Origin of the sequence: Clostridium beijerinckii, from assembly GCF_036699995.1 — a bacterium.
Taxonomy (GTDB): domain Bacteria; phylum Bacillota; class Clostridia; order Clostridiales; family Clostridiaceae; genus Clostridium; species Clostridium helianthi.
This window is the reverse complement of the sequence record NZ_CP144906.1, coordinates 1795069-1852739: the sequence shown is the minus strand read 5'-3', so window position 1 is coordinate 1852739 and position 57671 is coordinate 1795069. Positions and strand designations below refer to the sequence as shown.

Here is a 57671-nt window from a genome sequence, read left to right as displayed (position 1 = left end):
TACAAAAAAAGAAAAAGATGATACTGAGAGATGGATGTTATCTTACCTTGATTTTATAACATTAATGATGATTTTCTTTTTAATGATGTATGCTATTTCTAATGTAGATACTAAAAAATCTCAAACCCTAGCAAATTCATTGAAAATTGGATTTAATAGTGGTAATGGAGAAAATATAATAGCAGTATCTGATAGTTCAAATTCTCCTCCTACTGTAATTGATCAACAAAATACTCAGAATAATTCAGACTCTATAGCAGAAGAAGAAAAACTATCTCATGTAAAAAAGAAAGTAGATGATCTTGTAAATAATTCCGAGCTAAAAGGAAGTGTTACTACATCCATTCAAGAAAGAGGACTCATAATAAGTTTCAATGATAGCGTATTCTTCAATAGTGGCCAATCTACTATAAAACCTGATTGGCAAGGTAAATTAATATCCATCTCAAAGATTTTAAACGATATTGATAACTATATACATGTTGAAGGACATACTGATAACGTTGCTATTAATAATGATTATTTTCATTCTAACTGGCAGCTTTCAGCTGTAAGAGCCGCAAATGTAGTAGAGTTTTTAATTTCTAAAGGAAACGTTAAACCTGAAAGATTATCTTCAGTAGGCTATGGAGAGTATAGACCTGTTAAAGATAACAATACCGAAGATGGCAGAGCTGCAAACAGAAGAGTTGATATAGTAATACTAAATACTAAATTTAATAATTCTGAAATCCCAAAAGAATAATATTAATTAAGCAAATATAGAAAAGCTATCCTTAAACGCTTCAGGATAGCTTTTCTATTATTCAAAAAATACATAATCTTCATTTTATTACGTTATATAAATAAAATATGTATAATTTTTATTCATTATTTTTGTACGATAGTAAATTTATTCACCTTGAACAAAAAAACTTTTAATCTCATTTAATTCATCATTCAATGAAGGATCATTTTCCTGAGTCTCTATATTTTCACTTACTCCACTTGTAATGCTTGCAACCTCTTTTTCAACTATTTTTTCTATATTAGTTACTTCATCATCTTCTATTGGATCAGATACATTATAATTTTTTATAAAATCCTTCTCTAAATCATCAAATGTTTCTAATTGTGCATTCATGAAGTTTCTATATTTTGCTCTAAATTTAATAAATTCTTGCTTAACTCTTTCATATTCATCATTTACTTGAATAACATCATTATGTGCCTTATCCATAATCTTCTGAGCAGTTTCGTTAGCATTTTTTATCATAAATTCAGCTTCTTTTTTAGCCGAATTTTTTGCTTGCTCTGCAGCATTTTGAGCCAATAACAATGTATTTTGTATAGTGCTTTCGATTTTAGAATAGTGCTCTATCTTTTCATTCAAATTAGCAAGTTTCTCTTTTAGATTTGCATTTTCTTTATAGAGCTCTTCATAATTATCTACTACTTCATCTAAAAATTCATCAACTTCATCAGAATTGTATCCTCTTAATCCCTTTTTAAATTCCTTGTTATTTATATCCATTGGTGTCAATTTCATACTTTCACCTCTATTATGTATATTTTTTGATAATAATTTTTATCCTTCCACTTTTGCTATTTCCAACAGAATTACCCACTATAAATTTTCCAAAACCTCTTATAGTAATTCTTTCTTTTCCTTTTAGTTCATAACTTTTATCTTTTATCTTAACGTAATCTATAAGCACTTGACCCTGTTCAATAATTGCTTGAGCTTTAGATCTAGATATATTTATAATCTTAGAAACAATTCCATCAATTCTCAAAGAAGAAACCAAAACTACTACTTCTTCAAAATTAACTTTTGGTAAAAATTCAAAATCATCCACCACTTTTACATTACAAATAACCTTAGAAATTCTGCTTAAATTATATATAATAAAATCTTCTACTTCTTCGTGAACTGGCACATAACAAGTATTATTATTTACTAATAAATCACCTATTTTATTTCTTTCTATTCCTAGAGATAAAATTCCGCCCAAAAAATCTCTATGAGTAAGATTAGAAAATTTCGAAGTACTTTCAATTTTAATCAATTTCATAGGAAATGGACTTTTATATATGTTATTAAAAGAAACCATCCTTCTTTCAGAATCATCTAAAAGTCCATTACTTTCAATTTTTAAATCATTGCTAGAGAGGTTTTTCTCAAACCACATCCATATATTTGGTGTATAAAAATTTTTTCCAAATACAGTTATGTTTTTATCTCTAGCTAGTAAATATTTCTCATATAAATTCAATGCATCATTTCTATCATCATCTGTAAAATACTTTGCTATTTTTTCTTTCATAATTTATGGTATAATCCTTTGTAAAAAATTTATAATAATCAATGCAAATATAGGTGAAAAATCCAATGGTAATCCAGGACTTAATCTATACTGTAACTTTCTAATTGGTTCTAAAACGGGATTAACAAAACTGTGTAGTAAATCAATAAATTTATTCCCTTGAATTTGTGGTATCCACGAAACTATACATTCTATGAATATAGCTAGCTCTAATATGCTTAGAAACATATCAATAACTATGTAAACACTATATATCATAATTTATACCTCCTATTTTGACCAATTAAATAGAGCTTTTGAACTTAGTTCATTTTTTAATTCATTTGTTACTTCTACGTTTGATGGTGAAAGAATATATACTCCCTTTTCAATTTGTTGTAATTCTCCGCCTAAAGCATAACATGAACCACTGATAAAATCTAATAATCTTTGTGCAATCTTTAGTTCTAAAACTGTTGTATTTACTAAAACTATTCTTCTATTCTTAAGTGCTTCACAAATTTCAGTTGCCTCTTCATAATCCACTGGCTTAGTTATTGTTACTTTTGTAGTTGAAGATGTATGGATATTTACAACCTTACTATTCTTCTTATTGGTAATAACAGGTTCTATCTCATCTTCATCCTTCACCTGCTCTTCGTATTGTTCTTCTTCGTATTCATCATACTCCTCGTAATCCTCAAACCCTAATAAAGATTTAACTTTTGATATAACATTACCCATTATTTTCGCCTCCTAAATTATAATTTCTTTCTCCAAATATTCCTGTTCCTATTCTTACTAAGTTAGAACCTTCTTCTATAGCTGTCATAAAATCATGAGTCATCCCCATTGATAATATTTTCATACTAATATTATTATAATTTTTTTCCTTAAGCTCATCAAATATTTTTTTTGTTTTCTTAAAATATTTTCTATTGCTTTCTTCATCCCCTATTGGAATAATAACCATTATACCTTTTACAGAAACAAATTTGCATTTTTCAATTGCTTCTATGAATTCATATAAATCTTCTTCCAAAATTCCACTTTTGCTTTCCTCTCTTCCAATATTAATTTGGATTAAAGTATTAGCAACCTTGTTAACTTTACTAAACTGCTTTTCAATTTCATTTAGCAAACTAATACTAGATAAAGAATGTATCAAATGTACCTTATCTACTAAATACTTAACTTTATTACTTTGAAGCTGTCCAATAAAATGCCATCGTACATCCTCATGAAAATTTTCGGATTTTTTTACTAATTCTTGAACTTTATTTTCCCCAAAATCTCTCATTCCTGCCATATATGCATCTTCTAGATCCTCTAATGGCTTTGTTTTTGAAACAGCTAAGAGCGTTACTTGTTCTGGAATTTTGGATCTTAGTTCTTCAATATTTTGCTTAATTCCCATACTATAACACCTTACTAAATTATTCCTTTCTTTATCACTTTGTATAATATTCTATATAAACTTAAAATTTCCTTCCTAAATATCAATTAATTTCATTTTTTACTTTCATCTCTACTCATATATTTTACATTTGAATTTGCTGTTGTTGGTGGCATGATTATTTTATCTACAACTTTAATATCAACATAAAGTTTTCTAAGCATTAATTGTTTAACATGGCTTCCATCTTCAAGTAAAGCCGCCTTCAATTTCTCCGGATCTCCTATGGCATATATATTAAAAGGAGCATACTCCATTCCACCATCATCAAACCCCAAGAATGCCCAGTTGCAAATTACTCCAGACCACGGAAGTATTCTATGATTATTAACACTAATCGCCTCAGCTCCAGCCACTCTAAGTTCATTCAAAACAAGAGCCATATCATTATCATGTAAAAGCTTATTATTTATTTCATCTGTATTTTCTTCAAGAGCATTTGTAGTTCCATCATTTATCTTAAGTATAATTCCTGGTCCCTCTACGTTATTTGATCCAATAAATGATTTATAATCACTAATTTGATTTTTCATATCATCAAGGATCTTATCATTCTTTTTATCATTCTGAGCATAATTCCTAATCTTATCTTTTTTCTCATTATTATCTTCTTGAAGATTTCCAATGTCTCTATATAATGCTGCCCTTTCTTCAACGGCATTTTGATACTCTGTTGCATTTAATTGACTATAGGACTGAATACCTTTAAAATTAAAATTCATTGATATTAAAACCCCTAATATTATGGTTGCAATGAAAACAAAGAAAAAACCTTTATTATTTTTCATCACATCACCTCTCTATTTATCATCATGATTTTCTTTATCTATAGAATTATTTCTAGACCTATTTCTTCTTCTTATTTTAAATTCTTCTAATAATAGCCTTCGTATTATTGCGAAGTTATCAAATATTCTTCCTCCAAAAACTATTACCGCCGCCATATATATAGGTATTCCAAGCTTATCACCTAAATAAGCAAGTCCTGCTGCAAGCAATGCATTTCCAAAAAAGCCAGATATAAATATATCTGCTTGAAAGTTTTTAGAGAGATTTCCTCTGACTGCTCCAAAAACTGAATCTAAACATGCTAGTATTGCGACAGACATATATGGTGACAATTTATCAGATATATTAACATCTAATACAAATCCAAGTATTATTCCGATTAGTAGTCCTATAATTGCTATCAACTTAACTCTCTCCTATTCTTTAACTGATTTAATAAAGTCACTCTTTAATGACTGTTTTGATTTTCCTATAAATATATCATCTTCTGATTTAACTTCATTATTATAGTTAGGAAGAGCAAGATATTCTAATGAACCCGGGAAAGAAATTCCAACGTTAAGTCTGCCCTTGTCTCCAATTGCCTTAATTGTAATTTTATCTCTAGGATAAACTTTCCCAGTCGAACCTATGGCCACTCCATTTCCAGCAGTTTTTATTCCTGTTTGCGGTGTTATTCTAATATCATTTATAGATATTGCCTCAGCTCCTGAATACCAAAGTAAGTTAACTATATGAACCAATTCATCTTCTCCTAGATCTCTGCTACTATCATTTGTCGTAGAGCCAAAAATAGATGTTTTAGGTGTTATTGTAAGAACAATGCCCTGCCCTTTAACATCAACTATCCCTAAATGCATTCTAGCCTCATCAAGTTGATTTTTTATATCTTGCCCCATGTCACCATTTTTGGCTGCTGTTTCTTCCATTTGTTTTAACTGATCAGATAATTTTGAATTTGTTGACGCTAATTCTTCTTTTTCTTTTTTTAGAGATTCAACTTCTGAAATAATATCGTTTTTATCATAATTACTGATTTTTGACTCTATATTCTTATTTGATAATACCTTAAATTGATATGCCAATAAAAAACCTAAAAGTCCACAAACAATTGCTATAAATAATTGTGATCTAGATATCTTCATTAATTACCTACCTTTCTTCCTTATAATATACAGGCGCACCATTAAATCCTACATCTACATATCCCTTAACAATCCCTATATCAGGATTTTGAATTATATGTAATAATTTATTCATCTTATCTGGTATATTTTCATCATTACCAAGTCTTCCTTCTACTTTGCCAACATATACTTTTATGTTAGTAAAATCACTTATATCAACATAATCTATTTTATAATTTGTCGGATTTATCTTTATAATCTGATAAAAAATATCTAAAAAATCTAATACTCTATTGTCATCTATCATCTTTTGTCCTAGCGCTACATCTTTTAAATCAATTCCTTTAACATTAACTAAACTTCTATTTTCAACGCTATCTGCTTTTTCAAGCAAATTCCCATCATTATCTAAAACATATTTATATCCATCTTTTTCAACATAATATACCCCTTCTTTTTCTGAAATCTTTATATTAACTTGTTTAGGATACGACTTGCTTATTTCAACATTTTCTACGTATGGATTCTTTTTAGCATTGCTTATTATATTTTGTTTATTTATGAATAGAATATTCTGTCCTATTAGATTCTCTGTACTATTCTTAACATCTTCTCCACTCATTACTGGATTACCTAAAATAGAAACCTTCTTAATAATGAAAAAATTCGATTTTATTGCAAAAATTGTTCCCACTATAAATAGGACTATAATAGTCATAATTATTTTCCTTATTAGTCTTCTTCTTTGTGACCTCAAAATCAATTTATTATTATTCGTTTTTACCATACTCATCCCTATTCTTATCTATGCCTTATATATTTAAACACTTATTATTTTATAATATTTAGTATAAATTTCATATATAATAATACCACTTTAACGATATATTTTCATCTAAAATTTAAAACTACTTTAAATAATTACCTAAAAAATACAGGACAAAGATTTGTATTCTAATTCTTTGCCCTGTATTTTCTTATATTTCCTTAAATTCATCTTTTCCTTCAGTTTGCCTTGATATGTTTAAAAGTATTCCTATTGCCGTCATATTTATTACTAATGAAGTTCCTCCATAGCTAATAAACGGTAGCGGAACCCCTGTAACCGGCATCGATCCTGTGACAACTGCAATATTTATTAAAGATTGAACTGCTACAACTCCAGTTATGCCTATTGCAAGAAGAGTACCATATGTGTCTCTAGCTTTCATCGCTACACTTATTCCCCTCCAAACAAATATTACAAAAAGTAATATTATACATATACACCCAATAAGCCCTAACTCCTCGCCGATAATGGAGAAAATAAAATCATTATGTGGCTCTGGCATATACAAAGTTTTTTGCCTTGATTGGCCAAGGCCAAGCCCTGTAACTCCTCCAGCACCTAATGCATAAAATGATTGTATAAGCTGATATCCATCTCCTATTGGATCTTTCCATGGATTTGTAAAACTCATTAATCTTTTCATTCTATATGGTTCTAATACTGTAAATGCAACTGCTGCTGCAACTAATGCTGGCGCAACAATTCCAAATAAGTGCTTTATTCTTCCACCAGCTGCAAATAAAACGAGAAATGTAACTATCATTATAACCGAAGCTATACTTAAATTTTTTTCAGCCAATACAATAGCTGCATAAAATCCTGATGTAGCTAAATAAGGAACTATTCCAGTTTTAAAATCTTTTACGCCTTCCCCTTTTACTTCAAGACTTCTTGCTAAAAAGAGTACTACAACATATTTCGCAAGCTCAGATGGCTGAAAGCTTAATGGCCCTAAATTAATCCATCTTTGCGCTCCATTAGTTCCTGGAAAAAGAAATACTGCTAATAGTATAGGTATAGTCGCTATCATTATTATAGCCGTATATTTCTTTATCTTATGATAATCAACACTCATCGCTACTGCCATTGCTATAACTCCGACAACACCTGCCATTAATTCTTTTTTCAGAAAAAACATACTATCTTTATACATAAACATAGCATAATAAGAACTTGCAGAATACACCATAACCACACCAATTGTTAAAAGTAATGCTACTGTATAAAATATTCCATAATCTATTTCACCCATTTTTGATTTTCTTTTGGACCCAATGACCTTCATACATAAATCCTCCAAATCTACTACTTAACTAAAGTGCTACAAAGCCAATTATACATAAAATCGCTGTAATACTTGAAAAAATCGTTACTATTTTTACTTCACTCCACCCAACTTGCTCAAAGTGATGATGGATTGGAGACATCCTAAATACTCTTTTACCTGTTAATTTAAATGATGTAACTTGAATTATAACAGATAATGTTTCAATTAAATATATTCCACCAACTATAATCACAAACAGCTCCATTTTTAACATTAATGCTATTGTTCCGATAACTCCCCCTAGAGCTAGCGAACCTGTATCACCCATAAATATCTTTGCAGGGAAAGCATTAAATTTTAAAAATCCAAGTAATGCTCCAGCTAATGCTATTGCAAAAGCTGCTACTTCAACATTCTGTGTTCTAAAACCAATGATAGCAAAGAAAGTTAATACTATAACCGTAACTGAAGTTGCAAGTCCATCTATTCCGTCAGTTAAGTTTACAGCATTAGTTACTGCTGCATAATATACTACTATAAATGGTATGTATAGCATTCCTAAATTCAATCTAAAATTTTGATTTATAAATGGAATCAAAATATCTGTACCCACATTTGTATATCCATACCATGCTAAAGCTACTGAAAATAAGACTAGCAAAATCATCTTTTGCGCTGCTCTTAATCCTAGATTATCTTTATGAATTATTTTTAAAATATCATCTAAAAATCCAATAAATCCAAAAGCTAAAAATGAATAAAGTAATATCATTTCTCTACTCATAGGTTTTTGACCCATGATTAATATAGCTGTAGCTGTAGCTATAAAAAATATAAGCCCTCCCATTGTTGGTGTTCCAGATTTTTTCTGATGACTTTTAGGCCCTTCTTTTCTTATATTTTGACCAAATTTCAACTTGTGTAATATCGGTATAAATATTGGTCCAAGTACTATTGAAAATACGAACCCCATAATTAGTGGTGCTAAAATTTTTGAGTTAATTAATAAGTTTATTGCTTCCCCCATCCAGTGTTGCCTAAAATATCCGAAAGAAAATAATCATGCTAGGTAATTATTTTCTTGAAGATCCTAATTAAGGCAAGTCACCTCCTTCGTGTTATTTTAAATTCTATAGATATTTGGTTATTTCCTCAAATTTTGCACTTCTAGATGCTTTAATTAAAATAGTATCATTTACTTTAATCATATCAGTTAACCTCTGCATTAATTCTTGTTTACTCTCAAACACCATTGTACGCTCTCCAAAGCCTTTCTTATAATACTCTTTAAATTCACCAGTAGTCAATAAAATATCTGCTTTATCTTTCGCAAATTCACCAACTTGGATATGTGCTTCTTCTGCATAATCTCCAAGTTCACCCATAGTTCCAAGTACCGCGATTTTTCTCGATCCAGAATAATTTTTTAGCACTTCAAGTGCAGCTTTCATTGAATCTGGATTAGCATTATAAGAATCATTTATAATAGTAAACTTATCTTTATTTATAACTTCAAGTCTCATAGAAGTAGCATTAAAATTCCCTAACCCCTTTTCCATCTCTTCAAAAGTCAACCCAAAATTTCTTGCTATTTGTATTCCTATAAGTGCGTTCAAAACATTATGTTCTCCGACCATATTTAGAGTAAATCTATAATTTTTATTATCATCAGTAACTACATCAAATGAAGTATTTTCAGATGTTAATTTTATATTCTTAGCGTAAAGATTATAGCTAGAATCATAACCTACTCTCTCTAAATTAAACTTATCACACTCAACTATTGTTTTTAGCATATCATTTTCACAGTTCACTATTAATGAGTTTTTGTTTTCAAAGAAATCTGTTATAGACATCTTCTCTTTAAGTATATTTTCTCTAGTCTTCAAATATTCTATATGAGCCACTCCAATATTAGTTATTGCACCAACATCCGGAAGTGCAATACTCGCTAACTTATTTATCTCTCCAAAATTACTCATTCCCATTTCAAGGACAGCTATATCATAATCTTTAGAAAGTTCAAATATCATAAGTGGTAATCCAATTTCGTTATTGAAATTTCCTTGAGTTTTAAAAACTTTGTATTTTCCACTTAGAAATGCAGCTACTAAATCTTTTGTTGAAGTTTTACCAGTAGATCCTGTTATTCCAACTACTTTTACTCCAATTTTCTTTCTGTAAAATCTAGCCAAATCTCCTAAAGCTTCTTTAGTGTCGTTTACTTTAATAATAGTTCCCCTATTATTTAAATCTTCAACTTTAAACTTCACATCATCAATTATTATTATAGATGCCCCTTTTTCGATAGCTTGTATTGTATAATCATTACCATTAAAATTCTCTCCTTTTAATGCAATGAATAAATTATCCTTCTGAATTTTTCTAGTATCAGTTGAAATCTTATTAAAAATACCTTCGTTATTTTTAACTATTATTTCCCCATCCACTGCCTTAATTATTTCCGCTAAATTTAAATCCAAGTTCATCCACCCCTTATTTTCCTGTTAACTTCATCAACAAAATAACAATCCTAAATATCGCTTAAATCCGTCATTGTTACATTATGAATAAGATCCCTAATTGTTCATGCTATCTAATATTTCTTTTACAATTTCTCTTTCATCAAAATGTATAGTTTCATCTCTCAATACTTGATAAGTTTCATGCCCCTTACCTGCAATAACTATTACGTCATTATCTTGAGCTATATCTATAGATTTTTTTATTGCTTCTTTTCTATTTTCTATTACAAAATAATTATCTTTGTCAATTCCAGCTTCAATGTCTTTTATAATACTTAGAGGTTCTTCACTTCTAGGGTTATCGGATGTTACAATTGTAACATCTGCAATATCTGTAGATATTTTACCCATTTCAGGTCTTTTTACCTTATCCCTGTCTCCCCCGCAACCAAATACAGATATCAATCTTCCTTTTGTAAATGCCTTAGCTGTCTTTAATATATTTTCTAAACCATCTGGAGTATGTGCATAATCTATGATGATTTCATAACCTAAATTATATTCTTTTGCTACTCTTTCACATCTTCCTAAAACTACTACATTTTCAATGCCGCTTTTAATATCCTTTATAGGCATACCTAATTTAAAACATGCTGCTATTGCACCTAACGCATTATATATATTATATTCACCTGGTATATTTAAAATAAATTGCTCATCTTCTTTCAAGTTGAGCTTAAATTTGATTTCTCTACTTCCCATTTCTTCATCAAAAGCTTTAAAATCTGAAATGCTTTTTACTGAGAATGAATATATATCATTGCATTTCAAATTGTTTAAATCACTAATTACTTGTCTCCCGTAATTATCGTCAACATTAACAATTTTTATTCTAGATCTTTCAAACAATTTAAACTTTGCCTTGTAATAATTTTCAAAAGTCTTGTGAAAATCCAAATGATCTCTAGTCAAATTAGTAAATATTCCAACCTGAAATTCAATACCATAAACTCTATCTAATGCTAATGAATGAGAAGACACTTCCATAACACAATACTCTACACCTTTATCAACCATTTCAGAAAATAATTCTTGAAGCTCTAAGGATTCTGGAGTTGTTCTTTCAGTATGAATTTTTTCATCACCTATAAAATTTGCAATAGTTCCAATAAGACCAACTTTTTTATTGCTTTCTTCTAAAATATGCTTAATCATAAAAGCAGTAGTAGTTTTTCCATTAGTTCCAGTAACTCCAATTATCTTCATTTTAGAACTAGGATTATCATAATAATTTGCCCCCATTAATGCCAATGCTTTTCTTGTATCATTGCATTTAATAATGGCAATATTCTCATCCTTTATTTCTATATCATCTTGGATTACTATAACTTTTGCTCCGTTTTCAATAGCTTTTTCTATATATTTATGGCCATCAGTTGCATATCCTTTTATACAGACAAAAACATCATCAATGCCAGCTTTTCTGCTATCATAGTTTATTTTGTTAACTTCAATATCAATATCACCCTGAATTGATTCAAAATCTATTCCTTTTAAAATACTTTTCAAATTCATATTGAATTCCTCCTAATTAACTTATCGTATATGAATATTTTAATTTATATTTTATATTAATAATTATTACGTTTAAGAAAATTAAATGCACAATTATTATCTAATCTCAGCGAATATGATTTATTTTGTATGTAATGATTTTATGAACTATGAAAGCTATTAATTAGAACTTATATGATAAAAAAATATAGCATGCGAGCATCCCCACATGCTAGTATTTCATCATTCGCCAATTCACTTTAAATTTTCCGCAAAAAGCGATTTTAATTTAAATTCCCTATATATCTACCATTATTCTTAATCTTCATAATACGAACTTAAAATCAACTCGGCAGTTGTTCCTTTAGGTATAACTTCACCTTCTGAAATATTCTGTACTGAAACAACTCCATTTCCTTCAAAAGTTGCTGTTATTCCAAGATTTTTTAATAAAGTAGTCGCATCCTCTTTTGAATATCCCCTAACATTTGGCATTACAACATTATTATTATAAGTCGCATCCCCACTTGTGTAAAGAGTTATTTTAGAACCTTCCTTTACTGATGAACCTGGATATGGCTTCATGCTTACTATTGTTTCTTCACTTCCATCTATATTACAATCTAAGCCTTTATCCTTTAATACTTTCTCAGCATCTGAAACTTTCATGTTTCTAACTTCTGGAATAATAATATCCTTAACAATTTTCTCATTAGAAGATGCACTATTTAAATAGTCAAATATACCTGTAAACAATAGTTTTGCATATGGTACTGCTACTTGTGAAGCGTAGTATTCACCATTACTAGGCTCATCAACAGTTATCATAACTGTAACTTTAGGATCATTAGCTGGAGCCATTCCCACAAATGAAGATATATATTTGCCTTCTCCATACTTACCACCAACAACCTTTTCTGCAGTTCCTGTTTTACCCCCAATGTGATATCCCTCTATAAAAGTTCCAGTTGCTGTTCCACCAGTTACAACACCTTCAAGATAACTTCTAAGTTCTGCTGTCTTTTCTGCACTTGCAACTGTAGCAGTCGTAGGTTTAAAAGTTTCATCAACAATCTTAACATTATTTTCATCATTATGAGTAATTTCTTTCATTACATGAGGTTGAATTAGAGTTCCGCCATTAGCAATAGCATTAAATGCAGCCATATATTGAACCGAATTTACTGTATTAGTCTGTCCAAATGATATCGTTGCAAGATCCGCTTCCGAAACTTTATCAATTGGTTTCACAATTCCAGATGCCTCTCCTGGCAAATCGATTCCACTTACTTTTCCGAATCCGAACTTATTAATAGATTCATATAATTTGTCTTTACCAATCATTTGTCCTAATTTTACAAAACACACATTTGATGAATTCTGAATAATTTGAAGTAAATTTTGAAGTTTATTTTCTCGTTCTGCATCCTTCACTACAATTCCGCCTACAGATATTGATCCATTATCCACAAATTGCGTATCTTTATTTGCAACATTGTTTTCTAAACCAGATATAGTAGTGATTACTTTAAATATTGATCCTGGTTCAAAAGTATCACTTACCAACCTATTTCTCCACATTTTCTGTATCTTATCATTTAGATCTGCTCCATCAAATTTACTTGCTCCATCATATGGATTATTAGGATCAAAATCTGGTTTATTTACCATTCCTAAAACTTCTCCAGTCTTAGGATTCATTACTAATATCGAAACTTCTTTAGCTTTATCATCTTTATAGGCCTTTTGTGCTATATTTTCAACAATGTTTTGGATATTTTCATCGATAGTTAAAGTAACATCTTTGCCATTTACAGGTTCTGTATATTGAGAAACTGTATAAGGCAAATCTTCATTATTTTTATCAAGCTCTGCAACCTTCATTCCAGGAATTCCTGATAAATATGAATTATATTGAAGTTCTACACCACTTAATCCTTTGCCATCAGGATCAGTAGTTCCTAAAACATGCGATAGAAAATTATTATTAGGATAATATCTTTTCGTATCTTGTGAAACTATAATTCCATTTATATTAAGTTCTTTTACTTTATCCGCTATATCTTTTTCTATTTTTCGTGCTACAGTCACAGAAAATGCATCTGCACCACTTGGAAGCTTCTTTTCTAAATCCGCTTTTATTTCTGACACATCCATATTTAATACTTTCGCAATTACAGGTGCAATATCATCGTTTGTTAGGCCACTTCCTTCTGTAGGGATTGGAATTCCTACACTTTTCATATGGCTAAGCTCTTTATTTGGAATAGATTTTGCTGGTCTTTTCAAGTAATTCCTTATTGAATTTAAATCAAAGTCCACTCTATAGACATTAGCAGATACAGCCAGTTCATTTCCGTTCCTATCCAAGACTTCTCCTCTTTTAGCATCTATTTTCACTTCACTTGTCCACTGTTCTTCCGCTCTTGCTGAATAGTCTTTTCCATCAACCATCACTATATAAGAGAGTCTAATTATTAATATAGCAAAAATAGCTGTTAAAGAAAAAGCAACACTTCTTGTTCTCTTCCGTATCTTTACTTTACTTACATGTTTTTTCTTTTTCAATGCCTGTTCCTCCATTTATTTTCCTCTGAATAAAACACTAATTTAAATATTCACCTATTAGCTAAGTATTGGTTTTAACAGTTCTAATAGGATACCTAAATATATAACGGATATTATTACTAAAAAATATTAGTATGCGAGAATTCTCACATACTAATATTTTTTCATTTGTATAATTCATACTAAACTTCTTACAAAACATACCTAGTTCGTTTTAAAGTTTTCGTATTAATTTATTCTCACTTTTTTAATCCTTATAGTCCGAACTTAAGGTCAACTTAACAGTTGTTCCCTTTGTTATAACTTCACCTTGAGAAATATCCTGTTCTGAGACTGCTCCACTTCCTTCAAAGACAGGCACTATTCCCAGCTTCTTCAATAGTGTATTAGCATCTTCCTTTGAATATCCCCTGACATCAGGCATTACAACATTATTACTATTTGTTCCATCGCTACTTGTATAAAGATTTATTTTTGACCCTTCCTTTACCGAATATCCTGGATATGGTGTTAAGTTTACTACTGACTCCCCGTCACCATCTATATTAAAATCTAACTTGGCATCCTTCAACGCTTTTTTAGCATCATCAACTTTCATCCCTCTAACTTCTGGAATAATAACATCTCTAGTAATTTGTCCCATATTTTCATCTGAAAATTTGTTATTAAGGTAATTAAAAATATCAGTAAATAATGGTTTTGCTGGCGGTACAGCAACTTGTGCAGCATAATAAGCACCATTACTTGGTTCATCAATAGTTACCATCATAGTAATTTTAGGATCATCCACAGGAGCCATTCCAACAAATGAAGATATATACTTACCTTCTTGATATCTTCCATCAATAACTTTCTGAGCAGTACCTGTCTTACCTCCTATATGGTAACCTTCTATAAATGTTCCTGTTCCAGATCCCCCTGTAATAACTCTTTCAAGATAACTTCTAAGTTCTGCTGTCTTTTCAGTACTTGCAACTGTTGTTGTCTTAGGCTTAAAAGTTTCATCAACAATATTAACATTATTTTCATCTTCATGAGTGATTTCTTTCATTACATGCGGTTGTATCAAAGTTCCGCCATTAGCAATAGCATTAAAGGCAGTCATATATTGAACTGAGTTAACTGTATTAGTTTGTCCAAATGAAATTGTAGCAAGATCTGCCTCAGAAACCTTATCAACTGGTTTAACAATTCCTTTTGCTTCTCCAGGTAAATCAATTCCACTCGCTTTTCCAAAACCAAATTTATTAATATATTCACATAATTTTTCTTTTCCAATCATTGCCCCAAGCTCCATAAAGCCTACATTACATGAATTCTGAATTATGTCTGGGAATACTTCTGCTCCATGTCCCTGAGTTCTCCAGCACTTAGGAGTAATTCCTCCAACTTTTAATGAACCTCCACAATAAAACTTACTATCCTTATTTACAATGTTTTCTTCAAGGCCAGTAATAGCTGTTACTACCTTAAATATTGAACCAGGTTCAAAAGTATCATTTACCAACCTATTTCTCCACATCTTTTGTACTTTGTCATCTGAACTTGCTCCATCAAATTTATCTGCACCATCACGCGGATTATTAGGATCAAAATCCGGTTTATTTACCATTGCTAAAACTTCACCTGTTTTAGGATCCATAACAAGAATTGATACTGCTTTAGCTTTTGTATCATTATAAGCTTGTATAGCAGCTTTTTCTGCAAAATTTTGTATATTTTCATCAATCGTAAGTGTAACATCTTTACCGTTTACCGGTGCTGTAAACTGAGATATTGTATAAGGTAAATCTCTATTATTTTTATCAAGTTCTGCAATCTTCATTCCAGGAATTCCTGATAAGTATGAATTGTATTGAAGCTCTACTCCTGTAAGCCCTTTACCATCAACATTAGTACTTCCGAGTACATGTGCTAAGAAATTATTATTCGGATAATATCTTTTAGTATCTGGAGATACTAAAACACCGCTTATATTAAGTTCTTTTACCTTATCTGCTTGTTCTTTTTCTATTCTTCTAACTAAAGTAGCAGATCCAGCCTTTGCTCCACTTGGAAGCCTTGTTTCAAGCTTATCTTTTACTTTATCTACATCTAAATCTAATGCCTTTGCAATAACAGGCGCAATATCATCAGTTTTTAATCCATCATCTCCAGAAGGTATTGGAATTCCTACACTTTTCATATTATCTATATCTGTTTTTGATAGATCCTTTAACCCTCTTGATAAATATGCTCTTATAGAATTTAAATCGAAATCTACTCTATAAACATTAGCAGATACTGCTAATTCTTTACCGTTCCTATCTAGTATCCTTCCTCTTATGGCATCTATCTTTACCTCACTCGTCCATTGTTCTTCTGCTCTTGCTGCATAATCTGCTCTTTTAACTATCATTATATAAGAAAGTCTAAGAGTTAATATTACAAAAACAATTGTCAACGCAAAAGCTGCTATACTCATCCTTTGACGCATTTTTGCCCTATCTTTATAATTCTTTTTTTTCAACTTTTATTTCCCCCATGCACACTTTCTTTTACATAAAACCCGAAAGAACCAAGATAAAGCCATTAATTTCCTAACTATAATTACTTATTTTTTATTATTTTAAGTAGCTTATTATTTTAGAGAATATGTTCTTACTTTTAGCAGTATTTTCGGAACTTTTAGGTTTTAAATCTTCAAAATAATTCTGTGAAAAGTCAACTTTTATAGTTTGTTCTTTTTTTGGAATAGCCATTGCCAATTTACTTTCAGCATTTTTTTGAATATTATTTAATGAAGAAAATTTCAATATTTTTACTTTTAATGCCTCATTATCTTCTTGTGTTTGTTTTATTTGAGTATCCAAGTTTCTCACATTGCTTTCCATAGTATAAACCCTGTTATCCCCGTGAATAGTAATAAACCCTAAACTAAATATGACAACTGCCACAGTTAGTAAGTATTTCCTATCATTTTTTCTCCTGTTTTTTAATAGGATATTTTTGCTTATAATTTGTTTTCTTCTTTGTATTTGTTTATATTTTTTATCCGGTTTACGTACTCTTGTTTTTCTTTCTGGAGCTAATACTGTATTCCCTTTTATATAATCATATTCTCTTCTTCCCAATTTATTCACATCCCAACTCATTTATAACATAATAATAATTATAATTTCTCAATTACTCTAAGCTTAGCGCTTCTACTCCTTGGATTTTCTTCAATCTCTTCTTTAGTTGGTGCAATACCTTTTTTAGCTATATTTCTAACTAATGGTAATTTCCCACAGATACACATTGGAAATTCTTTTGGACAAGTACATGGATTCTCTAATTCTCTAAACTTTAATTTCACTATTCTATCTTCCAAAGAATGGAATGTTATAATAGCCATTCTTCCACCTTTATTTAATCTATTCACTCCATCCTCTATAGTTTTATTAAGTATCTTTAATTCTGAGTTAACCTCTATTCTAATGGCCTGAAAAGTTCTTTTAGCCGGATGTGGCCCTTCTCTTCTCATCTTTGCTGGAATTGCAGCTTTAATAATATCTACAAGCTCAAAAGTTGTTTCTATTGGTTTCTCAATTCTTCTGTTTACAATAAAATTCGCAATTCTTTTAGCAAATCTCTCTTCACCATAGTCCTTTATTATTTTATATAAGCTATCCTCATCGTAATTATTTACAATATTGTACGCTGAGAAATCATTTTCTCTATTCATTCTCATATCTAACGGAGCATCTTGCATATAGCTAAAGCCTCTTGATGCTTCATCGAGTTGATATGATGAAACTCCAAGATCCATCAAAATTCCATCAACCTTTTCGATATCTAGATCGTTTAAAATACTATCAATATTATAAAAATTGCTATGAACATACTTTACATTTTCAAAATCCTTAAGTTTTTCCTTTGCTGCCTTTAGAGCATCTTGGTCTTGATCTATCCCAATAAGCATCCCATCTTTGGAAAGATTGCTTAAGATATGAGATGAGTGTCCTGCTCCTCCTAAAGTACCATCAACATAAATCCCATTCTCCTTTATGTTTAATGCCTCTATACATTCATTCAATAAGACCGATACATGTTTAAATTCCATAATAAAAACTCCTTATATTCCTAAATCATTCATTTTTTCTGCAATTGAATCAAAGTCTATATTTGATTCGTTATATTCGCTCCACTTTTCTTTGCTCCATATTTCTACTCTAGATAATACTCCAATACTTACTATGTCCTTTTCTATACCTGCATATTCCTTTAAATTTTGTGGAATCAATCCTCTTCCTTGCTTGTCTAACTCGACTTCACAAGCTCCAGAAAAAAAGAACCTCACAAAGGATCTAGCATCCTTATTTGTTAAAGGTAAAGTTTTTAATTTATTCTCCAATATCTTCCATTCATCAAGTGGATAAGCGTACAAACACCCATCAAGCCCCTTTGTAATAACAAATTTATTACCAAGTCCATCTCTTAGTTTTGCTGGAACAATTATTCTATTTTTAGGATCTAACGCATGTTGATATTCCCCAATGAACAATATTCTCAGCTCCTACTTTTATTGATTAGGTAATTTCCCTCTATTTTAAACCACTTAACACCACTTTTAACCACTTTATCTATACTTATTCTATAGAAACATGATATTTCCTTCTTTAAACTTATATTTTTTTGCATAAATAAAAATAGCTGCTTCAAAAATAATAAAACTTATTTCTGAAGCAGCTTTCATTTAGCAAAACTTGAGTTATTATACCTTAATCTCTTAATGTAGCTCCAAGCTTATATTCTAAAGATTTTAGGATTTTTTCATGAACTTTATTAACATCTTTATCTGTTAATGTCTTATTTTCATCTCTGTACCAGATTGCATAAGCTATACTCTTTTTACCATCTGGAATTTGCTTTCCTTTATATATATCAAATAATTCTACTTTTTCAACTAAATTTCCACCAGCTCTTTTTATTGTATCATCAATTTCTTGAACTAAAAGACTATCATCAACAAGTAATGCAATATCTCTTGTTACTGCTGGGAATTTTGGAAGTGCTTTATATTTTTTATCCATATCAGCATTTTCATATAAAACATCTAAATCTAATTCTGCTACATAGCAAGGTACATCTAGACCGTAATTTTCACATACATCTAAATGAACTTCTCCTAAAGTTCCAGCGTTAGTTCTACCAACAACTATCTTAGCTGTTTTTCCAGGGTGGTAACTTACATTTTCGCTCTCTCTCTCATATTTAACACTCTTTATACCTAACCCATCAGTTATATTTTCAACAACACCTTTAAGATCTAAGTAGTCACATTCTCCATAAATACCTATAGTCAGAATATTCTTTTCTGTTGGAAGTTTTGTTTCATCCTCATTTGGAATGTAAACTTTCCCCATTTCAAACAATCTTACATATGAGTTATTTCTAGAATAGTTTCTTCCAAGTGATTCCATCATTGAAGGAAGTGTTGAAGTTCTCATTACACTATAATCTTCCCCTAATGGATTTCTTATCTTAACTACATTTCTAAGCTCACTATCTTCTGGTAAATTAATTTTATCAAAAACCTTTGGAGATACAAATGAATAACTAATAGATTGATTTAAGCCACTTCCTGTAGCAAGCATTACTACTCTATTATCTAATAATCCTTTTCTATATCTTGGCTCTCTTTCTGTAGAAACTTTAAAAATTGTTGTAGGGATTTTTTCATATCCATAAATCCTTGCAATTTCCTCAGCTATATCTTCTCTAATTGCAATATCAACTCTGAAAGTTGGAGCAGTCACAACTAAGTTATCACCATTTATTTCTGTAAATAAGTCAACACTATCTAAACATCTCTTCATCTCTTCTTTAGAAAGATCTGTTCCAAGGAAGCTGTTTACCCAATTTGAATCAACAGTTACAGTTGATACTTCTTTCTTGTTGTTGTAAACATCTATAGTACCTTCCATAACTTCTCCGGCATCTAATTCACAGATTAAGCTACATGCTCTATTTAATGCAATTTCAGCTAAGTTAGGATCTATATCTTTTTCAAATCTTCCAGAAGCTTCTGTTCTTAGATTTAATTTCTTTGAGTTTACTCTTATGTTAGTTCCATCAAAATTCGCACATTCAAAAACAACTTCTGTAGTATCCTCTTTTATTTCTGAGTTTAAACCACCCATTATTCCAGCAAGACCGATAATATTTTCTCCATCTTTAATGCAAAGCATCGAATCATCTAATTCTCTTTCTACTTCATCTAAAGTTGTAAACTTTTCTCCTTGATTTGCTCTTTCAATTACTATTTTATTCGTAGCAATTTCTCTTTTATCAAAAGCATGCATTGGTTCACCAGTTTCAAGCATAACAAAATTTGTTATATCAACTATATTATTTATTGGTCTTATACCAGCTTCAAGAAGTCTTTCTTGCATCCAACCTGGTGATGGCTGAACTTTAACGTTTTTCACTCCTCTTGCCATATACCTATTACAAAGAGTATCTTTAACTTCAACAGTTAACTCTTCATTTATATTTTTTGAATTTTTAGTTTCATACTCTAAACTTGGCATTCTATAAGTTGTTCTAAGCGCTGCTGCTGTTTCCCTCGCCATACCTACCATGCTTAAACAGTCAGGTCTGTTTGAAGTAATTTCAAAATCTAGAATTGCTTTATTTAATCCTAAAATTTCTTTGATATCAACTCCAAGCTTAGTATCAGCAGGTAAGATCATCAATCCATGAACTGGCTCATCTCCAGCTGTACCTAATTCTTCTTCTGAGCAGAACATACCATTAGATACTACTCCTCTAAGTTTTCCTTTTTTTATTTTAGTTCCGTCGGCAAGTGTTGAACCATGAAGAGCAACCGGCACAACATCTTGCTCTTTCATGTTCGTTGCTGCTGTAACTATTTGTATTTGTTCACTTCCTATATCAACTTGACATATGCTTAACTTATCTGCATCAGGATGTTTTTCAATATTAGTAATTTTTCCTGTAACTACATTTTGAATTACATCTCCTTGGATAACAAGTTCTTCTAGTTGTGAACCAGTTAGAGTTAATTTATCTCCTAATTCCTTAGGACTAACATTTATATCAACATAATCTTTAAGCCAATTATATGGTACTTTCATTTTGTTTCCTCCTTTTATTGCTGGGTATAGCATCTTATTTTAATCCAATTTCTTCACTCCCCCTCATTTTTACATGTGCAAAAGTTCTTAATTGGTAGAATAGCTACACCCTTTTTAATATTCAAAAAATCTTAATTGCAGTATAGCTGCTTTTTTTAAGTTTCAAAAGTTCTTGATTGCAGCATAGCTGCTTTTTTCAAGTTAATAAGTTCTTAATTGCAGCATAGCTGCTTTTTTTAAGGTGTATATCTTTAGAATATATATGGTAATATTCTAAAGAATAAATATTCCTAAGAATGTATATTCTTAAATTCTTAAATTCTTAAATCTTAAATAAAATTAAGCTTTTAGAATTGATTTAAGAATCTCATATCACTTTCATATAATAATCTTATATCATCTATTCCATACTTTAGCATTACCATTCTGTCAACACCAAAACCAAAAGCAAATCCACTATAAACTTCTGGATCAAGGCCACAGTTTCTAAGAACATTTGGATGAACCATTCCACAGCCTAAAAGTTCTATCCAACCGCTGCCTTTACATACTCTACAACCTTCACCGCCACATACAAAGCATGTTGCATCCATTTCAGCAGATGGCTCTGTAAATGGGAAGTGATGTGGTCTGAATTTAGTTTGAACCTTGTCTCCAAACATTTTTTTTGCAAATAATTCTAATGTTCCTTTTAAATCAGCAAATGTAACTCCCTTATCTATAACTAATCCTTCCATTTGATAGAATATAGGTGAATGTGTAGCATCTACTGAATCTGATCTATATACTTTACCAGGGGAAATCATCTTTATTGGTGGCTTTTGATTTTCCATAGTTCTAACTTGAATTGGTGAAGTCTGAGTTCTAAGTACTATATTATCATTTATATATAAAGTATCCTGTTCACTTCTAGCCGGATGATCCTTAGGTATATTTAGAGCTTCAAAATTATAATGATCATATTCAACTTCAGGTCCATCTTCAATTGTGAACCCCATTGAAACGAAAATTTCTTCCATGCTTTGAAGAGTCAAATCTAACGGATGCCTCTTTCCTATAACTTTCTTTCTTCCTGGAAGAGAAATATCTATAGTTTCACCTGCAAGCTTTTCAGCCTTTTCTTTATCTTTAATAGCCTTTAATACGCTTTCTAATTTTTCTTCAACAACAGCTTTAGCTTCATTAACCAATTTTCCTACAATAGGTCTTTCTTCTGGAGAAAGATTCCCCATACCTCTTAATATTGTAGTAAGCTCCCCTTTTTTCCCTAAGAACTTAACTCTAATTTCTTCTAATTCGCTGCTAGTTTTAACAGCTTCAATTTTGCTTAACGCAAGTTCTTGTAATTCTTTAAGTTTTTCTTTCATCATTGTTTCTCCTTTCAATAACGTCAATACACAATTCACAATTCACAATTCACAATTTTCAGTGTTCAATTATAGAAAACTCCAAATAAAGCTTTATTTGATTGCACCTTATATAAGAAATATTTCTTTCAAAATTGTTTATTGTAAATTGGCAATCGAAAAGACTTTTTTGCATAAAAAAAACGCCACCTCATAAAAAGGGACGAATTATCCGCGTTACCACCCTAATTGGAACTAAAAAAAAGTACCCAACTCAATTTAATTAACGACTCTTCTTGCCGCTAGCTACTACTATAAATTTCACAGCTAGAACTCCTGAGCGAACTTCAATATTATATTATTTAAGAAGGCTTACAGTCTATGACCTTCTCTCCCTTAAAACTTTTCTAATATCTACTCTCTCATTCACAGTTTTTCAATGTTCAATTAATACAACTCATTATACAAATAAATATATAAAATATCAATACTATTTTCAAAATTTATATATAAATCCACTGCTTTCTAATATACCATATTCATAAGCATATTTCCAAATTAAATTAAATATTTCATCTTAACATGATTATTTTAAATTTAAAGACTCTGAACACCAGATGTTTCCTATAAATATTTATATATTTTTCTATTCACATAGATAAATATATACATTTTAAAATATTTTCATATTAATATAGATTCCTAGAAATATTCAAATCTACTTTCATTCTTAAATAGTTTCAAATTTTCCTAGGAACCTATTAATATACTTTCCTATTTTAATAAGATTTAATCACAATTGATTTTGTCTTACTTTCTCATACATTATAACAGATGAAGCTACTGCTACATTTAAAGATTCTGCATTGCCTGGCATTGGTATCTTAACTTTAGTATCCGCCATCTCCAATACTTCTGTACTTACTCCATTTCCTTCATTCCCAACAGTTAAGAGAACCCTGCCTCTTAAATCTGCTTGAAAGAAATTTTTATCTGTATCCAAGGATGTTACTACTAAATTAAAACCTTTTCCCTTTAAATCTTTTACTAAAGAGAGATTCTCATCATCATAATGAATAGGAATATAAAATATAGATCCCATTGTGGATCTAATTGTCTTTTCATTATATATATCTACAGTACCCTTTGTTAATATAATTTCTTGTACTCCAGCTGCATGTGCAGTTCTTATTATAGTCCCTAGATTCCCTGGATCTTGTACCTTGTCACAAAGCAAGTAAAAATCTCCATCTAATTTCGATTCCATTGTATTCATTTTTATAACCGCAAGTATTCCTTGAGGATTTTCTGTAGAAATAAGCTCTTTAAATAAATTTCCAGAAATCTCATAAATCTTGATTTCATCATTTATATATTCGCTCAAAAATTCGTCTACCTTATCCCGTGCATCTTCAGTCACAATTAGGTAATCCACATCGACCTTTGCCTTAAATGCCTCTTGAACTAATCTAAATCCTTCAATTATATACCTACTTGTTTTAGTCCTATTTTTTCTTTCTTTAAGCTTTTTTGTATTCTTAAATAAATTATTTTCTTTACTTTCTATATATATCAAAGTTTTACACCTCAAAACTATAGGATTATGGAAAAATAATAATATCATTATTTATATTTGAATATAAAAATAAAATGCGGCATAAGCCGCATTTTATGTACTAAGCATTTAATTGTTTCTTAGCAACTTCTACTAATTCAGTAAATGCTTTTGGATCATTTATAGCTATTTCAGATAACATCTTTCTGTTGATGTCTATTCCAGCTAATTTGATTCCATTCATGAATTTAGAATATGATAAGTTGTTCATTCTTGTAGCTGCGTTAATTCTAGCTATCCATAAACTTCTATAATCTCTCTTCTTATTCTTTCTTCCAACATAAGAATTTCTTAATGCTCTTATTACTGATTCATTAGCAGTTTTATATAACTTACTTTTTCCACCGTAGTATCCTTTTGCAAGTTTTAAAACTTTTTTATGATTTTTACGAGAATTCTTCGCTCTCTTTACTCTTGCCATTACTTAAACCTCCTGCATTACCCTATATTATAGGTATGGTAATAATTTCTTCATTACTTTTACTTGTGAATCTGAAACATATCCAGCTTTTCTAAGATTTCTCTTAGTTTTTGAACTCTTCTTTGTTAAGATATGGCTCTTAAACGCCTTAGCTCTCTTAAGTTTTCCTGTACCTGTCTTTCTGAATCTTTTTGCTGCTCCTCTATGAGTCTTCATTTTTGGCATGATTAAAATCCTCCTCTCAAGTTATGCCTTTTTAGGCCCTAAAACCATTGTCATACTTCTGCCTTCTCTTTTAGGTCTTTTCTCTATTAGGCAGACGTCTTCTAATTTAGATGCAAAATTATCAAGAATCTTTTGTCCTATATGACCAAGTTCCATTTCTCTACCTCTAAATCTAACACTGATTTTAACTTTATCTCCTTCTAATAGGAACTTTCTAGCATTTTTTGCTTTTATGTCAATATCATGTTCCTCAATAGTTAGACTTACTCTTATTTCTTTAATACTTACTATTTTTTGTTTTTTCTTAGCTTCTTTTTCCTTTTTTGATTGCTCATATATATACTTACCAAAGTCCATAATCTTACAAACTGGTGGCTTCGCATTTGGGGAAATCATAACTAAGTCCATTTCTTTTTCTTCAGCAAGTCTTCTTGCTTCACTTGATGAGATAACACCTAATTGTTCCCCATCACTTCCAATTACTCTAAGTTCTTTTTCTCTTATTTCTTCATTAATAGAAAAATCTTTATTAATATTTTTCACCTCCGAAAAATTACATACATAATAAAAAGACGGCATATAGCCGTCTCAAATTATCAATACTCAATGTATAGACATCCATATAAACCCATACTAGTAGATTCAACACTGCAGGGTGAGAAACGGCTGTTTCTTCTTAACATGTATGAGTATATCATTGTTGTTAATCCATGTCAATATTTTTTTGCAATTATTTGACCAATTTTATTATAGTCGCTATTTGCTTCATAAAAATGAACCTTATCTCCAAATACATTTTGAATAGTATCTATAAATTCTTTATTGCTACATTTTTCTTTTCCATAAATATTTATATTTTCAGGTGCACTTGTTATTAGTCCGCTAATTAATATATCTTCCATATTTAATTCAGCTTTATTTTGATCTGTTGCGATTTCACTGAAAAAATCGTAATATAAATCTTTTCCTTCCTTATCCCTTACTATATAATTATTATCTTCTACTATTATATTTATTTCTTCTATTTTGCATTCCTGTATTTCTACAAAGTACTTTAGTAGTTTTATAAATTCTTTATATTCTTTTTCCACCATATATCTTTCTACTACTTTATCTATAACTTTTTCTATATCCTCTCTTAATTTTCTCATCCTAAAAGTTATAAATCCATCTATATTAATCTCTTGTTTTTCACTTATGCAGTCTCTAATCTTTTCTACCATAGAATTAATTTTATTTAAACAAAATATAGTATCCTCATTTGCATCTACTTCTTCATACTTTAACACCTTTAGTATTTGATCTTCAACCTCTAATATTTCAGATTGCTTTAAGAAAAAATAATTATCCGTTATAAATTCAAACATTTCCTTTTTTCTATAATTATCAATAACTATTCTATATAAAATATTACTAACATATAAGTTAATAATCTCTTTTACTTTTTCATTATAACAATTTTCTTCACAAATTATCTTTATTATATGAGTTTTTCCTTCTATACTTTCAACAAATCCTATTAAAATCTCCTTCTTCTTTAGTAGCTCTTTTAGCTCTTGCAGGTCATGGGAAAAAGTCAAGTCTTCACTATAAGCTAATTTTAAAATAAGCATGGATTTCACTCCCTTCTTAATATTAGTATGTATTAAAAATTTGAGGATATGCAAAATTCATATGATATATTTCTAGTTGATAAAATATTAACTTTTATACATTTTAGCAGTTACTTAATTGACATATCAGTCTTTAAAGCGCAAAATATAATTTAAAATAATAATTTCAATATTGATTGTTTTGCCTTTAAATATCAGTCATACATTCTTATAAGGAGAATTTATATGCATTGTTTTGTCGATTATAGAATTACTAAAGAAGAATTACTTAGCCTTTCCAAACTAGACCTAAAACCAATATTAGTCCCTAAATGTAATGATGTTTATGATGCCATAAATGGTCATCCTGATATTCAATTAAATGTACTAAAAAATGATTCATTTAATAAGATAATTATCCAACAAAATATCTCAGAAAAATTCAAAGAGATCCTTAAATTAAACGACATAAATTATATTGTTTCAAAAAACACATTGTCCAATACATATCCAAACGATATTATTTTAAATTCTTTAATTTTAGAAAACTATTTTATACATACTTTAAAATATAGCGATGAAAATCTTTTAAACTCTCAAAATTCAAAAATACACATTGATGTTCCTCAAGGTTACACAAAATGTTCTATTCTCCCTGTTAGAGAAAAAGCCTTAATCACGAGTGATAAAGGGATTTTTAATTCTCTTAAAAATTATGATTTTGACATTCTTCTGCTTCCTCCCGGAGATATACTACTACCTTCACTAAATTATGGTTTTATAGGCGGGGTCGGCGGTATGGTCTCTAATAATAAGATGGCTTTCTTTGGTGATTTAGATAGTTACACATGGGGAGATCAAATAAAGAAATTTCTTTTTAAATATGACGTCTTACCCATTGCACTAAGAAAAGGGAAATTAATAGATCGAGGTAGTCTATTTACCCTATAACCATGTCCACTATATAATATGATTTCTACTTTTTTATGTTACTTTTAAATAAATATAAAGAAGATAGCATTCACACTAATAATGTAATTACTATCTTCTTTATATTCATCTTGTCATTCTATTCTTTATTTCATCAGTCAACTTTTCTGCTTTTGACTTTACTAATTCTCCCACGTTTCTCATTTCATTCCCCATATCTTCTGCCAAGCCTTTCATTTCATAACCCATTTTTTCTGCCATTTCTTTTATTTCTTTAGTTAAATCTAACATCATAGTATCTCCTTTCATATAATAATTTACGCAATTTATAATAATATCAATAAAAATTTTTTTTATACTAAAAGTTTGCCCCAAAATAGGAATATTATTATAGAAATTTGGCTAACTTAAAATTTTTAATTACTTACAGACAAAAATAATTTTTATCTGTATATAAAAATTAAGCCAATAGATATTTTCTTATCCATTAGCTTAATTTCATGCCTTTTCTCTTACTATTAAACAAAATGTTAATTTACTAACTAATTATTCTAAAAGTTCTTTAGACATTTTATTGTAATCAGAATCATGTAAATTCATAATATTTTGGGATATTCTTAGGTTATTTTTATACTCAGTTCTAAAAATACAATAATACAATGTGGTTACCTCTTTATTATTCAGAAGTTTTAATCTCTCTAACTTTTTAAATTTATATTTGAATCCGCACTTTTCAATTACTCTTTTTGAGTTGTTGTTAAAATCAAAATGTGCGCACCAAATCAATTCTAAGTTTAGTTTATTAAATCCATAGTCCACTAATGATTTTACCGCTTCAGGAACTATTTCTTTTCCCCAGTATCTAGGATTAAGAACATACCCCACTTCTTTCTGATTTAGTTTCAACAAATTATTATCAGGCTTTCTATCATGAAGCCCTATGCTACCAATAACTTTATTTTCTGATTTTAAAACTATAGCGTATGTTTCATCGTTTTTAATAAACATTTTTATTATTTTTTTACTTTCATCCTCATCTTTATGTGGCATCCAACCAGCGTTAGGACCTACCAATTCACTTTTGGCATATTCATACAAATCCTCGTAATCCTCTTCTTTCCATGTTCTTAATAGCAATCTATCAGTAACCAAGTCCTCCATCTTGCTTCCCCCTTATATATAATCTGGTCAAATATCCAATTACGCCTCCAGCATATCCTCTTTTCATTTCTAGCACATTGAATTAAAAGTTTTATCAAGTAAATTCTCTAAACAGCTATCAACATTCTTTAATTTATAGACACACGAATTTTATTACTAAAATTATAACATATTATGTAAATATACAACCATAATTTATACACAAGGTGCTTTGGGCAATTGATAAATATTAATTTTAATGAATTTTACTACTTTATGAATATATTGTTATAGTTTCAATGCTCTTCTTATCTATATTTTTAATATACACAAATTTTCTTAAATTTACTTTGACATACTGGCTTTTTATCCTTTAAACTATTAGGGATATGCAACTACAAAAAGTGATTATAAGCTTATTATTTTTCTCTTATTATTAGAAGTTTTTTTACTTTGTTGCAAATTTTATAAGTTTTTTGGAGGTAATTGATGAGCATACTTACTGTTAAAAATATGAATCACGGATTTGGAGATAGAGCTATTTTTGAAGATGTTTCATTTAGATTATTAAAAGGTGAACATGTTGGTCTTATTGGTGCTAATGGAGAAGGTAAATCTACATTTATGAATATAGTAACTGGTAAGCTAATGCCTGATGAAGGGAATGTTATTTGGTCTAATAATGTTAGAGTTGGTTACATGGATCAGCATGCAGCATTAATGAAAGGTCAAAGTATAAGGGATGCCTTAAGAGATGCTTTTAAATATCTTTTTGACCTAGAAGCAGAAATGAATTCTTTATATGAAAAGATGGGGGATTGTACTGAGGATGAGTTAAATAAAATGCTGGAAAGAACTGCTGTAATTCAAGACATGCTTGATCATAACGGATTTTATGTTATTGATCCAAAAGTTGAAGAAGTTGCAAAAGGTCTTGGGCTTTTAGACCTAGGGTTAGATAAAGACGTTGATGATTTATCTGGTGGACAAAGAACCAAAATTCTTCTAGGAAAACTATTATTACAATCTCCTGATATTTTACTTTTAGATGAACCTACAAACTACTTGGATGAAGAACATATCGAATGGCTTAAAAGATATCTTCAATCATATGAAAATGCGTTTATATTAATATCCCATGATGTTCCATTCATAAATTCAGTAGTCAACCTAATTTATCATGTTGAAGAACGAAGACTTACAAGATACGTAGGAAATTATGATGAATTCCAAAGAATATATGAAGAAAATAAAAAGAAGCTTGAAGCTGCTTACGAAAAACAACAAAAAGAAATTGCAAGACTTGAAGATTTCGTAGCAAGAAATAAAGCTAACGTCGCTACTGCAAATATGGCTAAGTCTAGACAAAAGAAGCTAGATAAAATGGATATAATTGAACTTTCAAAAGAAAAACCAAAACCAGAATTCAACTTCAAATCTGCTAGAGCTTCAGGTAAAGCTATTTTTGAAACTAAAGATTTAGTTATAGGTTATGACTCTCCTCTTACAAAACCATTAAATTTATATATGGAAAGAGGACAAAAAATAGCATTGGTTGGAGCTAACGGACTTGGTAAGTCTACTCTTCTAAAAAGTTTACTTGGTATAATAAAACCAATAAGCGGAGAAGTTCATTTAGGTGATTATCAATACATAGGTTATTTTGAACAAGAAGATAGAGGCAATAACAGCAATACTTGTATAGAAGAAGTATGGCAGGAATTCCCTGGATACACTCAATATCAAATAAGAGCTGCTCTTGCCAAATGCGGACTTACAACTAAGCAATTAGAATCACAAATAAGAGTTCTATCTGGTGGTGAGGCTGCAAAAGTTAGACTTTGTAAAATTATAAATAATGAAACTAATATATTAATACTTGACGAGCCTACTAATCACTTAGATGTTGATGCAAAGGATGAGTTGAAAAGAGCGCTTAAAGAATATAAAGGAACAATTTTATTAGTTTCGCATGAACCTGAATTCTATAGAGATATAATAACAGAAACTTGGAATTGTGAAGATTGGACAACTAAGATAATATAGTCAGTTAATAAAAAATGTAGTCAGTTTATTAAAACTGGCTATTTTTTATGTTTCAACATACATTTCTCTATAAAAATCTATCAATGATTCTATTTTTATAGGCTTTATCTAGATTATCTGCTAATTTATAGAAAACATAATATAAGCATAATTAATAGTAACCTCTCTTTTCATTAGTATACTCTTCTACTATAATAATATTTAAGAGATAAAAACACAGTTTCTGTTGGTAGTCAGAACCTATATTATAATATAGCAGTAACCTGCCCTCCTGGGGTTGTCCATTCTCTGTGAATTTATATACTACAGGAGGATTTAATTATGATAACAATAATTAAATTAACAGTTCTTTTTGATGATCCATTTTGGATTGGTGTCTTTGAAAGTATTGAAAACGGCGAATATAAGGTATGCAAAGTTACCTTCGGCTCAGAGCCAAAAGACGAGGAAGTTTACGAGCTCATACTGAAAAAATTCTATCGTCTAAATTTTAGTTTGCCAGTATTGTCTGATGACTTTAAATCACCAGCAAAACCTAATCCTAAAAGGCTTCAACGAAGCATTAGAAAAGAGGTTAATGTTAAAGGCATAGGAACCAAAGCCCAAATAGCAATGCAATTACAGCATGAACAAAGCAAAATTGTACGCAAACAAAAATCAAAAGAACAAAATGAGCAAGAAGAACAAAGAAAGTTCGAGTTAAGAAAAAAGAAAAAGCTTGAAAAGCATAAAGGGCATTAATAATAAAAGTTCTTTATGTAAATCATATGTCTTAACTATATATTATGAATTTTTTCCTATCTAAAATGCTCAGAAATAACAAGTTAAAAATGCTATTAACACTTTAATACTAATAAAAATATCTTTTTGATAAATATATTTATTTCATTATAGTATTGCAGCATCATCTTAACTTGTTATTTTTTTATTATTCCTTATCCCTAGAGTTACCTTTTAATTTAAATTTACAAAACTTATTGTCTTAAAAACTCTTACTTGACATAAAATGCTAACATGTTATCATAAAACTATTAGCTAAAAGCAATATACATATAAAGGGGATATTACAAAAATGATGACACTTGATAAATTTGAAGAAGCATATGAAATCGTGCAAAAGGTAATCTTAAAAACCAAGTTAGTATTTAGCGACTATTATTCAGATATTACAGGAAATAAAGTCTACTTTAAGCCTGAAAATATGCAAAAAACAGGGGCGTATAAAATCAGAGGGGCATACTATAAGATTAGCACGCTTTCAGAAGAAGATAGAAACAAAGGTCTTGTGACAGCTTCTGCTGGCAATCATGCTCAAGGGGTAGCTTATGCTGCCAAAGCCTATAACACAAAAGCAATAATTGTAATGCCAACCACTACTCCTCTAATGAAAGTTAATCGTACAAAAGCCTATGGAGCAGAAGTTATTTTACATGGAGATGTTTATGATGAGGCTTGCAATTACGCTTTAAAACTTGCTGAAGAAGAAGGTTATACTTTTATTCATCCTTTTGATGACTTAGACGTAGCAACTGGTCAGGGCTCAATAGCAATGGAAATCATAAAAGAATTGCCAACTGTTGATATAATCCTAGTCCCAATAGGTGGCGGTGGACTTGCTACAGGTGTTTCTACACTTGCAAAACTTCTAAACCCTAATATAAGAGTTATAGGGGTAGAGCCTGCTGGCGCAAACTGCATGCAAGTTTCTTTAAAGAATGGAGATGTAACTACTCTTCCTTCAGTAGATACAATAGCCGATGGTACTGCCGTTAAAACCCCTGGTTCTAAGATTTTTCCATATATACAACAAAATCTAGATGATATCATAACCATTGAGGATCACGAACTTATAGGAGCATTCCTAGATATGCTCGAAAATCACAAAATGCTTGTTGAAAACTCAGGCTTATTAACAGTAGCAGCTTTAAAACATTTAGATGTAAAAGATAAAAAGATTGTATCAATTATAAGCGGTGGTAACATGGACGTAATTACCTTTGCCTCCCTAGTGCAACATGGTTTAATAGAAAGAGAACGTATTTGTACAGTTTCTGTTTTACTTCCAGATAAACCTGGAGAATTAACCAATGTATCTAAGGTAATTGCAGAAGCTCATGGTAATATAATAAAACTTGATCACAATCAATTTGTAAGCATTAATCGTAACAGTGCAGTTGAACTTGATATCACAATGGAAACCTTCGGACATGATCACAAAGAAGCAATCATTAGAGCTCTCAAAGATAACGGATATGATCCTAAAGTTATTCAACCTAAAATGATTTATCAATAAAATTCACAGAAATTACAGATGACTGTGGTTGAGTCATTGATTTCACACATCCGTTCTTTAAATCTGACATTATAATTTTCTAAAGAATAAAAAACATTTAAAGAATACATTCTTTAAATGTTTTTTATTATATTAAGTATTTCTTTTCAGCCTCAATTACTTTATGAATAACATCTATGCTTCTCAATATATCATTACTTATATTTAGCGAATGATCGGCCCCTTCTATTTCAATCATCTCTACACCATTAATTCTTTTTATTTCTTCAATAGATTCTTTATTTATTAACGAATCGTCCGTTCCAGTTATCACCAGTGATTTTTCCTTTATTCCAACTTTTAAAGTATTATCTATAGGAGTTAAGTAAATATGCTTAACTTCATAACCGCTAATCTCATCACAAAGCAGAGTATGTACAATAGTTCCTATGCTTTTAGATATGAATACTATCTTGGTGTAATTACCTTTTAATGCTGATTTAAAGATACATATAGATTCGTTTATTAAGTGCTTAAGCTCCTTTTCTACAAGCAAGTTTTTTCTTGCAATTTGAAAACCATATTCTAAAGAAAGAACATCATAACCTAACTCTAAAGCTAATTTCTTCGAATAATCTAAAAGAGGCCTATCTAAGGTATAGCCAATTCCTGGCATCAAAACAGCTAGTGTCGTACTAGATTGGCTTATTACTTTACTTTCTAAATTAACTCCCCAATAAGAACCTATTAATCCTTCACTCATAATTTTAGTGTTCCTTTCTCAATCTTAATTAAATTCAATTATCCTTGATTTCTTCTAAAACACTCTTAACATCAACCAATTCCTTACATATTTTAAACGCTAGCTTCTTTGTCTTATCATCTAATATCTTCATATCTGGAACATGAACCCCTGTCATACTCGCTGCATGGGCGGCTGTTATTCCAGCATCCGAATCTTCAACAACTAAGCAGTTATGTGGTTTAACATTTAGCCCTTCCGCTGCTCTTAAAAATATTTCTGGATCAGGTTTAGAATTTTCAACTTGATCTCCACAAACTATATAATTAACTTTTTCCTTTATTTTTGCTCTTTCCAATAATTCAAGCGCCCTTTGTCTTCTTGTTGAAGTAGCCACTGCTATTTTATAATTTTCACTATTTAGATAATCTAATAATTCATGTACTCCAGGCTTAATTTTAACACCATTTTTATCAGTAAATTCCAATGCTAATTTAGATTTTTTCTTATATATCTCATCGAAAGGAAAGTCTTTTCCAAACTCCTCTTGCAACGCCTCTTTTATCCCCTCAACATTTCTCCCTATGAATTTTACGTAAATTTCTTCATCCATTTCATACTTATAATCCTTCAAAACTTCTTGATAGCACTTGAGCGATATTCTTTCTGAATCTATTAATACGCCATCCATATCAAATATTACTGCATCCACCTTTTTCATACGTATCTTCTCCTTTTTATAAATTACTACTCACACTTGTCTATAATAATTAATAAATGCCTTTTTAAATTTACTAAAACTTAAAAAGACACACTTTATTTAATACTACTTAAAAATTATGTACTGCCATTCTTTATATATAAAATTTCTTACTCTTTCCAGTAGCATGCTTAAAGCAACTGCATTACAACCACCCTCTGGAATTATTATGTCTGCCCTTCTCTTACTTGGATCAACGAACTCCTCATGCATAGGTTTCACTGTGCCTAAATATTGATTGATCACAGAGTCTAAATCTCTTCCTCTTTCTTTTACATCTCTTAACAATCTTCTTATTATTCTAACATCACCAGCTGTATCTACAAAAACTTTAATATCCATCAAATCGCAAAGTTCTTCATTTTCAAATATTAATATACCTTCAACTATTACAACTTTAGCTGGTTTTACTTCTACAGTTTCGTTTAATCTTGTATGTTCAACAAAAGAGTATACCGGATGATATATGGTATTTCCCGCTTTTAATTGTCTAAGCTGTTCTATTAGTAGATCTGTATCAAAAGAATTAGGATGATCATAGTTAAGTTTTTTTCTTTCTTCCAAAGAAATTCCCTCATTAGATTTATAATAGTAATCATGACAAAGAATTACTATATCATCACTAAAAGCTTCTCTTATATTTTGAGCCAACGTAGTTTTACCTGATCCGCTTCCTCCAGCTATACCTATTATCATTATATCTTGCATTTTTTCCTCCATAAGTAATCTAATATAATTATACTTATAATTAATTTTAATAAATACATATTACTATACTCATTAGATTTTATTACAAAATAAAAAAAAAGACAACTCCTATTAACTGTGATATCAAATCATATACTACAGTCGGTAGAAGTTTACTTTTTATTAACTCCATCATAAAAGATAGTTCATTATAATACATTTTTTTGTAGTGACGACGACTTTTTATATAAATATACTGTAAGATTTTTGTTTTCTTTATTAACATTTTTTAGGACAACGGCACTTTCGTTAGTATTTTCATTATCTCCATCATCAAAGAACTCAATTGCTTTGTTAACTCTCTTAATCTCTCTATCACCATTTTTATAAAGCACAGAAAATTTTTCATTAAAACTTCTATAATAATTATTTGCTCTCTTATTTTTATACTCATCTCTATTATATATTTCACAATCTATATCATTATCATTTTCAAAGAAAGTAATTTCATTATCATTTATTATAAGTTCCTCTTTATTATCCTTCTTCACTTTATCCCTGAAAGTTATATTTTTTAAAGCAAATTCAATATTCATTACTAGAGCTTCGTACTTCTCCAGCATACTTACCAATTGATTATACTCAACGATATCCTCTCCATATTTAACTTTAAAATCATTTAACATATCATCCACTTTACCTTTATTATATATCCCTTTAAAAGATAAATCCTTCGCAATTTCATTTACTATATTATTTATGCTTTTATACTTTATAAACTGCAACATTCTAATAATAAAAAACATAGATAATATACAACAAGGCACTGATATTATCGGAAAATCGATTAACAAAGCTCCAAGAAATATTAAAAATATAAAGTTTCTGCTTGCATCTTTATATACTCCAATTCCCTCCAACAACTCGGGATTATAAGCCAAAATCTTATCAGCAAGCAAATTCTTATTTTTCCGTTTTATTTTTCTTTCACTTTTTATAACTTTTTTATTATGAATCCCCACGCCAGCAACCCCCTCTTTTCTGTAATCATTTCCTTAATTTTACATCACATATTATTTATTATCAAGTTGTTGTTTCACTCATGCTTCTATATTTTTTTACATTTTTTACATTTATTTTATTTTTTGTATTATTATTACTTGTCATAATTTCTTTAAATATGTATTTTTCAATTTATTATTTACATTTAATTGTCATATAAATTTTTACACAACATAGTTATCCAAGGAATTAGTATTACATTTTAAAAACTGCAAATATTATTGACATAGAATAATAGATATGATATATTTAAGTTTTATTTTTTTTAATAATGTGTTATAATAATAGAACAACCATTTAAGGAGGTGTGTTTTTTGTTTTTGATAGGAGATAAAGTCGTTTATCCAATGCAAGGCATAGGCACTGTTGAAAGAATAGAAAATAAGATTTTTTCAGGAAATACCAAGGAATACATAATCGTAAAGATCATGTCAAATAATTTAGAAATTATGATTCCAAGTGATAAGGCATCTAACTCAAATTTACGAAAAGTTTGTGATAACTCTACCTTAGATCATATATTACTCACTCTTGAAAATAAAAGTAGTGAATTTGAACTTGCATCATCCAAGGAAAGATATCAGGCTAATGCAAAAAAAATAAGATCTGGATTACTTAAAGATAGTGCAGAAGTAGTTTACGATCTGATTCTTATGAATAAGAAAAAATCACTTAGTTCAAGTGAAAAACAATTATTTAATACTGCTTACAAATTTTTAGTTGAAGAAGTTTCAGTTATAAAAAATATTAGCGAAGTTGAAGCTACAAATTTTTTAAATTTGAATCTTAACTAAGTTTTTGTTTACATTAACTATTACAAAATAATTTATATACCGAAAATAGATTTGAATAAACCTGCTAAATAATATAGGTATAATTAATATATTATTTAGCAGGTTTATTTATTTTCTATTTAATTAATAATATAACCAATATTGTTATTATTTTTTCTACAGCTTACGAATAATATTGTACCACTTAGCAAAAAATTAATATGTAAATTTATTGTTTAAGGGAGGTTTTTATTATGCCAAAAGATAGTCAACCTGATAACAAACATGCTAGAATGGAAAAATGCAATCATCAAACTCCTATAACTCAAGAAAATATGAACCACAATCCAAACAGAAAAAGACATTCAGTTAAAAGAGAAGGGGTTCAAAATGACCATATAAATTAGTGTATGGTTTGTTAATTAATAATATCCTATATATACCACAAAAATATTAATTATACTAATATATAATAAAAAAGCTATAAGAATAATATCTTATAGCTTATCTTTGCAAACAGAAACTATCTTCTGTTGTTTTGTTGCTTTCTAGCTCTTCTACAATCTGCACATCTTACAGGATCATTTTCGAATCCTTTTTCTTTGTAGAATTCTTGTTCTCCAACTGTGAATATAAATTCTTTTCCACAATCTTTACATACTAATGTTTTATCTTCCATTTTCAATTCCTCCAAATTTAAAGACTTAGTTAAATAATACTTTCTCATAAGGAGAAATTTTAATATAATTAAATCTTTGATATATTTTTTATTCCCTTTAGGAACTATTTTAGTATATCATAGCTCCCTTTTAATTGCAATACTTAATTTTAATTATTTTCTTCCTATTCCTTTTTCTGTTTCTCACTGTTACCAAAAGAAAGATTACTAAATGAATTAGTTATAATATATCTATTATCTCCAACTTTAATAAACTTCATTTCCACTGAGTCGTTAACCTGAGTTAATGCAACCTCTCTAGATGTCTCCGTTGAAACCGAGAAAATATTCTCATTATTTTTTAACTTAATGTCATAAATACTCGTACCTTCTTTAATAACTAGACCTATCCTCTCTACTTCTCCTCTTATAACTTCTTCCTGGTTTCCACTTTCGAGAGAAATGTTAGTATTGGTTAATCCCTCTAAATATTTATTTAGAGTAGCTTGAAGAGTATCCCCAACTCCTACAGTGTTATAATTTTTTACATTCACCATAGCATATTGCTTAACTAACCCATTGGAATCTTTGAGCGTCATAAAATATGTCGGCTCATTTTGTATGTTGATCAGATATGGAAAAGTAGCTTTGTACCCATACTGTTGTACCTTTCCTTCTGCTGATCTCATGCTTGCTTCTTCTGTAGCACCAGCAGTTTTATACATTTTAGTTTCTCCTGTCCTTGTATTAGTAAGCATAAATCCTACAAGTGATTCATCACTTCCTACTGAAGTTATACCTGTATAATAGTAGCATACGCCCTTATTGTATATAATGTTCATACCATCCGTTGTTGTCTTAAGCTTATCTTTATCCGTAAAATTCAAAACACCATGAACCAATTCTCCCCATTTATTAATATACCTATTAATATATTTCATCGGCTGTATTCTGTCTACCCATTCTGGTAGATTATCAGTATTATAAATAGTTGATTCACCTGTCTGAGCATCCATTACTAATGCACCTATGGCCTTCTCTTCTGTAATGCCCACGCCAGTATCATATCTTGTAATGACCCAATATGGTCTGCCGCTATCATCTAATTCAAAAGTATAATCTGTGTGCCCTGCTTTCATATCTCTAAAGTAAGCCGCTCTATTTAAATCACTAAGAAAATATGCAGAATTTAAATATTTAAGCCTAATATCTTTTCCATCAAGCTGCGTAACCAACTCTACATCATTTTGATTTGTAGCACTTACCTTAATATACCCTATTGTTCCCTCTCTATTACTAATCCATTTAAGAAAAGAAGAATGCTCAAGTGGTCCAACATAACACAGTTGACCATTTACACTTTGTAATGTCAATTGACCAACACTCACTTGACTCCCAAGACTAGTAATTTCACCTAATTTCTTATCAGCTAACTTATATGCAAGTTCTTTATCAATAATAGGCAACTGATTTATATCAATATATTCTATTTGGCTAGAAAAATCCATTTCTTCTATATTTCCTATTAGATTTCTATGAGCATTATAGCTAATTAATGGACTATATATGATAATTGCAACAACATATAACAATGCAACAATAATTGCCGTAGATATATATTTTTTATTTCTAATTAATACTCCATATACCAGTGTACACGCCACAAATATCCCTGTTATTGTTAAAACATTAAGACTTAAATCTAAAACCATAGAACTACTAAAAATTAAAATTAGTCCTATAATTAAGTATGCGCTTAATAATATCTTTAAATATCTAATTAAATCTCTATTACTACCCATCCTTTTCCTCCACACTGTATTTTATTTCTTTTGCTTAAATTATAACATAAAGAATGGAATTAAAAAGCCTCTGTATTTATGAAGCTATATAAATACAGAGGTTCATATATTATTAAAAGGTAATATTTCTAATAACATAGCATATAAAGTGTGGAAACTATATTACTTGAATACTTAGATATGCAATAGCAAATTATTCCTCGCACTCTAGAAACATTCCTTTTGGGGGCAAATAGTTTAAATTCTTATTTCTCACTGCCTATAACAATCAAAAAGAGATAAATAAAGTCCCATTAATTGTTTGAAACCCCATTATCTCCAACCTATTAAACACATTAATATAGTAACAAATATCAAATTTATATTCAACATTTGTTTAAAATTCTTAAAAAAAGTAAGTAAAAATATCTTTTTACTATATTATCTTAACTTTTTTTCACATATACTTACATTATAAAAGAAATATTTCATAAGCATATATATGTTGCATTTTACAATGTACAATGTATAATTCACAATTACTGTTAAATTTCTTGTAATATTTTTAGGATTATGATAAAGGATTATTTTTGCAATATATATTAAAATCTATACTTTTAATTATATATATCCGAAAATTCTATATTAATTTTTTCAATGCAATCTCCGCCTATAGAGCTACAAAAAGAATATTCTTCTTCATTTTTCACTAGTTTGCATGGGATATATATAACAAATTCAGTGCCACAATTCATTTTACTTTTTACAGATATTATTCCACCGTGTAGCTCAACTAAGGACTTTACAAGAGAGAGCCCTATCCCACTCCCTTCATGATCTCTAGCTAGAGATTTATCTACCTGTATAAATCTTTCAAATATCGAATTCAATTTATCTTGTGGAATGCCTCTCCCTGTATCTTTGATTTTTATACAAATTTTCTCATAACAATCTTCAATACTAACAGATATTTTTCCACCATTTGAAGTAAATTTTACTGCATTTGATAATATATTTAAAATAATTCTTTCAATCTTTTCCGGATCACAGGCCATAATTTTTTCTTCTACGTTTGTGTCAAATATAAGTGATAGGCCTTTATTCTCAATATAGTCAGCTACCGATAAAGTTATATTCTCTATAAGAGCAATAATATCAATATTATGTTCATTGATATTAAAATATCCAGAATCAATTTTCGTTATATCTATAATATTATTTATAAGTCTTAAAATACGATAGCAGTTCTGTTTCATTATTTTAGTATATTTATATTTATCGATATCTTTATCTTCAAATAAACAATCTTTTAATATAAGTTCATGCATTTGCAATGCTGAAAAAATTACGTTAATTGGTGTTCTTAATTCATGAGATATATTTGAAAAAAATTCTGTTCGTATTCTATCGTATTCCTTAATTTCATACAATTTTTTTCTTTCTTCTTCAACACTCTTTTGCAATTCTTCCATATGCTTTTTTTCCGTCACATCTATAGCTACTTTCATGAATAATCTATGCCCATCCTCTAACTCACCAATATATGCTGAATAAAAATTGCAAATCTTTATACTTCCATCATATGTTCTTATAGAAAACTCACCATTGTTTTGTCTTTTTTCAGAATTAAATAACTTGTTTATATTTATACTACTCAATTCTTCCTTAAATGCCTCTGAAATATTTGCCCATTCCAAAATCGTCGGAATATCTGCAAGCTTATATCCAGTAATGTCACTCCATGATCTATTAATCTTTTTTACAAAACCATCTTCTGTATATAACATTATTGGGACTGGTGCCTCTTCTATGGAATGCCGTAACTGTCTCTCACTTTCCTTTAATGCCTCTTCTGTTCTAGTTCTTTCGTTCATCTCTTCTTCTAATATAATATTGAATTCTTTTAGCTCAGAAGTTATATCCTCCAATTGATTATCTTTTTCAATAACTTCATTAACTAAATCACTATTTCTTTTTAATAACACCCTATTCCAATTCTTTAATTCAGTATATGTTATCTCATAATTCTCCTTATGAAATTTTATCTTATGTTCCATAAATCTAATTTTTAAATGCATCTCAATTCTATTTATAACTTCCTCATATTCAAGTGGAGTACTTAAATAATCATTTCCTCCAACAATATATATTTTATTCCGGTCAATAGCTTCTCCACCTGAGTTTATAAAAATAATTGGAACATCTACCAAATCATCTTCCTTTCTTATAATTTCGCATAATTCATACCCATTAATATCTCCCAAGTTTATATTTATTAAAATTATATCTGGTATATTTTCTTTTATTGATTTTATGATTGATTCACTTTTTTTGACACTTTTTATATTTATATATCCTCTATAATTAAGAAATTTTATTAGTACCCGTGAATCTTCAAAGTAGTCATGAACAATAAGAATATTAGCTTCATAAAAAAATTTTTCTAAATTCTCCATTACTTATAGCCTCGTTTCAAAAACATTTTAATATTCTATAAAAAATCATATATTTAAAGTTCCCTATTTTTCATTTCGTTTCTCTTAGTCTATTCTCTTGTCTTTAAATTAAAAATTATCATTGTAGATGTGTCATTTATATGACCTATATATTGTTCTCCATAAGCAGAAAATCCTATAGTAGGAATATCATTAAATATTTTAGCATATTCATCTGACAAGTTTTTCTTTTTCAATTCCATCGTTCTATGTATACATTGAAAATTTATAATGCCATCAATCTTTCCCAATTCACTGACTTTATTTTCAATCGTCCTTCGTGTATCATCAATTATATTCGTGGCTTTTAAAAGTTTAACTTCCATCCCTTCAAGTATATTGCAATAAAACATCAGACTTGTCCCTATGACTCTTTGCGGTGATCTTATAAAAAAATTATTTTCCTCAATCATTAATCCTAATGGGTTGCTCATAAAATATTTTGAAATTTCTTTAATATTGTTAGCTTTCACAGCATCTGCATATTCCAATGCAGCGGGTCTATTATTAAATTCAATTACTTGCCTTTTTTCTTCATCTACTTTGTTTGCAACGAAGCTATAATCCAAAGATTCGAAACTTTGCGTTTTTATAAAACTAAACTCAGCATCATCACTTATCTTTAGTAAAATTAAAGCTACCGAATCTGTCGAAGTATATCCATTAACAGAAACATATGTCTCTAAAAATTCGTTGTTATCACCAGCTGAACCACCAATAAAGAACACATTAGTCCTATTGCCTATCATGTCCATTATTTTTTCCTCTTTCATACTTAATCCATCTATTAATGTTATACCAACAAACTTTTCTGCACTCATATTGTATAAACTTTCTTTAAAGTATTCTTCAAAGGAAGTAAAAGCAGGTTCTAAGTTTAAATTTTTCTTTATATTTTCAACCAATTCAACTTTTATACCAGAAATAATATCTGAGTTAATAGCCATTGCAACAATCGAATTATCTAGTATTTCTCCACTTACAAGTTCACCTGCTGTAGAGCATCCCACAACAACACACTCTTTAAATGCTTCTTGCATAAGCGAACTTATCTTTTGTTGACTATAATTAGAAGATGCAAAAAATATTACTAACTTTATGTCATTAATGTTTAATTGATTTTTTATATCTTTCACTGCATCCTCTTCTGATATTTCGGTTGAGAATGAGGATTTAATATTTTCCCCAACACCTTCCAGATTCTTTATATTTAACTGTCTAGCAATATCGAAAAGTTTATTAATTATAGTTATATCATCTGGAGAATCTATATCAAATTTATTAGGATTAATTCCTTTTAGGATTAGTTTAGCTATAGTCATTTCCTTAATAGCAGGATTCCCTTTTGATCTTTGTTGAATAATCTCATCAATCATCTTCTTTATTTTTCCAGGCAAAAATGACCATCCCTTTCTTACCACTAAATAAGTGATATATTATTTATCATAACTCATATATTGTCCAATTTTTCAAATACTCAGTAATTATAACATATTTTTTCTATATTTTACTTAATTTTCGTATCGCATTTTTTGAGCTTTTTCTAAAAAACTTTTAATTAAAACAAAACACCGCTTATTATATGTAATAAGCGGCATTAATCTTTATCATAATACTATCTATTGTTTTTTATATAAATGAAATTACATGTTTAACATTTAATTTATTTAAAATCTTCTATCCTTATTATGTTATCTATTTTGTAAACAGATTTTAAGCTAGTAATTTCTTCAACCGCCCCATCAATTTGAGCCTCGCTAGTTCTGTGAGTAACTAACACAATAGTTACCTGACCATCTTCTTCGTCACCTTTTTGTATCACAGACCTTATACTTACATTATGTTTTCCAAGTATTGCAGTAATTTCTCCAAGAACCCCTGATTCATCCAAAACAGTTGCTCTTATATAAAATTTACTTTCAACTGAACCCATGTCTAAAATTTCTCTTTCCCATAGGTTATTCTTTACTACTGGATTCGGATTTTCTGTTTCAACATTATTTCTTACAATCGAAACAATATCACTCACTACCGCACTGCCCGTTGGAAGATCTCCTGCACCTCTTCCGTAAAACATTAAATCTCCTACTGCATTTCCTCTTATAAATACAGCATTGTATGAATCATAAACATTCGAAAGCGGGTGTTTCTTCGGAATCATTGTAGGGTGAACTCTAAGTTCAACTTTGCCATTAGTTTCTTTTGCTATAGCAAGTAATTTAATTCCCATTTTAAATTCCTTAGCATATTTCATATCAACAGCTCCAATTTTGGTAATTCCTTCTCTATATACATTTTTTACATCTATCTTAGATCCAAAAGCTAATGAAGCAAGTATTGCTAATTTATATTGTGCATCATATCCTTCAATATCTGATGTAGGATCAGCTTCAGCATATCCTTTTTCTTGTGCTTCCTTTAATACATCATCGAAATCAGCACCTTCAAGTTCCATCTTGCTTAAGATGTAATTAGTTGTTCCATTTACTATTCCATAAAGAGTTTCTATTTTATTTGCAGTTAAGCTTTCATCTATTCCCTTTATAATTGGAATTCCTCCAGCTACACTAGCTTCATAACTAAACATAATTCCGTTTTCATCTGCTTTTTCAAAAAGTTCATCTCCACCGGTTGCTAGTAACATTTTATTTGCAGTTACTATATGCTTTTTGTTTTCCATGCATCTTAGCATATACTCTCTGGCCGGCTCCATTCCTCCCATGACTTCAACAACAATTTTAATGCTACTATCTTCTAATATTTCATTAAAATCAGTTGTTACAAGTTCATCCGATATTTCAATGCCTCTTGGTTTATTTTTATCTCTAACAAGAACTTTTGCAACTTCTACTTCATATCCACATCTTTTCATAATTTCTTCTTTGTTAGAGTTTAAAATCATCCAAACACCACGACCAACATTCCCCAATCCTAGTAGTGCTATTTTTACTTTTTTCATCTTGCGCCCCCCTTAAGTTACAACTATTATAAATAATAGTATACGTATTTATTATAATTCTTATATTAATTTTTGGCTATATTTTTTTATCTAATATTTTATACATCAAATAAAAAATCACCACTTATAAGTTTATTATTCAACAATGTTTTCTCAATCAAAAAACCATTTTATTATGTTATTCAACTGTGATTTAAATAACAAATTACTTCTTTATCTCTAAATAAAAGTTGGCACGAGTTACTTGTTGATATGGATATATCCATAAGAATCCTATTCCCAAAGTCAAAATTGAAATAATCCACCACCCAACAAAACTTAATTCAAGAAGTAATAAACGAATATTATGTCCCTTCATAATTGATACACTTTGCTTTAAACATTCTATTATAGACTTATTATTATCTTCACACAATATGAAGAACGCTTGTGAAAACATGAGTGAAACTATAATACCAGGGATTATCAAAAACAATGTTGCAATAGATACACTTAAATTGATCAATATCCATAATCCTAAGGTTTTAAAGTAAATATTAGCTCCTACAAATAAATCATTAAACTTTTCCTCATTATTACCAAATGCCAAATTTAATACAAATTTGCATGTCCCTAATGTAGCCATTCCACCTAAAAAAACACTAACGCATTCGCCAATACTAGGAAGAAGACCTCCATCTGGTTGAAGCAGCTTCATCGTAACGTAAAATCCACTTATTATTATTAAACTTACAAATAAAGTTGTTATTGCTATTCCCCATTTTCCTTTCAATTGTTTTTTCGACTTCCTCTTTAGTTCCGATATCTTCATTCTAAATCCTCCAATTAGCAATTGTAATAATATTATATTCTACTACAATTCAGCCAGCTTATTTTAAAAAATATCCAAATATAATTGGTAAAAATATTCCTGGCAACAAATTTGCAACTTTAATTTTACTTATCCCAAGCATATTAAAACCAAGTCCTACAATTAATAGACTCCCTACTGCTGACATATTAGAAATTACATTATCAGTGAGTATTGTCGAAAGTCCTCCTGCAAGCAAAGTGATACTTCCTTGATATATAAAAATTGCGATTGATGATAACATTACCCCCACCCCAAGAGATGATGCAAATATTATTGATGACACTCCATCTAGTATTGATTTAGCAAAAAGGGTTGAGTTATTTCCTTGTAACCCACTTTCAAGAGAACCCACCACTGCCATTGCTCCAACACAAAATAATAAGCTAGATGTAACAAATCCTTCTGATATGGATATTTTATCATTAGAATTATTTTTTCTTTTTCCATTTATTTTTCTCTCAATCATATTTCCTAAATCATTTAATCTTCTATCAATATCTATAATTTCTCCTATAAGAGCACCTAGTGCAATACAAATTATTATTTGCAATGTATCTTTTCCCTTGAGCGCTCCAGATATACCTATATATAATACGCATAAGGCTAAACCATTCATTATTGTATTACTAATCTTCTCGGTTAATCCACCTTTTACTATTAACCCTATTAAGCACCCACCTATTATTGCTAACGAATTAACTATTGTTCCTAACATTTTTCTTCCCCCAACTTTTTTATCATTTTATTTTCCGCTTAATTATAACATATATGACTCATTATCCCTACTTTGCGATTTACAAATAAGAAATTTAATTTCATAATTTTAACTAATTAAACTCAATTACCAAAAAATACAACGTGTCAAATAAATTATCTTGTACAAACTAATTTATGAAATCATCAATATATATTTCTAAATAATATTATTCCGCTGGAATAGAAAAACATTAAGATGATTTTTATTCGTGTATTATATTTGTTGTATTATTTTAGGTTGACTTTTATCAAAACAAGACCTTATAGGAGATGATAATTATGGCAAGAATGAGAGAACCTAGATTCAAGTTGTGTAGACGCTTAGGATTAAACGTTAGTGGACATCCCAAAGCTATGAAAAGGGCCAACAATGGCAGTGCTAGAAACGCAAAAAAGCTTTCGGCTTATGGCCTTCAATTACTTGAAAAGCAAAGACTCAGAGCATACTACGGTGTAATGGAAAAGCAATTTGCCTCCTATGTACGAAAAGCGTTAAAAGATAAAGAACCTACTGGTTATGCTCTAATAAAAAGGTTAGAATGTAGATTAGATAATTTAGTTTACAGACTAGGCTTTTCGTCTTCTATTGCACAAGCTCGCCAAATGGTAGTTCACGGGCATATTTTAGTTAATGATAAAAAGGTAGATATTCCTTCTTTTGAAGTAAATATAGGTGATATAATTTCTTTAAAAGAAAAGTCCAGAAGCAACGACTTGTTTAGGGATACTTTTTTATCTAATACTCTTAATACCTACCCGTATCTAACCAAAGATCAAGATAATTTTTCAGGAACTCTTATAAGATACCCTTTAAGAGAAGAAGTTCCTATTGAAATCAATGATTCGTTAATTGTAGAATTCTATTCTAAACTCTAACATAATTAATCATAAATTTAAAATGTATTTTTTAAAATATTATGATAACATCGAGAGGAGGAATTTATCATTGGAATTTAACATAAAACAAAATATTCTTCAAAATAAACCTTATAGAAACTTTTCTTTTTGGGAAGAAAAAATCCTAAATGAAGAAAATTTATGGGAGGGCTATTTTGATAATAAAGAGATAACTAACACCTCAAAAGTAATTTATACTGGAATCTTTGATCTTGAAAAAAATATTCTCCAATGTGGTTGGGCTGCTTATCCTTGCGGCTATAGCCTATTAGGATTTTTACAACATGTATTCTTGCCAACATCTTTTTTTACTTGTTTTGACCGTAAATCTGATGGTTTCTTTATTCCAGTATCAGATTTTGATACTGTTATTAATGAGACTTTGAAATACAATGATTCAAATGTGGATTTAACTTCTGTGAATTCGATGAAAAATTTATATAATTTCTTAAATAATCTTTGGGAATATGATTCTGAGTCATTAAGCCAAGAATTGAAATCTTTTTCTCAAAAGTTTAATGCAACTTGGAATAACGATCCTAATCAAAGACTATTTATAGAAATTTTTGATAACCCATGTGACATATTTAATTTTGTAAAGGAATCTGTATCATGGGAATCAAAAGAATTCATAGAAGAGGATATTTCTATGAGCTTAGAGGCTCTTAAATTTGCCTGCGATAATGCAGTTGAAGAACCACTATTAAGCAAAAGGCTTATTGATATACTAAATACTAATGCGCCAATACTCTTCTAATGATAACCAATTGTAAATTAAAACAAGATAATTAAAAGTCTTATCTATATAAATTAACCCTATATAATAATATAAACTTAAATAAAGACTCTTATACTTTCATTCGTATAAGAGTCTTTTATAATTAATTAATTAATTCTATTCTTTATCATTTTTTTCTTCTTTTGGTAATATTCCTATGCCAAGTTCAGTTAATTGCTTTTCATCAACTATATTTGGTGCTTCACTTAGGTAGCAGTATGCATTTTGGTTTTTAGGGAATGCAATAACATCTTTGATATTTTCTGTTCCTGCTAAGAACATAATCATTCTATCAAGACCAAATGCTAAACCGCCATGTGGTGGTGGTCCAAATTTAAATGCTTGTAATAAGTATCCAAATCTTTCATTGACTACTTCATCTGTTAGTCCAAGTGCTCTAAACATTCTTTCTTGAAGAGCTGTATCATGAATTCTTATAGAACCTCCACCTAGTTCTTCACCATTTAATACTAAGTCATAAGCCTTAGAACGTACATTTCCTGGATCTGATTCGATAAAATCTAAATCCTCATCCATTGGTGCAGTAAATGGATGGTGACAAGCTTTATATCTTTCTTCTTCTTCACTATATTCAAATAGTGGGAATTCAGTAATCCATGTGAAATTAAATTCATTCTTATCCTTAATCAAATCAAATTGCTTAGCAAGTTCTAATCTTAACGCGCCTAAACTTTGGAATACCACTGAATTTTTATCTGCTACTATAAGTATAGCATCTCCAGTTTCAGCACTCATAGTTTTTACTATAGAATTTGTTACATCATCAGTTAAGAACTTAGCTATTGATGATTTAACTCCATCTTCTTTAAGTTGAATCCAAGCAAGACCTTTAGCTTTATAAGTCTTAACAAACTCCCCTAATTTATCTAAAGGCTTTCTTCCAAGGTCTGCTCCACCTTTTAAACATAAAGCTCTAACAGATCCACCAGCTTCTATTGCTGATTTAAATACAACAAAATCTAAATCCTTAACATCTTCTGTTATATTAGTTATTTCCATCCCAAATCTTAAATCTGGTTTATCTGAACCGTATTTTTCCATAGCATCTTTAAATGTCATTCTCTTAATTGGAAGCTGCACATCAACCCCTGCTACTTTTTTAAATACGTGAGCAATTAAACCTTCATTTACTGCCATTATGTCTTCTTGTTCTACAAAACTTAATTCCATATCTACTTGAGTAAATTCTGGTTGTCTGTTTGCTCTTAAATCTTCATCTCTAAAACATTTAGCTATTTGATAATATCTGTCAAATCCAGATACCATTAATAATTGCTTAAATATTTGTGGTGATTGTGGGAGTGCATAAAACATTCCAGGATAATTTCTTGAAGGTACTAAGTAATCTCTAGCTCCTTCTGGAGAACTCTTTGATAAAATAGGAGTTTCTACATCTAAGAAGTTATTTTCTTCTAAATAATCACGTATAGCTTTTGTAGTTTTACTTCTAATTTCAAATATTTTGTGCATATCAGGTCTTCTTAAATCTAAATATCTATATTTTAACCTAATATTTTCAGCTGCATCCAAATCTTCTTTTATATATATTGGTGGAGTTTCTGATTCTGAAAGTATCTTTATAGATTCACATTTTAATTCAACAAAACCAGTTGGCATATTTTCATTAATGCTTTCTCTTTTAACAACTTCCCCTGTTACTGCTACGCAATATTCAGATCTTACTCCTTTTGCCTTTTCAAAAGCTTCTGCATTAATTTCCTCACCAAATACAACTTGCATTATACCTGTTTTATCTCTTAAATCAATAAATTCAAGTGCTCCAAGCTTTCTGTTTCTTTGAACCCATCCCATTAATGTTATTTTTTTACCTACATGTTCTTCTCTAGGTTCACCGCACATCATTGTACGTTTTAATCCATTTAAAGATTCACCCATTACTAAAATCCTCCCTTAGTTTAACTTATTCTTATTTAACTATTTTAGCTATTTCCATCAAGTCTTCTAATGAAACTTCAAAAATTTCACCATCACTCATTCTTTTCAAATTAACTTTTTTATTTGTTAATTCATCTTCACCTAAAATAGTAGTAAATGCTGCTCCTAATTTGTTTGCATACTTCATTTCAGCTTTCACGCTTCTACCCATGTGATTTATCTCACACTTCACACCTAAAGCCCTTAAATCACTAGCCAGCTTAAAAGCATACTTACTTTCTGCTTCTCCTCTAGCACCAATATATAAATCAAATAAATTTTCTTTAGGTATTTCTATATTTTCTTTTTCTAAAGTCATAATTAATCTTTCAACACCCATACCAAATCCAACTGCTGGCATATCTGGTCCACCAAGTTCTTCTATAAGCTTATCATACCTTCCTCCTCCACATACAGTAAAATCAGAAGTTAAAATTTCAAATATAGTTTTTGTGTAATAGTCTAATCCCCTTACGATGCCTGGATCTATTGTATATGGAAGTCCTAAGATATCTAAATATTCTTTAACTTTATTAAAATGTGTACTACACTCTTCACAAACATAATCCAATATTATCGGCGCATTTTTAGTAATTTCATGACATTTCTTCTCTTTGCAATCCAATATTCTCATAGGATTTTTTTCAAATCTATCTTTACAAGTATCGCAAAGACCATCATAATTATCAGCTAAAAATTTCTTAAGCGCTTCATTATATTTAGTTCTACAACTTGGGCAGCCTAAATTATTTATATTTAAACTTAAACTTTTTAAGCCTAATTCTTTTAATGTATCCATAGCAACTGCTATAACTTCCGCATCCATCGAAGCTGCATTTGAACCAAACACTTCTAATCCGCATTGATGAAATTGTCTAAGCCTTCCTTTTTGGACATTTTCATATCTAAACGCTGGTGTAATATAGTATAATTTTGTTGGCTGAGCTTCGTTAAATAACCTGTTTTCCACAAACGCCCTTACTGCTGATGCAGTTCCTTCTGGTTTCAATGTTATACTTCTATTTCCCTTGTCATTGAAAGTATACATTTCTTTCTGAACTATATCTGTTGTATCTCCAACACTTCTTAAAAATAACTCTGTGTGTTCGAACATCGGAGTTCTAATTTCTCTAATTCCATATGTTTTAGCAACCTTTCTAAAGGCACTTTCTATATAATGCCACTTATAGGCATCTTCAGGCAACATATCCTTGGTACCTTTTGGTGCTTGCATTTCAATCGCCATTGATCTTTTCCTCCTATTTGACTAAACAAATTTACAATATTCTAATTTATTACATTTAATTATGTATACAATGTATCAAGCAACGCTTTCTTTTTCTCGATCATTTCATCAATTCTAGATACATATTCATGAAGATCTTTTAAATTTGGAAATCTCTCAAGTCTATCTTCCTCTAAAAATATCACTTTACTTACAGCTGCTGCTCCCAGTGCAATTACTGTTTGTTTTTCCTCAATCATTTGAATATTGTATATACATTCTTTGCCTTCTTTAGCATAACCTAAATTCTCCATATTTCCAACCATATTTTTTTGCCTATACATATAATATGGTGAAATACCTAAATTTTCTGCCAGATTCCTACTTTCTTCATACATTTTTATAATTTCATCTTGAGACGTAATTTGTATTCCTTTTTTTAAAATAAATTCTTCATACATTCTAGACCCTCTTTTAAGCGCTAGGCCATGAACTGTAATGCTATCAGGTCTTAGTTTTATTAACTCATTCTTAGTATGAATAACATCCTCATGAGTCTCACCTGGAAGTCCTATTATTATATCCATATTAATATCATCAAATCCAAGTTCTCTTGCCATTTTAAATTTTTCTTTTATATCTGCTGAAGAATGAGTTCTCCCAATTAAATTTAAAGTTTTATCATTCATTGTTTGGGGATTAATACTTATTCTGTCTACTCCATACTCTTTCATTGTCTGAAGTTTATTTCTAGTCAGCGTATCTGGTCTTCCGCATTCAACTGTAAACTCTTTTATATTATCATCCTTAATAAAACAATTATAAATTTCTTTCATAATTATATTAAACTCTTCATCACTTACTGATGTTGGAGTACCGCCACCAAAATATACTGATTCGATATTAAGTTTTCTTTCCTTCACATATGAACTCATACCTTTTATCTCTTTAATAAGTGCCTCTATATATGGCGTTACCATCTTTTTATAAACACCTATAGGATTCGAAGTGAATGAGCAATATAAACATTTTGTTGGACAAAATGCCATGCCTATATATATAGCTATAGTATTTTTATCCTTATTAACTATTTTCTTCTCAGCTTTTGCCACATCTATACAAAGTCTAGCTTTATCCTCATGAGCCAAGTATTTTTCTTTAAATATTTCTATCACTTCATCTTCAGTATTGCCTTCTTCAAGCAATTTTAATGCTATTTTAGATGGTCTGATTCCAATTAATATTCCCCAAGGATAAATGTCATGAGTTACATTTCTCAAGCACAGAAAAAGAAATCTTCTAAGAGAATTTTTAATATCTTCTCCTAAAGATTCTTCTACATAATAATTATTATATTCAAACCTTAAGGTTTTTTCATCAATATAAACCATATAATCTGCATCTTCTGCACTCACAAATTTAATTTCTCTCATTGAGTAATATACATTAAATAATTGGTATACTTCGTATCTAAATTTAAAATCATTTAAACTAACTTTAACTTCCATCGTTTCTCCCCTTAAAAATGTGCAAATTAATGCACATTTTTATTTTTATAAGAATGGATTATTCCTTTTTTCATACCCTATTGTAGATGCTGGACCGTGTCCAGGATAAACTTTAACACTATCTCCCAAAGGCAATAACTTTTCCTTTATATTTTTTATAAGCTGTGCTCCATTCCCTCCTGGAAAATCACTTCTTCCAATAGATCCTTGGAAAAGAGTATCTCCTGTAAACAGTTCATCATTTACTAGGAAGCATATACCACCTGCTGTATGCCCAGCTGTCTCTATAACTTTTATTATATTATTACCTAAAGATACTGTATCTCCTTCTTTTAAATATTTTGAAGCTTTTGGCAGTGATCCAAATACAAACTCGTCATTTTTCATATATTGTTCTTCATTTTCATTTATATAAAAAGGAATATTGAGTTTATTCATTAATTCAATAACTCCTCCCACATGATCCATATGTCCATGTGTCAAAAGAATAAATTTAGGCTTTCCATCCAACTTACTAATCTCTTTTTCTATCAAATTCGGTTGCCCACCTGGATCTATAATTGCAAGTTCCTTGGTGCCTTCATCCATTATCAAATAACAATTTTCTTCATACATTCCCGCTATTAATGTTTTTATAATCAATCTGAATTCCTCCTAAAAATTTCTCTTACTATCTAATAATATGGTAACAGGCCCATCATTATTAATTTTAACCTTCATGTCTGCTCCAAATTCTCCACATTCAACTTTTAAGTTTGATGTCTTAAGAAGATCTAAGAATTCTTCATATAGCTTTTTAGCCTCTTCTCCACCTTGTGCGTCCATAAAATTGGGCCTTCTTCCTTTTCTACAATCACCATACAATGTAAACTGAGATATCACAAGTATCTCACCTTTAATATCCAATAGTGACAAATTCATTTTATCATTTTCATCATGAAACACTCTCAAATTGATAATCTTATCTTTTATATATTTTAGGTCTTCAAAAGTATCATCCTTAGATATTCCTATTAATACATTAAAGCCTACACCTATTTCACCAATTATATCTCCATCAACACAAACGCTAGATGAGCTCACTCTTTGTACAACTGCTCTCATGTTATCTCACCTTTCTGATATATAAGATTCTAACTATTTACTCTATATACATCTGTTACACCTTTTAATCTCTTAAGTCTCTTCATTAAATCCTTTAGACTATCGACAGATGTAATTTTTATTTTTACGTTAATTAGCGCCGATCCTTGCTTTGCTAAATTCGCATTTACAGCACTTAACTGTAGTTTAAGCTCTGTTATAACACTCATTATATCTGCTAACAATCCATCTCTATCATCCGCTACGACCTGAATTTCCGCAAAATAAGATGTACCTTGTGCTGACCCCCAATTAACTTCTACTACTCTATCTTTGTCTGTATCTATAAGGTTTTGCAAATTACTGCAATCACTCCTATGGACTGATACTCCTCTACCTTTAGTTATATATCCTAAAATTTCATCTCCAGGAACTGGGCTACAACACTTAGCAAACCTGACCATAAGATTACTTTCACCTTTTACTGTTATTCCATATCCATTAGGTTCTGGTTTTCTTGCTGTTTTTGCAATTTGTTCCTCGATATTCTTATTTAAAATTTCCTTATTTTCTTTTTCCTTGTTTACCTTATCTACACCTATCCCATTGTCTTCCTTCAATCTTGCAATAAGAGTAGATACAGAGAATCCTCCTATACCAATTAAAGCATATAAATCATCCATAGAATGAATATTATATCGCTTAACTAATTTTTCATAAAAATCCCCTTTAGCAACGTCAGCATAGTTAACACACTGTTTCTTTAATTCCTTTTCAAGAAGTTCCTTGCCCTTTAGCATATTTTCTTCTCTTTTAGCCTTTTTAAACCAAAGCTTTATTTTGCTCTTAGATTGATTACTTTTTGCAATGTTTAACCAATCCATATTAGGTCCCTTAGCATTAGGCGAAGTTAAAATCTCTACAATTTCTCCTGTCTTGAGAGTATAATCTAAAGGAACTATTTTACCATTAACCTTAGCACCTACGCACTTATTTCCTACATCAGTATGTATTCTATATGCAAAATCTATAGGCGTAGCATTGCTGCATAAATTTATTACAACACCTTTTGGAGTAAATACAAATACTTCATCTGAAAACAGATCTATCTTAAAGCCTTCAATAAACTCCTCAGCATCTGATGTTTCTTTCTGCCATTCCAACATATCTCTAAGCCATACTAGCTTCTTTTCAAAATCTTTTTGCTTATCTTGCTCTCCTTTGGCGTTATCTCCCTCTTTGTATTTCCAGTGAGCTGCAATTCCATATTCTGCTGTTTTATGCATTTCAAAAGTTCTAATTTGAATTTCAAAAGTTTTGCCTTGTGGTCCAATTACAGTAGTATGCAATGATTGATACATGTTTGGTTTAGGCATTGCTATATAATCTTTAAACCTTCCTGGAATTGGCCTGTAGATAGTGTGCACTATTCCAAGGACACCATAACAATCCTTAACAGAATGCACCAAAACTCTAATAGCCGTTAAATCAAAAATTTGCTCTATGCTTTTATTCTTACTAACCATCTTTTTGTAGATACTATAAAAATGCTTTGGTCTTCCATCAATATCCGATTCAATTCCAGAATTTCCAAGTTTTTGTTTTAAATCATTTACTATGTCGTTTATGTAAGTTTCTCTTTCTACTCTCTTTTCGGCAATACTATCTACTAATTCATAATATTCTTTTTCATGTAAATATCTAAAACATAAATCCTCTAATTCCCATTTGATTTTAGACATCCCCAGCCTATGCGCTAAAGGCGCGTAAATATCCAATGTCTCTTTTGCTTTATTTTTTTGCTTTTTTGCTGGCATAAATTTGAGAGTTCTCATATTATGTAATCTATCTGCCAATTTAATAATTATTACTCTTATATCCTTTGCCATAGCAAGCAACATTTTTCTCACATTATCAGCTTGTTGCTCTTCTTTAGTTTTATATTCCATTTCTCCAAGCTTAGTAAGCTTCGTAACACCTTCTACGAGGTTAGCGATTTCTGCATTAAAAAGGCTGACTGTTTCATCATAAGAAAATTCCGTATCTTCAATTACATCATGCAATAATCCAGCTACAATAGTATTAGTATCCATACCTAACTCAGCTAGAATTTCAGCTACTGCTATCGGATGAATAATATACGGTTCACCCGATTCCCTTTTTTGGTCCTTATGAGCTTTTTCAGCAAAATCATATGCTTTCTTTACCATTTCAACATCAACATTATTACAATTCTTATCAATCTTTTCCAGTAATTTATCAATCATAAGGATTACGCTCCTTCTATATTAATTCATTTGAAGTAAGTATCTAAAACAAAATAACAGATCAGAAATTACAGTATAATTTTTAGGCAGATAATTTAGTAAATACTGATTCTTAGTGTTAGTCGATTTATCAGCATAAAATACAATCAAATTAATAAAGTATCCTGAATTCCGCTCCGCTTTTTTGAATATACCTAAATTCAAAGGCTGGTTTAATAACCAGCCTAACTTTTTAATAATTATATATTATTTTAGAATTATTTTCAACAATACATTTAAAAGAAATGGAATCCTTACCAATTATAATGCCCAGAAACAACTCTTAAAATATCTAAAATCACAACTTAGATGTCATATTTAACTAATGATAGTACATCATATCCTTCTAATTTATCTTTTCCTTTTAATTCTGTTAGTTCTATTACAAAATCAAGTGAAGCAACTATTCCACCTGCTTGTTCTATTAATTTAGCAACACCTTCTACAGTACCCCCTGTTGCTAATAAGTCATCTACAACAGCAACTCTTTGACCTGGTTTGATTGCATCTTTATGAAGTTGAAGCTGATCTTCTCCATATTCCAATCCATAATTAACTGATATAGTTTCTCCTGGTAATTTTCCTGGCTTTCTTACTGGAATAAATCCTACTCCTAAAGCATATGCCACAGGAACTCCAAAAATAAATCCTCTTGCTTCAGGCCCAACAATTAAATCAATTTTTTTATCCTCTAGATGTTTAACTATTCTATTAATAGTTTCCCTTAAAGCTTCTCCATCAGCAATTAATGTTGTTATGTCCTTAAAACTAATCCCTTCTTTAGGAAAATTTTCGATTACCCTTATTTTTTCTTTTAAATCCATTTTAACTCCTCCATAGCATTTAATTTAACATATCATTTATGATTTAATATTAAACAACTAATAATTAATAAACATTGCTTTACTATTTGATTAACTTTCCATATACCTTATGGAATTATTTGTTTTAAGTCTATATAAATATTTAACAATTTGATCAGCTCTATCTTTATCATTTGTAGTTAAGAGCTCTAAAACAATTCTAGCATTATCCATAACCCCTACCGCGCCTATAGGTGGAATTATAAATTCTATTATATTATTTATACCATCATTATTAAACTCTTCCAAACTGTTAAATTCTATTATTGATCTTAATCCATTATTATTAGTATTCATCAGGAACTTATTTCCTTCTTTAATTAGTACTCCATTTTCTCCTTTTGATGGTACCTTTGCCCACTGAATACCTATAAGTATTAAATCTAAATATTTATTTATACTTTTCATATTATAATATATAGCAATAGCTTGCATAAGCTTAAAAGTAAGTCCACTTGTCGATAAGTTCTTATATCTGTAT

55 protein-coding genes and 1 other annotated feature (2 of these 56 only partly in view) are annotated in these 57671 nt (G+C 29.7%); of the genes, 9 read left to right on the top strand and 46 right to left on the bottom strand.

Translation table 11 applies throughout. The features are described from left to right. Nucleotides 1-745, top strand: partial view of an OmpA family protein gene (locus PZA12_RS08655; protein ID WP_103698480.1) — the 3' portion only. 11 nt of this gene lie to the left of the window's left edge; 745 of the gene's 756 nt are visible here — the last part of the coding sequence; the start codon falls outside the window, past its left edge; the stop codon is at nt 743-745. Between the two features lie 147 nt (nt 746-892). Here the strand turns inward: PZA12_RS08655 and PZA12_RS08650 are convergent, their stop codons facing one another. The 25 genes from PZA12_RS08650 to ytxC all read right to left on the bottom strand — a co-directional run bounded on the left by PZA12_RS08650 (nt 893) and on the right by ytxC (nt 26681). After that, on the bottom strand, nt 893-1528 hold the full coding sequence (locus PZA12_RS08650) for a DivIVA domain-containing protein (protein WP_077841683.1): 636 nt from the start codon (nt 1526-1528) through the stop codon (nt 893-895). A gap of 13 nt (nt 1529-1541) precedes the next feature. Further along, a complete protein-coding gene (locus PZA12_RS08645) occupies nt 1542-2306 on the bottom strand; it encodes an RNA-binding protein (protein ID WP_103698479.1) in 765 nt (254 codons plus the stop codon). 3 nt (nt 2307-2309) lie between these two features. Beyond that, nucleotides 2310-2564 carry a YggT family protein gene (locus tag PZA12_RS08640; RefSeq protein ID WP_103698478.1) on the bottom strand — a complete coding sequence of 85 codons (255 nt, stop codon included), beginning with the start codon at nt 2562-2564 and terminating at the stop codon, nt 2310-2312. Between the two features lie 12 nt (nt 2565-2576). Next, nucleotides 2577-3029: a cell division protein SepF gene (locus PZA12_RS08635; RefSeq protein WP_017208873.1), complete on the bottom strand. Its 453-nt coding sequence runs from the start codon at nt 3027-3029 to the stop codon at nt 2577-2579. Continuing rightward, on the bottom strand, nt 3022-3702 hold the full coding sequence (locus tag PZA12_RS08630; RefSeq protein WP_077837519.1) for a YggS family pyridoxal phosphate-dependent enzyme: 681 nt from the start codon (nt 3700-3702) through the stop codon (nt 3022-3024). Before PZA12_RS08630 ends, PZA12_RS08635 begins: the two co-directional genes overlap by 8 nt. Nucleotides 3703-3794: 92 nt before the next feature. After that, on the bottom strand, nt 3795-4529 hold the full coding sequence (locus PZA12_RS08625; RefSeq protein WP_077837518.1) for a DUF881 domain-containing protein: 735 nt from the start codon (nt 4527-4529) through the stop codon (nt 3795-3797). A 12-nt stretch (nt 4530-4541) separates the two neighbouring features. Next, on the bottom strand, nt 4542-4934 hold the full coding sequence (locus tag PZA12_RS08620) for a small basic family protein (protein WP_011968912.1): 393 nt from the start codon (nt 4932-4934) through the stop codon (nt 4542-4544). Between the two features lie 12 nt (nt 4935-4946). After that, entirely contained in the window at nt 4947-5675 is a 729-nt protein-coding gene (locus PZA12_RS08615; RefSeq protein WP_077837517.1) for a DUF881 domain-containing protein, read from the bottom strand. Between the two features lie 7 nt (nt 5676-5682). Next, the gene (locus tag PZA12_RS08610; protein ID WP_103698477.1) at nt 5683-6444 is read right to left on the bottom strand and encodes a cell division protein FtsQ/DivIB; all 762 of its coding nucleotides are present in this window, start codon (nt 6442-6444) and stop codon (nt 5683-5685) included. 190 nt (nt 6445-6634) lie between these two features. Next, nucleotides 6635-7771 carry a stage V sporulation protein E gene (gene spoVE / locus PZA12_RS08605; RefSeq protein WP_017208869.1) on the bottom strand — a complete coding sequence of 379 codons (1137 nt, stop codon included), beginning with the start codon at nt 7769-7771 and terminating at the stop codon, nt 6635-6637. A 28-nt stretch (nt 7772-7799) separates the two neighbouring features. Continuing rightward, nucleotides 7800-8780 carry a phospho-N-acetylmuramoyl-pentapeptide-transferase gene (mraY, locus tag PZA12_RS08600; RefSeq protein WP_103698476.1) on the bottom strand — a complete coding sequence of 327 codons (981 nt, stop codon included), beginning with the start codon at nt 8778-8780 and terminating at the stop codon, nt 7800-7802. Nucleotides 8781-8883: 103 nt separating this feature from the next. Beyond that, nucleotides 8884-10236, bottom strand: coding sequence for a UDP-N-acetylmuramoyl-tripeptide--D-alanyl-D-alanine ligase (locus PZA12_RS08595; protein ID WP_078115199.1), 1353 nt, complete (start codon nt 10234-10236; stop codon nt 8884-8886). Between the two features lie 96 nt (nt 10237-10332). Then, entirely contained in the window at nt 10333-11793 is a 1461-nt protein-coding gene (locus PZA12_RS08590) for a UDP-N-acetylmuramoyl-L-alanyl-D-glutamate--2,6-diaminopimelate ligase (RefSeq protein ID WP_103698475.1), read from the bottom strand. Between the two features lie 297 nt (nt 11794-12090). Next, on the bottom strand, nt 12091-14355 hold the full coding sequence (locus tag PZA12_RS08585; RefSeq protein WP_103698474.1) for a stage V sporulation protein D: 2265 nt from the start codon (nt 14353-14355) through the stop codon (nt 12091-12093). A 232-nt stretch (nt 14356-14587) separates the two neighbouring features. Continuing rightward, nucleotides 14588-16849: a stage V sporulation protein D gene (locus PZA12_RS08580; RefSeq protein WP_077837511.1), complete on the bottom strand. Its 2262-nt coding sequence runs from the start codon at nt 16847-16849 to the stop codon at nt 14588-14590. 94 nt (nt 16850-16943) lie between these two features. Beyond that, nucleotides 16944-17462 carry a cell division protein FtsL gene (locus tag PZA12_RS08575; protein WP_242964316.1) on the bottom strand — a complete coding sequence of 173 codons (519 nt, stop codon included), beginning with the start codon at nt 17460-17462 and terminating at the stop codon, nt 16944-16946. 29 nt (nt 17463-17491) lie between these two features. Next, nucleotides 17492-18424 (bottom strand): 16S rRNA (cytosine(1402)-N(4))-methyltransferase RsmH, encoded by a 933-nt coding sequence (gene rsmH, locus PZA12_RS08570; protein ID WP_078115195.1) that lies wholly within the window; start codon nt 18422-18424, stop codon nt 17492-17494. A 12-nt stretch (nt 18425-18436) separates the two neighbouring features. Then, entirely contained in the window at nt 18437-18865 is a 429-nt protein-coding gene (mraZ, locus tag PZA12_RS08565) for a division/cell wall cluster transcriptional repressor MraZ (protein WP_017208861.1), read from the bottom strand. 217 nt (nt 18866-19082) lie between these two features. After that, the gene (gene pheT / locus PZA12_RS08560; protein WP_078115194.1) at nt 19083-21461 is read right to left on the bottom strand and encodes a phenylalanine--tRNA ligase subunit beta; all 2379 of its coding nucleotides are present in this window, start codon (nt 21459-21461) and stop codon (nt 19083-19085) included. A 347-nt stretch (nt 21462-21808) separates the two neighbouring features. Beyond that, a complete protein-coding gene (pheS, locus tag PZA12_RS08555) occupies nt 21809-22828 on the bottom strand; it encodes a phenylalanine--tRNA ligase subunit alpha (protein ID WP_078115193.1) in 1020 nt (339 codons plus the stop codon). A gap of 195 nt (nt 22829-23023) precedes the next feature. Then, nucleotides 23024-23246, bottom strand: a binding site (T-box leader). A gap of 354 nt (nt 23247-23600) precedes the next feature. Next, complete coding sequence (locus PZA12_RS08550) at nt 23601-24383, bottom strand: TrmH family RNA methyltransferase (protein ID WP_077841692.1); 783 nt, start codon at nt 24381-24383, stop codon at nt 23601-23603. 100 nt (nt 24384-24483) lie between these two features. Next, complete coding sequence (gene rplT / locus PZA12_RS08545; RefSeq protein WP_017208856.1) at nt 24484-24843, bottom strand: 50S ribosomal protein L20; 360 nt, start codon at nt 24841-24843, stop codon at nt 24484-24486. Between the two features lie 27 nt (nt 24844-24870). Continuing rightward, nucleotides 24871-25068, bottom strand: coding sequence for a 50S ribosomal protein L35 (rpmI, locus tag PZA12_RS08540; RefSeq protein ID WP_017208855.1), 198 nt, complete (start codon nt 25066-25068; stop codon nt 24871-24873). Between the two features lie 21 nt (nt 25069-25089). Continuing rightward, complete coding sequence (infC, locus tag PZA12_RS08535; protein WP_017208854.1) at nt 25090-25647, bottom strand: translation initiation factor IF-3; 558 nt, start codon at nt 25645-25647, stop codon at nt 25090-25092. Nucleotides 25648-25781: 134 nt separating this feature from the next. After that, nucleotides 25782-26681, bottom strand: a complete 900-nt coding sequence (ytxC, locus tag PZA12_RS08530; RefSeq protein ID WP_078115191.1) for a putative sporulation protein YtxC — start codon at nt 26679-26681, stop codon at nt 25782-25784. Between the two features lie 225 nt (nt 26682-26906). Between ytxC and PZA12_RS08525 the strand changes: the two genes are divergently transcribed. Beyond that, nucleotides 26907-27611 (top strand): DUF6873 family GME fold protein, encoded by a 705-nt coding sequence (locus tag PZA12_RS08525; RefSeq protein ID WP_078115190.1) that lies wholly within the window; start codon nt 26907-26909, stop codon nt 27609-27611. A 105-nt stretch (nt 27612-27716) separates the two neighbouring features. On the opposite strand, the gene PZA12_RS08520 is transcribed toward PZA12_RS08525, so the two are convergent. After that, nucleotides 27717-27881, bottom strand: coding sequence for a hypothetical protein (locus PZA12_RS08520; RefSeq protein WP_236886733.1), 165 nt, complete (start codon nt 27879-27881; stop codon nt 27717-27719). 255 nt (nt 27882-28136) lie between these two features. Further along, on the bottom strand, nt 28137-28751 hold the full coding sequence (locus PZA12_RS08515) for a GNAT family N-acetyltransferase (protein ID WP_103698473.1): 615 nt from the start codon (nt 28749-28751) through the stop codon (nt 28137-28139). A 468-nt stretch (nt 28752-29219) separates the two neighbouring features. On the opposite strand from PZA12_RS08515, the gene abc-f reads away from it, so the two are divergent. The 3 genes from abc-f (at nt 29220) to ilvA (ending at nt 33069) form a co-directional block, all read left to right on the top strand. Further along, entirely contained in the window at nt 29220-30776 is a 1557-nt protein-coding gene (gene abc-f / locus PZA12_RS08510; RefSeq protein ID WP_077837503.1) for a ribosomal protection-like ABC-F family protein, read from the top strand. A 321-nt stretch (nt 30777-31097) separates the two neighbouring features. Beyond that, nucleotides 31098-31517, top strand: a complete 420-nt coding sequence (locus PZA12_RS08505; RefSeq protein ID WP_103698472.1) for a YjdF family protein — start codon at nt 31098-31100, stop codon at nt 31515-31517. A 331-nt stretch (nt 31518-31848) separates the two neighbouring features. Beyond that, on the top strand, nt 31849-33069 hold the full coding sequence (gene ilvA / locus PZA12_RS08500; protein ID WP_103698471.1) for a threonine ammonia-lyase: 1221 nt from the start codon (nt 31849-31851) through the stop codon (nt 33067-33069). Nucleotides 33070-33196: 127 nt separating this feature from the next. On the opposite strand, the gene PZA12_RS08495 is transcribed toward ilvA, so the two are convergent. The 4 genes from PZA12_RS08495 to PZA12_RS08480 form a co-directional block, all read right to left on the bottom strand. Then, nucleotides 33197-33811 carry an alpha/beta fold hydrolase gene (locus PZA12_RS08495; RefSeq protein ID WP_078115185.1) on the bottom strand — a complete coding sequence of 205 codons (615 nt, stop codon included), beginning with the start codon at nt 33809-33811 and terminating at the stop codon, nt 33197-33199. Between the two features lie 34 nt (nt 33812-33845). Continuing rightward, the gene (locus PZA12_RS08490; protein ID WP_103698470.1) at nt 33846-34511 is read right to left on the bottom strand and encodes an HAD family hydrolase; all 666 of its coding nucleotides are present in this window, start codon (nt 34509-34511) and stop codon (nt 33846-33848) included. A gap of 105 nt (nt 34512-34616) precedes the next feature. Next, nucleotides 34617-35258, bottom strand: a complete 642-nt coding sequence (udk, locus tag PZA12_RS08485) for a uridine kinase (protein ID WP_103698469.1) — start codon at nt 35256-35258, stop codon at nt 34617-34619. Between the two features lie 188 nt (nt 35259-35446). Then, the gene (locus PZA12_RS08480) at nt 35447-36259 is read right to left on the bottom strand and encodes a hypothetical protein (protein WP_078115183.1); all 813 of its coding nucleotides are present in this window, start codon (nt 36257-36259) and stop codon (nt 35447-35449) included. 354 nt (nt 36260-36613) lie between these two features. On the opposite strand from PZA12_RS08480, the gene PZA12_RS08475 reads away from it, so the two are divergent. Together PZA12_RS08475 and PZA12_RS08470 are read left to right on the top strand one after the other, a co-directional pair. Continuing rightward, a complete protein-coding gene (locus tag PZA12_RS08475) occupies nt 36614-37093 on the top strand; it encodes a CarD family transcriptional regulator (protein WP_077837495.1) in 480 nt (159 codons plus the stop codon). A 233-nt stretch (nt 37094-37326) separates the two neighbouring features. Then, the gene (locus tag PZA12_RS08470; RefSeq protein ID WP_011968882.1) at nt 37327-37479 is read left to right on the top strand and encodes a hypothetical protein; all 153 of its coding nucleotides are present in this window, start codon (nt 37327-37329) and stop codon (nt 37477-37479) included. A 116-nt stretch (nt 37480-37595) separates the two neighbouring features. On the opposite strand, the gene PZA12_RS08465 is transcribed toward PZA12_RS08470, so the two are convergent. The 7 genes from PZA12_RS08465 to PZA12_RS08435 form a co-directional block, all read right to left on the bottom strand. Beyond that, nucleotides 37596-37751 carry a zinc-ribbon domain-containing protein gene (locus PZA12_RS08465; RefSeq protein ID WP_011968881.1) on the bottom strand — a complete coding sequence of 52 codons (156 nt, stop codon included), beginning with the start codon at nt 37749-37751 and terminating at the stop codon, nt 37596-37598. A gap of 164 nt (nt 37752-37915) precedes the next feature. Continuing rightward, nucleotides 37916-39532: a cell shape-determining protein gene (locus tag PZA12_RS08460; protein ID WP_077841703.1), complete on the bottom strand. Its 1617-nt coding sequence runs from the start codon at nt 39530-39532 to the stop codon at nt 37916-37918. 596 nt (nt 39533-40128) lie between these two features. Continuing rightward, the gene (locus PZA12_RS08455) at nt 40129-41967 is read right to left on the bottom strand and encodes an ATP-binding protein (RefSeq protein ID WP_103698468.1); all 1839 of its coding nucleotides are present in this window, start codon (nt 41965-41967) and stop codon (nt 40129-40131) included. Between the two features lie 89 nt (nt 41968-42056). Then, nucleotides 42057-43403 carry an FIST signal transduction protein gene (locus tag PZA12_RS08450; RefSeq protein ID WP_103698467.1) on the bottom strand — a complete coding sequence of 449 codons (1347 nt, stop codon included), beginning with the start codon at nt 43401-43403 and terminating at the stop codon, nt 42057-42059. Between the two features lie 266 nt (nt 43404-43669). Next, nucleotides 43670-44965, bottom strand: a complete 1296-nt coding sequence (locus PZA12_RS08445) for a homoserine dehydrogenase (RefSeq protein ID WP_078115180.1) — start codon at nt 44963-44965, stop codon at nt 43670-43672. 205 nt (nt 44966-45170) lie between these two features. After that, the gene (locus PZA12_RS08440; RefSeq protein ID WP_103698466.1) at nt 45171-45776 is read right to left on the bottom strand and encodes a DUF975 family protein; all 606 of its coding nucleotides are present in this window, start codon (nt 45774-45776) and stop codon (nt 45171-45173) included. A gap of 58 nt (nt 45777-45834) precedes the next feature. Beyond that, the gene (locus tag PZA12_RS08435) at nt 45835-46533 is read right to left on the bottom strand and encodes a DUF554 domain-containing protein (protein ID WP_103698465.1); all 699 of its coding nucleotides are present in this window, start codon (nt 46531-46533) and stop codon (nt 45835-45837) included. Between the two features lie 320 nt (nt 46534-46853). On the opposite strand from PZA12_RS08435, the gene rpsD reads away from it, so the two are divergent. Together rpsD and PZA12_RS08425 are read left to right on the top strand one after the other, a co-directional pair. Continuing rightward, the gene (gene rpsD, locus PZA12_RS08430) at nt 46854-47450 is read left to right on the top strand and encodes a 30S ribosomal protein S4 (RefSeq protein WP_041895693.1); all 597 of its coding nucleotides are present in this window, start codon (nt 46854-46856) and stop codon (nt 47448-47450) included. A 70-nt stretch (nt 47451-47520) separates the two neighbouring features. After that, the gene (locus PZA12_RS08425; protein ID WP_103698464.1) at nt 47521-48228 is read left to right on the top strand and encodes a hypothetical protein; all 708 of its coding nucleotides are present in this window, start codon (nt 47521-47523) and stop codon (nt 48226-48228) included. 138 nt (nt 48229-48366) lie between these two features. Here PZA12_RS08425 and aspS read toward each other — a convergent pair whose 3' ends face one another. The 8 genes from aspS to PZA12_RS08385 all read right to left on the bottom strand — a co-directional run. After that, nucleotides 48367-50166, bottom strand: coding sequence for an aspartate--tRNA ligase (gene aspS / locus PZA12_RS08420; RefSeq protein WP_103698463.1), 1800 nt, complete (start codon nt 50164-50166; stop codon nt 48367-48369). A 31-nt stretch (nt 50167-50197) separates the two neighbouring features. Continuing rightward, nucleotides 50198-51451 (bottom strand): histidine--tRNA ligase, encoded by a 1254-nt coding sequence (hisS, locus tag PZA12_RS08415; RefSeq protein ID WP_103698462.1) that lies wholly within the window; start codon nt 51449-51451, stop codon nt 50198-50200. A 59-nt stretch (nt 51452-51510) separates the two neighbouring features. Further along, on the bottom strand, nt 51511-52938 hold the full coding sequence (locus tag PZA12_RS08410) for a coproporphyrinogen III oxidase (protein WP_103698461.1): 1428 nt from the start codon (nt 52936-52938) through the stop codon (nt 51511-51513). Between the two features lie 45 nt (nt 52939-52983). Next, nucleotides 52984-53580: an MBL fold metallo-hydrolase gene (locus tag PZA12_RS08405; RefSeq protein WP_077837483.1), complete on the bottom strand. Its 597-nt coding sequence runs from the start codon at nt 53578-53580 to the stop codon at nt 52984-52986. Nucleotides 53581-53592: 12 nt separating this feature from the next. Further along, nucleotides 53593-54042, bottom strand: a complete 450-nt coding sequence (dtd, locus tag PZA12_RS08400; RefSeq protein WP_026886402.1) for a D-aminoacyl-tRNA deacylase — start codon at nt 54040-54042, stop codon at nt 53593-53595. 29 nt (nt 54043-54071) lie between these two features. Further along, nucleotides 54072-56288, bottom strand: coding sequence for a RelA/SpoT family protein (locus tag PZA12_RS08395; RefSeq protein ID WP_011968868.1), 2217 nt, complete (start codon nt 56286-56288; stop codon nt 54072-54074). A 344-nt stretch (nt 56289-56632) separates the two neighbouring features. Next, nucleotides 56633-57151: an adenine phosphoribosyltransferase gene (locus PZA12_RS08390; RefSeq protein ID WP_077837482.1), complete on the bottom strand. Its 519-nt coding sequence runs from the start codon at nt 57149-57151 to the stop codon at nt 56633-56635. A gap of 90 nt (nt 57152-57241) precedes the next feature. Next, nucleotides 57242-57671, bottom strand: the 3' end of a protein-coding gene (locus tag PZA12_RS08385; protein ID WP_077837481.1) for a DHH family phosphoesterase. Its footprint extends 446 nt past the window's final position; only the last 430 of its 876 coding nucleotides appear in the window; the start codon falls outside the window, past its right edge; the stop codon is at nt 57242-57244.

What these genes read in the sequence shown, in the direction of transcription:
- PZA12_RS08435 (WP_103698465.1), bottom strand. Translation starts at nt 46,533, where the DNA reads ATGTTAGGAACAATAGTTAATTCGTTAGCAATAATAGGTGGGTGCTTA.
- infC (WP_017208854.1), bottom strand. Translation starts at nt 25,647, where the DNA reads ATGCCGTCTTTTTATTATGTATGTAATTTTTCGGAGGTGAAAAATATT.
- PZA12_RS08460 (WP_077841703.1), bottom strand. Translation starts at nt 39,532, where the DNA reads ATGGGTAGTAATAGAGATTTAATTAGATATTTAAAGATATTATTAAGC.
- hisS (WP_103698462.1), bottom strand. Translation starts at nt 51,451, where the DNA reads ATGGCGATTGAAATGCAAGCACCAAAAGGTACCAAGGATATGTTGCCT.
- PZA12_RS08455 (WP_103698468.1), bottom strand. Translation starts at nt 41,967, where the DNA reads ATGGAGAATTTAGAAAAATTTTTTTATGAAGCTAATATTCTTATTGTT.
- PZA12_RS08490 (WP_103698470.1), bottom strand. Translation starts at nt 34,511, where the DNA reads ATGAAAAAGGTGGATGCAGTAATATTTGATATGGATGGCGTATTAATA.
- rplT (WP_017208856.1), bottom strand. Translation starts at nt 24,843, where the DNA reads ATGGCAAGAGTAAAGAGAGCGAAGAATTCTCGTAAAAATCATAAAAAA.
- PZA12_RS08635 (WP_017208873.1), bottom strand. Translation starts at nt 3,029, where the DNA reads ATGGGTAATGTTATATCAAAAGTTAAATCTTTATTAGGGTTTGAGGAT.
- PZA12_RS08410 (WP_103698461.1), bottom strand. Translation starts at nt 52,938, where the DNA reads ATGGAAGTTAAAGTTAGTTTAAATGATTTTAAATTTAGATACGAAGTA.
- pheS (WP_078115193.1), bottom strand. Translation starts at nt 22,828, where the DNA reads ATGAAAGAAAAACTTAAAGAATTACAAGAACTTGCGTTAAGCAAAATT.
- PZA12_RS08590 (WP_103698475.1), bottom strand. Translation starts at nt 11,793, where the DNA reads ATGAATTTGAAAAGTATTTTAAAAGGAATAGATTTTGAATCAATTCAG.
- PZA12_RS08650 (WP_077841683.1), bottom strand. Translation starts at nt 1,528, where the DNA reads ATGAAATTGACACCAATGGATATAAATAACAAGGAATTTAAAAAGGGA.
- PZA12_RS08440 (WP_103698466.1), bottom strand. Translation starts at nt 45,776, where the DNA reads ATGAAGATATCGGAACTAAAGAGGAAGTCGAAAAAACAATTGAAAGGA.
- abc-f (WP_077837503.1), top strand. Translation starts at nt 29,220, where the DNA reads ATGAGCATACTTACTGTTAAAAATATGAATCACGGATTTGGAGATAGA.
- PZA12_RS08610 (WP_103698477.1), bottom strand. Translation starts at nt 6,444, where the DNA reads ATGGTAAAAACGAATAATAATAAATTGATTTTGAGGTCACAAAGAAGA.
- pheT (WP_078115194.1), bottom strand. Translation starts at nt 21,461, where the DNA reads ATGAAAGTACCATATAATTGGCTTAAAGATTATGTTGATATAAATGTT.
- mraY (WP_103698476.1), bottom strand. Translation starts at nt 8,780, where the DNA reads ATGGGGGAAGCAATAAACTTATTAATTAACTCAAAAATTTTAGCACCA.
- rsmH (WP_078115195.1), bottom strand. Translation starts at nt 18,424, where the DNA reads ATGGAATTTAAACATGTATCGGTCTTATTGAATGAATGTATAGAGGCA.
- PZA12_RS08625 (WP_077837518.1), bottom strand. Translation starts at nt 4,529, where the DNA reads ATGAAAAATAATAAAGGTTTTTTCTTTGTTTTCATTGCAACCATAATA.
- ytxC (WP_078115191.1), bottom strand. Translation starts at nt 26,681, where the DNA reads ATGCTTATTTTAAAATTAGCTTATAGTGAAGACTTGACTTTTTCCCAT.
- PZA12_RS08395 (WP_011968868.1), bottom strand. Translation starts at nt 56,288, where the DNA reads ATGATTGATAAATTACTGGAAAAGATTGATAAGAATTGTAATAATGTT.
- udk (WP_103698469.1), bottom strand. Translation starts at nt 35,258, where the DNA reads ATGCAAGATATAATGATAATAGGTATAGCTGGAGGAAGCGGATCAGGT.
- spoVE (WP_017208869.1), bottom strand. Translation starts at nt 7,771, where the DNA reads ATGAAGGTCATTGGGTCCAAAAGAAAATCAAAAATGGGTGAAATAGAT.
- PZA12_RS08525 (WP_078115190.1), top strand. Translation starts at nt 26,907, where the DNA reads ATGCATTGTTTTGTCGATTATAGAATTACTAAAGAAGAATTACTTAGC.
- ilvA (WP_103698471.1), top strand. Translation starts at nt 31,849, where the DNA reads ATGATGACACTTGATAAATTTGAAGAAGCATATGAAATCGTGCAAAAG.
- rpmI (WP_017208855.1), bottom strand. Translation starts at nt 25,068, where the DNA reads ATGCCAAAAATGAAGACTCATAGAGGAGCAGCAAAAAGATTCAGAAAG.
- PZA12_RS08390 (WP_077837482.1), bottom strand. Translation starts at nt 57,151, where the DNA reads ATGGATTTAAAAGAAAAAATAAGGGTAATCGAAAATTTTCCTAAAGAA.
- PZA12_RS08515 (WP_103698473.1), bottom strand. Translation starts at nt 28,751, where the DNA reads ATGGAGGACTTGGTTACTGATAGATTGCTATTAAGAACATGGAAAGAA.
- PZA12_RS08470 (WP_011968882.1), top strand. Translation starts at nt 37,327, where the DNA reads ATGCCAAAAGATAGTCAACCTGATAACAAACATGCTAGAATGGAAAAA.
- rpsD (WP_041895693.1), top strand. Translation starts at nt 46,854, where the DNA reads ATGGCAAGAATGAGAGAACCTAGATTCAAGTTGTGTAGACGCTTAGGA.
- aspS (WP_103698463.1), bottom strand. Translation starts at nt 50,166, where the DNA reads ATGGGTGAATCTTTAAATGGATTAAAACGTACAATGATGTGCGGTGAA.
- PZA12_RS08520 (WP_236886733.1), bottom strand. Translation starts at nt 27,881, where the DNA reads ATGTTAGATTTAACTAAAGAAATAAAAGAAATGGCAGAAAAAATGGGT.
- PZA12_RS08465 (WP_011968881.1), bottom strand. Translation starts at nt 37,751, where the DNA reads ATGGAAGATAAAACATTAGTATGTAAAGATTGTGGAAAAGAATTTATA.
- PZA12_RS08585 (WP_103698474.1), bottom strand. Translation starts at nt 14,355, where the DNA reads ATGGAGGAACAGGCATTGAAAAAGAAAAAACATGTAAGTAAAGTAAAG.
- dtd (WP_026886402.1), bottom strand. Translation starts at nt 54,042, where the DNA reads ATGAGAGCAGTTGTACAAAGAGTGAGCTCATCTAGCGTTTGTGTTGAT.
- PZA12_RS08615 (WP_077837517.1), bottom strand. Translation starts at nt 5,675, where the DNA reads ATGAAGATATCTAGATCACAATTATTTATAGCAATTGTTTGTGGACTT.
- PZA12_RS08630 (WP_077837519.1), bottom strand. Translation starts at nt 3,702, where the DNA reads ATGGGAATTAAGCAAAATATTGAAGAACTAAGATCCAAAATTCCAGAA.
- PZA12_RS08645 (WP_103698479.1), bottom strand. Translation starts at nt 2,306, where the DNA reads ATGAAAGAAAAAATAGCAAAGTATTTTACAGATGATGATAGAAATGAT.
- PZA12_RS08445 (WP_078115180.1), bottom strand. Translation starts at nt 44,965, where the DNA reads ATGAAAAAAGTAAAAATAGCACTACTAGGATTGGGGAATGTTGGTCGT.
- PZA12_RS08640 (WP_103698478.1), bottom strand. Translation starts at nt 2,564, where the DNA reads ATGATATATAGTGTTTACATAGTTATTGATATGTTTCTAAGCATATTA.
- PZA12_RS08505 (WP_103698472.1), top strand. Translation starts at nt 31,098, where the DNA reads ATGATAACAATAATTAAATTAACAGTTCTTTTTGATGATCCATTTTGG.
- PZA12_RS08495 (WP_078115185.1), bottom strand. Translation starts at nt 33,811, where the DNA reads ATGAGTGAAGGATTAATAGGTTCTTATTGGGGAGTTAATTTAGAAAGT.